The 57671-nt window shown below is 39.6% G+C and carries 53 protein-coding genes, 5 tRNA genes, 1 pseudogene and 1 riboswitch (2 of these 60 only partly in view); of the genes and pseudogenes, 44 read left to right on the top strand and 15 right to left on the bottom strand.

The window, feature by feature from the left end; all coding sequences use genetic code 11:
- Positions 1–551, bottom strand: partial view of a site-specific tyrosine recombinase XerD gene (xerD, locus tag NGC85_RS15560; protein WP_039909213.1) — the 5' portion only. 370 nt of this gene lie to the left of the window's left edge; 551 of the gene's 921 nt are visible here — the first part of the coding sequence; it begins with the start codon at positions 549–551; its stop codon lies beyond the left edge, outside the window.
- A 149-nt stretch (positions 552–700) separates the two neighbouring features.
- Here xerD and NGC85_RS15555 point away from each other — a divergent pair, with 149 nt between their 5' ends.
- The 6 genes from NGC85_RS15555 to ftsW all read left to right on the top strand — a co-directional run bounded on the left by NGC85_RS15555 (position 701) and on the right by ftsW (position 6163).
- Positions 701–961 (top strand): FeoA family protein, encoded by a 261-nt coding sequence (locus NGC85_RS15555; protein ID WP_005050848.1) that lies wholly within the window; start codon positions 701–703, stop codon positions 959–961.
- Positions 958–2811 carry a ferrous iron transporter B gene (locus tag NGC85_RS15550; protein ID WP_254732260.1) on the top strand — a complete coding sequence of 618 codons (1854 nt, stop codon included), beginning with the start codon at positions 958–960 and terminating at the stop codon, positions 2809–2811. Before NGC85_RS15555 ends, NGC85_RS15550 begins: the two co-directional genes overlap by 4 nt.
- A gap of 55 nt (positions 2812–2866) precedes the next feature.
- Positions 2867–3118, top strand: coding sequence for a DUF6587 family protein (locus tag NGC85_RS15545; protein WP_005060946.1), 252 nt, complete (start codon positions 2867–2869; stop codon positions 3116–3118).
- Positions 3119–3179: 61 nt separating this feature from the next.
- On the top strand, positions 3180–3470 hold the full coding sequence (locus NGC85_RS15540) for a hypothetical protein (RefSeq protein WP_005060948.1): 291 nt from the start codon (positions 3180–3182) through the stop codon (positions 3468–3470).
- A 130-nt stretch (positions 3471–3600) separates the two neighbouring features.
- Positions 3601–4959, top strand: a complete 1359-nt coding sequence (gene murD / locus NGC85_RS15535; protein ID WP_254732259.1) for a UDP-N-acetylmuramoyl-L-alanine--D-glutamate ligase — start codon at positions 3601–3603, stop codon at positions 4957–4959.
- Between the two features lie 10 nt (positions 4960–4969).
- Positions 4970–6163 (top strand): putative lipid II flippase FtsW, encoded by a 1194-nt coding sequence (ftsW, locus tag NGC85_RS15530; RefSeq protein ID WP_254732258.1) that lies wholly within the window; start codon positions 4970–4972, stop codon positions 6161–6163.
- A 48-nt stretch (positions 6164–6211) separates the two neighbouring features.
- Here ftsW and gluQRS read toward each other — a convergent pair whose 3' ends face one another.
- From gluQRS to NGC85_RS15500, 6 genes are all read right to left on the bottom strand, one after another.
- Positions 6212–7075, bottom strand: a complete 864-nt coding sequence (gene gluQRS, locus NGC85_RS15525) for a tRNA glutamyl-Q(34) synthetase GluQRS (RefSeq protein WP_254732257.1) — start codon at positions 7073–7075, stop codon at positions 6212–6214.
- A 129-nt stretch (positions 7076–7204) separates the two neighbouring features.
- Positions 7205–7738 carry an RNA polymerase-binding protein DksA gene (gene dksA / locus NGC85_RS15520; RefSeq protein WP_005050857.1) on the bottom strand — a complete coding sequence of 178 codons (534 nt, stop codon included), beginning with the start codon at positions 7736–7738 and terminating at the stop codon, positions 7205–7207.
- 189 nt (positions 7739–7927) lie between these two features.
- Complete coding sequence (gene cpdA / locus NGC85_RS15515; protein ID WP_254732256.1) at positions 7928–8743, bottom strand: 3',5'-cyclic-AMP phosphodiesterase; 816 nt, start codon at positions 8741–8743, stop codon at positions 7928–7930.
- A 25-nt stretch (positions 8744–8768) separates the two neighbouring features.
- Positions 8769–9377, bottom strand: coding sequence for an NUDIX domain-containing protein (locus tag NGC85_RS15510; RefSeq protein ID WP_005050859.1), 609 nt, complete (start codon positions 9375–9377; stop codon positions 8769–8771).
- Positions 9378–9452: 75 nt separating this feature from the next.
- Positions 9453–11348 (bottom strand): phosphomethylpyrimidine synthase ThiC, encoded by a 1896-nt coding sequence (thiC, locus tag NGC85_RS15505; RefSeq protein ID WP_254732255.1) that lies wholly within the window; start codon positions 11346–11348, stop codon positions 9453–9455.
- Between the two features lie 84 nt (positions 11349–11432).
- Positions 11433–11553, bottom strand: a riboswitch (TPP riboswitch).
- A 33-nt stretch (positions 11554–11586) separates the two neighbouring features.
- Positions 11587–12624, bottom strand: a complete 1038-nt coding sequence (locus tag NGC85_RS15500) for a hypothetical protein (RefSeq protein ID WP_254732254.1) — start codon at positions 12622–12624, stop codon at positions 11587–11589.
- Between the two features lie 150 nt (positions 12625–12774).
- Here NGC85_RS15500 and phoU point away from each other — a divergent pair, with 150 nt between their 5' ends.
- On the top strand, positions 12775–13497 hold the full coding sequence (gene phoU, locus NGC85_RS15495; protein ID WP_005050862.1) for a phosphate signaling complex protein PhoU: 723 nt from the start codon (positions 12775–12777) through the stop codon (positions 13495–13497).
- Between the two features lie 286 nt (positions 13498–13783).
- On the opposite strand, the gene NGC85_RS15490 is transcribed toward phoU, so the two are convergent.
- Positions 13784–14056: an oxidative damage protection protein gene (locus NGC85_RS15490; protein WP_254732253.1), complete on the bottom strand. Its 273-nt coding sequence runs from the start codon at positions 14054–14056 to the stop codon at positions 13784–13786.
- 9 nt (positions 14057–14065) lie between these two features.
- Entirely contained in the window at positions 14066–15499 is a 1434-nt protein-coding gene (gene argH, locus NGC85_RS15485) for an argininosuccinate lyase (protein WP_254732252.1), read from the bottom strand.
- Here argH and NGC85_RS15480 point away from each other — a divergent pair.
- The 30 genes from NGC85_RS15480 (at position 15490) to NGC85_RS15335 (ending at position 44816) form a co-directional block, all read left to right on the top strand.
- Entirely contained in the window at positions 15490–16632 is a 1143-nt protein-coding gene (locus NGC85_RS15480) for a sensor histidine kinase (protein ID WP_254732251.1), read from the top strand. The two genes, argH and NGC85_RS15480, sit on opposite strands and share 10 nt — an antisense overlap.
- Positions 16633–16689: 57 nt before the next feature.
- Complete coding sequence (locus NGC85_RS15475; protein ID WP_005050871.1) at positions 16690–17430, top strand: LytTR family DNA-binding domain-containing protein; 741 nt, start codon at positions 16690–16692, stop codon at positions 17428–17430.
- Positions 17431–17541: 111 nt separating this feature from the next.
- Positions 17542–18459, top strand: coding sequence for a hydroxymethylbilane synthase (gene hemC, locus NGC85_RS15470; RefSeq protein ID WP_005060970.1), 918 nt, complete (start codon positions 17542–17544; stop codon positions 18457–18459).
- Positions 18459–19235 (top strand): uroporphyrinogen-III synthase, encoded by a 777-nt coding sequence (locus NGC85_RS15465; protein WP_254732249.1) that lies wholly within the window; start codon positions 18459–18461, stop codon positions 19233–19235. Before hemC ends, NGC85_RS15465 begins: the two co-directional genes overlap by 1 nt.
- Positions 19232–20062, top strand: a complete 831-nt coding sequence (locus NGC85_RS15460) for a hypothetical protein (RefSeq protein WP_005050878.1) — start codon at positions 19232–19234, stop codon at positions 20060–20062. The genes NGC85_RS15465 and NGC85_RS15460 overlap by 4 nt, the downstream gene beginning before the upstream one ends.
- Positions 20063–20068: 6 nt before the next feature.
- Positions 20069–21262 carry a hypothetical protein gene (locus NGC85_RS15455; protein ID WP_034710976.1) on the top strand — a complete coding sequence of 398 codons (1194 nt, stop codon included), beginning with the start codon at positions 20069–20071 and terminating at the stop codon, positions 21260–21262.
- A 7-nt stretch (positions 21263–21269) separates the two neighbouring features.
- On the top strand, positions 21270–21704 hold the full coding sequence (locus tag NGC85_RS15450) for a thioesterase family protein (protein WP_005060977.1): 435 nt from the start codon (positions 21270–21272) through the stop codon (positions 21702–21704).
- Between the two features lie 372 nt (positions 21705–22076).
- Positions 22077–22403: an H-NS family nucleoid-associated regulatory protein gene (locus NGC85_RS15445; RefSeq protein WP_005050884.1), complete on the top strand. Its 327-nt coding sequence runs from the start codon at positions 22077–22079 to the stop codon at positions 22401–22403.
- A gap of 179 nt (positions 22404–22582) precedes the next feature.
- A complete protein-coding gene (gspN, locus tag NGC85_RS15440) occupies positions 22583–23326 on the top strand; it encodes a type II secretion system protein N (RefSeq protein WP_254805622.1) in 744 nt (247 codons plus the stop codon).
- Positions 23326–24168 (top strand): type II secretion system protein N, encoded by an 843-nt coding sequence (locus NGC85_RS15435; protein WP_254732247.1) that lies wholly within the window; start codon positions 23326–23328, stop codon positions 24166–24168. The genes gspN and NGC85_RS15435 overlap by 1 nt, the downstream gene beginning before the upstream one ends.
- 41 nt (positions 24169–24209) lie before the next feature.
- A complete protein-coding gene (gene gspD / locus NGC85_RS15430) occupies positions 24210–26474 on the top strand; it encodes a type II secretion system secretin GspD (protein ID WP_254732245.1) in 2265 nt (754 codons plus the stop codon).
- A 65-nt stretch (positions 26475–26539) separates the two neighbouring features.
- Positions 26540–27154 carry an FHA domain-containing protein gene (locus NGC85_RS15425; protein WP_254732243.1) on the top strand — a complete coding sequence of 205 codons (615 nt, stop codon included), beginning with the start codon at positions 26540–26542 and terminating at the stop codon, positions 27152–27154.
- Positions 27155–27252: 98 nt separating this feature from the next.
- The gene (locus tag NGC85_RS15420; protein WP_254732241.1) at positions 27253–27945 is read left to right on the top strand and encodes a phosphoglycolate phosphatase; all 693 of its coding nucleotides are present in this window, start codon (positions 27253–27255) and stop codon (positions 27943–27945) included.
- A gap of 85 nt (positions 27946–28030) precedes the next feature.
- Positions 28031–29524: an anthranilate synthase component I gene (trpE, locus tag NGC85_RS15415; RefSeq protein ID WP_254732239.1), complete on the top strand. Its 1494-nt coding sequence runs from the start codon at positions 28031–28033 to the stop codon at positions 29522–29524.
- A 98-nt stretch (positions 29525–29622) separates the two neighbouring features.
- A tRNA-Thr gene (locus NGC85_RS15410) sits at positions 29623–29698 on the top strand.
- 54 nt (positions 29699–29752) lie between these two features.
- Positions 29753–29836, top strand: a tRNA-Tyr gene (locus tag NGC85_RS15405).
- Between the two features lie 33 nt (positions 29837–29869).
- Positions 29870–29945: transfer RNA gene (locus NGC85_RS15400), tRNA-Gly, on the top strand.
- Positions 29946–29959: 14 nt separating this feature from the next.
- Positions 29960–30034, top strand: a tRNA-Thr gene (locus tag NGC85_RS15395).
- Positions 30035–30197: 163 nt separating this feature from the next.
- A complete protein-coding gene (gene tuf, locus NGC85_RS15390) occupies positions 30198–31388 on the top strand; it encodes an elongation factor Tu (RefSeq protein ID WP_005050895.1) in 1191 nt (396 codons plus the stop codon).
- A 54-nt stretch (positions 31389–31442) separates the two neighbouring features.
- Positions 31443–31518: transfer RNA gene (locus NGC85_RS15385), tRNA-Trp, on the top strand.
- Positions 31519–31594: 76 nt separating this feature from the next.
- Positions 31595–32035, top strand: a complete 441-nt coding sequence (gene secE / locus NGC85_RS15380) for a preprotein translocase subunit SecE (RefSeq protein ID WP_005060990.1) — start codon at positions 31595–31597, stop codon at positions 32033–32035.
- A 7-nt stretch (positions 32036–32042) separates the two neighbouring features.
- A complete protein-coding gene (nusG, locus tag NGC85_RS15375) occupies positions 32043–32576 on the top strand; it encodes a transcription termination/antitermination protein NusG (RefSeq protein ID WP_005050897.1) in 534 nt (177 codons plus the stop codon).
- A 111-nt stretch (positions 32577–32687) separates the two neighbouring features.
- Entirely contained in the window at positions 32688–33116 is a 429-nt protein-coding gene (gene rplK, locus NGC85_RS15370) for a 50S ribosomal protein L11 (RefSeq protein ID WP_004637639.1), read from the top strand.
- Positions 33117–33119: 3 nt separating this feature from the next.
- A complete protein-coding gene (gene rplA, locus NGC85_RS15365; RefSeq protein WP_005050898.1) occupies positions 33120–33815 on the top strand; it encodes a 50S ribosomal protein L1 in 696 nt (231 codons plus the stop codon).
- Between the two features lie 251 nt (positions 33816–34066).
- Entirely contained in the window at positions 34067–34573 is a 507-nt protein-coding gene (rplJ, locus tag NGC85_RS15360; protein WP_005050900.1) for a 50S ribosomal protein L10, read from the top strand.
- Positions 34574–34621: 48 nt separating this feature from the next.
- Positions 34622–34987 carry a 50S ribosomal protein L7/L12 gene (gene rplL, locus NGC85_RS15355; protein WP_005050901.1) on the top strand — a complete coding sequence of 122 codons (366 nt, stop codon included), beginning with the start codon at positions 34622–34624 and terminating at the stop codon, positions 34985–34987.
- A 308-nt stretch (positions 34988–35295) separates the two neighbouring features.
- Entirely contained in the window at positions 35296–39384 is a 4089-nt protein-coding gene (gene rpoB / locus NGC85_RS15350; protein WP_005050903.1) for a DNA-directed RNA polymerase subunit beta, read from the top strand.
- 142 nt (positions 39385–39526) lie between these two features.
- Complete coding sequence (gene rpoC, locus NGC85_RS15345; protein WP_005050905.1) at positions 39527–43720, top strand: DNA-directed RNA polymerase subunit beta'; 4194 nt, start codon at positions 39527–39529, stop codon at positions 43718–43720.
- A gap of 162 nt (positions 43721–43882) precedes the next feature.
- On the top strand, positions 43883–44248 hold the full coding sequence (locus NGC85_RS15340) for a hypothetical protein (RefSeq protein WP_005050907.1): 366 nt from the start codon (positions 43883–43885) through the stop codon (positions 44246–44248).
- A gap of 211 nt (positions 44249–44459) precedes the next feature.
- Positions 44460–44816 (top strand): YMGG-like glycine zipper-containing protein, encoded by a 357-nt coding sequence (locus tag NGC85_RS15335; RefSeq protein ID WP_254732237.1) that lies wholly within the window; start codon positions 44460–44462, stop codon positions 44814–44816.
- A gap of 65 nt (positions 44817–44881) precedes the next feature.
- On the opposite strand, the gene NGC85_RS15330 is transcribed toward NGC85_RS15335, so the two are convergent.
- Positions 44882–45391 (bottom strand): DUF4442 domain-containing protein, encoded by a 510-nt coding sequence (locus tag NGC85_RS15330; RefSeq protein WP_254732235.1) that lies wholly within the window; start codon positions 45389–45391, stop codon positions 44882–44884.
- Between the two features lie 92 nt (positions 45392–45483).
- On the opposite strand from NGC85_RS15330, the gene NGC85_RS15325 reads away from it, so the two are divergent.
- The 5 genes from NGC85_RS15325 to htpG all read left to right on the top strand — a co-directional run bounded on the left by NGC85_RS15325 (position 45484) and on the right by htpG (position 51352).
- Positions 45484–46356 carry an alpha/beta fold hydrolase gene (locus NGC85_RS15325; protein ID WP_254732233.1) on the top strand — a complete coding sequence of 291 codons (873 nt, stop codon included), beginning with the start codon at positions 45484–45486 and terminating at the stop codon, positions 46354–46356.
- Between the two features lie 76 nt (positions 46357–46432).
- Positions 46433–47797: a Na+/H+ antiporter family protein gene (locus NGC85_RS15320; protein ID WP_254732231.1), complete on the top strand. Its 1365-nt coding sequence runs from the start codon at positions 46433–46435 to the stop codon at positions 47795–47797.
- Positions 47798–48253: 456 nt separating this feature from the next.
- Positions 48254–48838, top strand: a complete 585-nt coding sequence (locus NGC85_RS15315; protein ID WP_005061002.1) for an OmpW family protein — start codon at positions 48254–48256, stop codon at positions 48836–48838.
- A gap of 138 nt (positions 48839–48976) precedes the next feature.
- Positions 48977–49327, top strand: coding sequence for a lysozyme inhibitor LprI family protein (locus NGC85_RS15310; protein ID WP_005061004.1), 351 nt, complete (start codon positions 48977–48979; stop codon positions 49325–49327).
- A 105-nt stretch (positions 49328–49432) separates the two neighbouring features.
- On the top strand, positions 49433–51352 hold the full coding sequence (gene htpG, locus NGC85_RS15305) for a molecular chaperone HtpG (RefSeq protein ID WP_254732230.1): 1920 nt from the start codon (positions 49433–49435) through the stop codon (positions 51350–51352).
- Positions 51353–51442: 90 nt separating this feature from the next.
- Here htpG and NGC85_RS15300 read toward each other — a convergent pair.
- The 5 genes and pseudogenes from NGC85_RS15300 to NGC85_RS15280 form a co-directional block, all read right to left on the bottom strand.
- Positions 51443–51574, bottom strand: a pseudogene (locus NGC85_RS15300) (selenocysteine synthase); the annotation flags it as partial.
- Positions 51575–51659: 85 nt separating this feature from the next.
- Entirely contained in the window at positions 51660–52769 is a 1110-nt protein-coding gene (locus tag NGC85_RS15295) for a hypothetical protein (protein WP_005061007.1), read from the bottom strand.
- A gap of 171 nt (positions 52770–52940) precedes the next feature.
- Positions 52941–54377: a hypothetical protein gene (locus tag NGC85_RS15290; protein ID WP_254732229.1), complete on the bottom strand. Its 1437-nt coding sequence runs from the start codon at positions 54375–54377 to the stop codon at positions 52941–52943.
- 11 nt (positions 54378–54388) lie between these two features.
- The gene (locus NGC85_RS15285) at positions 54389–54574 is read right to left on the bottom strand and encodes a hypothetical protein (RefSeq protein ID WP_254805621.1); all 186 of its coding nucleotides are present in this window, start codon (positions 54572–54574) and stop codon (positions 54389–54391) included.
- Positions 54575–54963: 389 nt separating this feature from the next.
- Positions 54964–55659, bottom strand: a complete 696-nt coding sequence (locus tag NGC85_RS15280; RefSeq protein WP_169110788.1) for a DsbA family oxidoreductase — start codon at positions 55657–55659, stop codon at positions 54964–54966.
- 176 nt (positions 55660–55835) lie between these two features.
- Here NGC85_RS15280 and NGC85_RS15275 point away from each other — a divergent pair, with 176 nt between their 5' ends.
- Positions 55836–56585: a hypothetical protein gene (locus NGC85_RS15275; RefSeq protein ID WP_254732228.1), complete on the top strand. Its 750-nt coding sequence runs from the start codon at positions 55836–55838 to the stop codon at positions 56583–56585.
- A 107-nt stretch (positions 56586–56692) separates the two neighbouring features.
- Positions 56693–57671 carry the 5' portion of an ABC transporter ATP-binding protein gene (locus tag NGC85_RS15270; protein WP_254805620.1) on the top strand. 827 nt of this gene lie beyond the right edge of the window, so only the first 979 of its 1806 coding nucleotides appear in the window; it begins with the start codon at positions 56693–56695; the stop codon falls past the right edge of the window.

Genomic DNA, 57671 nt, shown 5'->3' with positions numbered 1-57671 from the left:
TTGCCTTTGCCTGTGATACGTAAAAAACCCTGTTTTAAATTAATGAGCTCTAAACGCAAATTGAGTAATTCAGAAACACGCAGTCCACATGCATATAAAACTTCTAACATAGCACGATCTCGAAGACCTAAAACATGCGTGATGTCTGGTGCATGAATCAAAGCTTCTACATCTTGTTCCGATAAATCTTTGGGTAAGGCACGACCAATTTTAGGCGAATGATGCGTTGCTACAGGATTGTCATCTCTTAGTTTTTGTTCTCTTAAAAATTTAAAGAATTGTCGTAATGCTGATAGACATCTTGCAATTGAACGTGGGCTTTTCCCTGCTTTGGTCAGCGCAATGAGTACATCTGCGATATCGTCACTTGACCATTGTGGTAATAGTGAGGTGGTGTGTAATTCACTACATTGGATCAAATCAGACAAATAGGCATTGCGTGTGTGTGGGCTGACTGTTTGAGCCACTAAATAATCTCGAAAACCTTGTAAAAACCCCAAATGTTCAGGAATGGTGACGGCAGTAGGAATACGAGGTTTTTTATTCAATATCATCAGAAAATTCCTTTATTCAGTTGCACTGTAAAAGAAAAATGAATTGTTGTCGATCTGTGACAAAGCGAAATGGCATTGAGATTGTTTTTGGTAATTATTCTCATTTGCTTGTATACTAGCCACAAAAGCGTTAAGGGTTAGAAGCGGTGCGATTGTCAGCATTAAAAGTCAAGCAAACAGCGATGATTACGAAAGTAAATCGCTTAGTCGATGAGGCAGAACAGCCAGATTTAGTTGCCGTTCGTTTAGAAAGTTTGGGCTTTGTACCTGGTACTCAAGTGCAGGTGATCACTAAAGGTATTTTTGGTGGTGATCCGATTCTAATCCAAATTGGTTTTACTCGTTTTGCGTTACGTAAAACCGAAGCAGACAAAATTGAAATTCAGCTTGAAGGAGCACCTGCATGAGTGATGCGCTACGTGTTGCCCTTGTGGGAAATCCAAACTGCGGTAAAACATCTTTATTTAATCATTTAACAGGAACTCGCCAAAAAGTAGCGAACTATGCGGGGGTCACTGTTGAACGTAAAGTTGGACATTTTCAGCTTCCTTCAGGAAAAAATGTTCGTGTCTTGGATTTACCAGGAACGTATAGCTTAAAAGCGACCAGTCCTGATGAAGAAATCACTCGTGATGTTTGCCAAGGTAAGATTGCGGAAGAAGGGCAGCAAGATGCCTTTTTATGTGTGGTTGATGCAACTAATTTGAAGCTACATCTAGGTCTCGTTTTAGAAGTCATCGAGCTTGGTCGTCCGATTCTTGTTGTATTAAATATGATGGATGAAGCACGTCGTCGTGGCATTCAGATTAATACACAGAAGTTATCTGAACGCTTGGGTGTGCCAGTGGTAGAGACTGTTGCGGTACGTAATTCAGGGATCGAAAATTTACTGCACGCATTAGATCAAGGTAAATACACAGTTCCACAAACCGAACTGAGTGGTTTGACAGGCGAACATCATCAAAAAATTGAAGTGATTTTCAAAGATGTCGTTAACTTTATTGATCAAGAAGATAAGCGTACAGATTTTCTAGATAAGATCTTTTTACACCCTGTATTAGGACTACTCAGTCTAGCAGTGATGATGTTCATTGTATTCCAAGCGGTATTTGCTTGGGCTGCACCTTTTATGGATGGAATTGAAACATTCTTTGGGTGGCTGGGTGAAACCTTGGGTGAGCACATAAGCCAACCTTTACTTCAAAGTTTAGTTGTTGATGGAATCATTGCAGGTGCTGGCGGTGTTGTGGTGTTCTTGCCACAAATTTTGATTCTGTTTTTCTTTATCTTGGTTTTAGAAGAATCAGGCTATTTACCTCGCGCAGCGTTTTTGCTTGATAAGTTGATGTTTAAAGCGGGTTTGAGTGGACGTGCTTTTATCCCTTTACTCTCAAGTTTTGCATGTGCAATCCCCGGTATTATGGCAACACGTAGTATTAGTGATCACCGTGATCGTTTCACCACGATTATGGTTGCACCGCTGATGACATGTTCGGCACGTTTGCCTGTATATGCTTTGCTGATAGCCGCATTTATTCCGACTCAAACAGTGTGGGGTATTTTTAATTTGCAAGGTTTAGTTTTATTTGGATTATACATGGCGGGAATTGTTAGTGCGCTATGTGTGTCTATGGTGATGAAATTTCTGCAAAAAGATAAATCACAGCATGCGCTATTACTCGAGCTACCAAGTTACCGTATTCCAGATTTGAGAAGTGTTGGGATTGGCTTACTGGATCGCGCCAAAATATTCTTAAAGCGCGTGGGTGGTATCATTTTCGCACTTTCAATTTTACTTTGGTTCTTATGTACTTTTCCTCAAGCGCCAGATGGAGCAACTCAACCTGCAATTGATTACAGTTTCGCAGGTATGTTAGGCCATTTATTACAACCTATTTTTGCACCTGTTGGTTTTAACTGGCAGATCGTGGTTGCACTGATTCCTGCAATGGCGGCGCGTGAAGTGGTGGTTGCTGCATTGGGTACTGTATATGCATTATCTGGTGCAGATGATGATGCGGTCGCTCAAGGTTTATCACACTTAATTAGTGCGGATGGAACAGGCTGGTCGCTTGCAACTGGATTATCACTCTTGGTGTGGTTTATCTATGCGCCGCATTGTTTGGCAACATTGGCAACGGTTCGCCGTGAAACAGGCTCATGGAAACACGTCGCAGTCATGACAGCTTATTTGTTTGGCTTAGCTTATTTAATGTCTTTCTTTACCTATCAAATTGCATCACGCATTTGGGGGTAATGAAATCTCACTTATACCTTCCTTCAAGTAAGGAAGGTAATTATTGGAGAGGCTTATGTTTGAGTACTTAATTATTGCTGTATTGGTGCTATGGAGTGCTATTGTTGTTTTTAAAAAAGTATTTCCTAAAACTGCAAGTTCAGCATCTCTAGCGGTCTCGAATTTTTGTCAGCGTTTAGGTTGGCAACGTTTGGCAGTCTGGTCTAAACCTAAAATAATAGTCGGTTGTGGCGGGGGCTGTGGTTGTTCAACAGATGAAGCTGAAAGTAAAAAAGCAGAGTCTATACAAGCGGTTAAATGGCGTTAAAAAATAGCAATCGCCTATATTTATTAATGATATAGGCGATTGTTGAAAGAAAATGATAAAAATGAATCAAATTCAAAAGATTGAAGAAAAACCGTTAAGCCTTAAGCATAAAATCATTCTGATTGGGTTTATGATCTTGGTTACGATAATCTTTCTACTCGGATTGAAGGATGAACCAACACCTTATCGAGCTGGATTGAATTGGCTAGGTACAATTTTTTGTTTCATCTATTTATGGTTACGACCTGAAGCTATTGCGCTAAAGATAAAGGGAATCCAACCGAAGAAAATTGACCGATTGATGTATTTGGCATTAGCTTTGTGGGTGATTGCATTGTTTACTTCATTCTGATTCAGCTATTCGATTTAGCTTTTACGCACTGACACAAAAAAGCATGAATAAAACTAAAACTGAAAAAGCATTTAAAACAGTAAAGTGCTAACATTTTTGCCATTCTGTGAACTGGAAAAATGGGGCAAAAATGTTAATACAACGTGGTGGATTAAAAGTTGTGGCTGGCTTGGGTATTTCAGGTGTGTCCGCAGTCAATTTTCTATTTGAAAAAGGCTACCAAGTTGCTGTCACAGATTCTCGTGCGATCCCTCCTGGGCATGATCAAATTCCAACAGGTGTTCGAACCAGTTTTGGAAAATTAGATACTGAGCTCTTATTGCAAGCAGAAGAAATTATTCTTAGTCCCGGTTTGGCACCCCAACTTCCTGAAATTCAGCAAGCCATTGGAAAAGGTATTCCAGTTGTTGGTGATATACAAATTTTACGTCGTGCAACAGATGCACCGATTGTTGCCATCACAGGTTCTAATGCTAAAAGTACAGTGACCACTCTCATTGGGTTAATGGCTGCGGATGCAGGAAAGAAAGTTGCAGTTGGGGGTAATTTAGGTCGTCCTGCATTAGATTTATTAAAAGATGAGCCTGAACTCATTATATTGGAATTGTCTAGTTTTCAACTTGAGACAACATCACACTTAAATGCTGATGTTGCTGTTGTCTTGAACATGAGTGAAGATCATTTAGATCGTCATGGTGATATGTTTGGTTATCACAAAGCCAAGCATCGAATCTTTCAAGGGGTAAAAAAGGTTGTTTATAACCGTGATGATAATTTAAGTCGTCCGCTTGTCCCTGATGTCACTCCAATGCAAAGTTTTGGTCTAAATGCCCCAGATTTAAATCAATTTGGGGTACTTCGAGATGCCGATGGCACGATGTGGTTGGCACGTGGTCGTGAACGTTTGCTTAAAACTTCAGAGATGTATATTCAAGGTATGCATAACGTTGCCAATGCTCTAGCGTGTTTGGCATTGGGTGAAGCGATCGCTTTGCCAATATCTTCTATGCTTGAGACCTTAAAACACTTTAAAGGCTTAGAGCATCGCTGTGAATACGTTAAAACAGTCGATGATGTACGTTACTACAATGATTCAAAAGGAACAAATGTCGGTGCAACCCTTGCTGCTATTGATGGTTTAGGTGCCGCAATTGAGGTGAAACAAGGTAAATTAGCACTTATTTTAGGTGGGCAGGGGAAAGGGCAAGATTTCAAACCATTACGTGAAGCAATTCAAAAATATGTGAAGAGTGTAATTTTGATTGGTGAAGACGCAGCTGTGATTGAGCAAGCTATTCAAGGCAGTAGTATTATTCAACATGCCAGTAGCTTAAAAGAGGCAGTAGAATTAGCTCAAAAAGTAACGCAGGCTGAAGATGTGGTATTGCTATCGCCTGCATGTGCAAGTTTTGATATGTTTAAAAGCTATAATGACCGTGGGCATCAATTCGTGGCATGTGTAAATGCCTTGAATGAAAATAAAAACTAGGAATAGAATTATGGCTGATTTAGCCCAAAACATGACTCAAAAGATTTCGCAGATATTGAATCGTTTGCCGAAATTTCCTGCGGAATTGACAGCACGAAATATTCTTATTTTTTGTGTGATTTCTTTATTATGTTTCGGTTCAGTGATGGTTGCATCGGCCTCAATGCCTTACGCTGAATATATTCATGAAAATCCTTTTTATTTTGTGATTCGTCATGGGATTTCGATTGTTGTTGCAGCAGTGGTCGCTTTTTTAACCTATCGTATCTCTTTGAATCTTTGGTTTAAAAATGCATTTCCTTTGTGGCTTGTGACCATGGTGCTATTGCTCGCTGTTTTGGTGGTCGGTTCAGAAGTGAATGGTGCACATCGGTGGATTAAAGTCGGTGGTTTTACGTTACAGCCGACTGAGATTGCCAAAATCGTGATGGCAATTTTTACCGCAGATTATGTTGTACGTCGTGCAAAAGAAGTTAGAACGCATTGGAAAGGTTTGTTACGACTGAGTGGAGTTATGGCGCTCACTGTCGGTTTTATTGTGGCAGAGCCTGACTTAGGTGCAACAGTCGTTATTGTTTTGATGATGGTTGGAGTGTTCTTTTTGGCAGGCGCACCCGCAACTCAGTTCTTAATTATGTTAGGGGCAATTCTTGCAGGGATTACCGCACTGATTTTATTTGAGCCATTCCGTTTTCAACGTTTAATTTCATTTACCAATCCTTGGGCAGATCCATTAGGTGTCGGTTATCAATTATCGAATGCATTGATGGCATTTGGACGAGGAGAGTGGGTTGGAACAGGTTTGGGGCATAGTGTCCAAAAACTTTCTTATCTTCCAGAAGCACATACAGACTTTATGCTCGCCGTTCTTGGTGAAGAATTTGGTTTTGTTGGTGTGACGTTGGTCATGATTCTCTCATTCACGATGTTGGCTTGCTGTATTCGTATTGGGCATCGTGCTTTGCAGCATAATTATTTAAGAGCAGGGTACTTAGCTTACGGTATTAGTATTATCTTCTTGCTGCAAATCTTAGTAAATGCAGGGATGAATATGGGCTTACTACCAACTAAAGGTTTGACCTTACCATTTATTAGTTATGGCGGTTCATCGTTAATGATGTGTGCGGCAATGATTAGTTTAATTCTGAAAATTGATGCATCTACACAAGAGTTGAATCCTGTGAAAGAAGAGTCAAATTTCTAACGATTTTCTGATTGAAAAGCCCTGACGATGCTCAGGGCTTTTTTTTGCTTATAAATAAGTAGCTGTGAGATGAATCCCTTTTGGAATTAAGTCCACATTCCATTGCTGCACAGCGTGTTGTAGCATAACTCTAGGCTGATCAAGTTCGACGAATGGCTGCCCTAGCGCTAATACCGCTTGCTGTAGAAGTTCTGGAGCTCTGTGAATATCCAAGGCTTGTGCCAAATTCTGTTTCGATAGTTTTTGCCCTTGATCATTCATCGCAAGCGGTAAATGCATATAGTTTAAACGCGGATAATTCAGCAAGGAACCCAACCAAATTTGTCGCGCTGTATTATCCAATAAATCTGCGCCACGAACGACATGAGTGATGTTTTGTAGATAGTCATCTACTACAACAGCCAATTGATAACTAATGATCCCATCACGACGTTTGAGAACGAAATCGCCAAGATCATGCTTGAGGTTTGAGCATTGCTGACCCTGTAAGCGATCGTCAAAACAAATCAATTGATCGGCAACTTTTAAACGAATCGCTTGCTCAGCAAAATCAAGATTTAGATCACGACAAGTGCCTGTATAAATATGATTAGAGCCGAGTATTTTTCGAGTACATTGACATGCATAGATTGCGTTAGCATTTTTTAATTGTTCTAACACATGCTCATAAAGACCTAAACGATCTTTTTGGAAGAGAATTTCAGCATCGGGTTCAAATTGAAAGGCATCAATACAGCTAAGAATGTGATTTTCGCTATCAGGATAGATGCGGGGAATATCTGTATCTTCAATACGAACCAGCCATTTACCCCGATTGGCTTTGGCATCGCAATAACTAGCAACTGCGGTGAGCAGGGAGCCAAAATGCAATGGGCCTGTAGGAGAGGGAGCAAATCGTCCAATGTAAGACATAAAGATTTTATGCTTGTGTATTTAAATCCTCCCCTAACCCCTCCTTTATAAGGAGGGGAATACCCGAATATCGTAAGTCTTTAAATTCGTAGTACTCCTCCCTTTTCAAAGGGAGGTTGGGAGGGATTATTAACCGTTGTTTTGCTTTTCTTTGATTTCAGCCAAAGTTTTGCAATCAATACATTGAGTTGCTGTTGGACGAGCTTCTAAGCGACGTAAACCGATTTCAATACCGCAAGTTTCGCAGTAACCGTAATCTTCGCTTTGAATTGCTTCAAGAGATTGTTCGATTTTACGAATGAGTTTGCGTTCACGGTCACGCGTACGTAATTCAATCGCAAACTCTTCTTCTTGAGTTGCACGGTCATTGACATCAGGAAGCGCAGTTGATTCATCTTGCATTGTATTCAAGGTGCGATCAACTTCTGACATTAACTCGGCTTTCCATGCATTTAAGATTTGGCGGAAATGCTCAAGTTGCCCTTCAGACATATATTCTTCATTTTTTTTCGGCTGATATGGTGCAATCCCAAATAAGCTTGCAGTGGTGCCACCTTCTGAAGCTTTCGGTTTGGTTTTACGCACACGTTTTACAGGCGCTTTTTGGTCGTCAATCACTTCTGTATTTTCGTCCAAGACTTGATTTTGGTTGTCATTCGCCATATAGGGCATTCCTCATCTTACACGTACTATCTATACGCAAAAAATATGGTGATATGCAAGTGTTTTTATAGAAACCTAAGATGGTTTTTTCCATCAAGGGTCGCCATCATATAGAGTTTTTGGACAAGATGGTAGTCATTCCCGCCCAGATTTTGTGAGAAATCGTCAATGTAATTTGTAATCAAAAATTTAGTCATAACCTAGAACTTCAGAGCTACTCAATCTTTGCGAGCTAGAAAGCCGATAAACTTGTGTTTCTAACTCGCCATTGGCTTTAAGGCGAATATAGCGATAGCCTGGATGTTCTTCATCTAATGCGAATTTATCGCTTTTTGGCTTAAATTGAATACAGGTTGATGGTGTTGATAAAAACTCGACACCCTGCCAACTATGAATAGAGTCTTGATGTACATGACCGCATACAATAGCTTTGACATTATGAAATGATTGAATAGTCTCTAGTAAATCAGAGGAATTCTTTAATTTATGTTGATCAATCCACGCGGATTGCATTGCAAATGGATGATGATGGCAAGCAATGATGACATGCCGATCTGATAATCGAGTGAGTTGCTCGGTTAAATACTGCAACTGTGCCTCAGTAATTTTCCCATCAATCCGTTGTGGTTGGGCGCTATTTAATAAAATAATACACCAAGCACCTAACTCGACGACTGTAGGTTGAGTAGGATCGACTTCATGAAAAGGGAAATGAGTAACATCATCATGGTTCCCCGGAGTATGAAAAAAGGGAATACCTAGACTTTGCATATATTGTAGATAGCGTTGATACGTCACGGGTGTTGGATTTTGTGCCAAATCGCCTGTATGTACTATTAAGTCAACTTCAGGGTGCTGTTGGCGCATCAAGTCGATTACAGCATGAAAACTTTGCTCAGGTTGCATCCCGACAAATTCTAAATGCGGATACTCTAATAAATGTGTATCAGTAATCTGTATCATCACAAAATCTTTTTGTGATAATGATGAGACTTGGAACGTCACCTTCTTACCCCTTTTAGATTTATTATCATTGTTGTATATGTTGAGCTAACCACTGTAATGCCATAATTACAGGTGCATTGCTCAAACGTCCATTTTTTAAAAGTGTTGATAATTGGTCATAGTTGAATAAATGAAGTTGGATATTTTCCCCTTCATCAGGCATGCCAAAAATTCCACCTTCATTCGGTAAATTTACTTCTGCTGTATATAAATGAAAAAATTCTGAACATGCACCAGCTGAGGGGTAGAAGCTGAATAAATGTTCTAATTCAGTGATTTCACAACCAGATTCTTCTAAGCTTTCACGGCGGATACAGGTTTCAGGTGATTCGTTTCCATCCAGTACACCTGCAATCACTTCGAGCTGCCAAGCAGACTCTGCATCGTTAAGTGCGCCAATACGAAATTGTTCAATTAAAGCAAATTTTTGTTTTTGATCGTTATAAAGTAAAACACCAGCAGCTTCAGGGCGATGTATTAATTCACGATGAATCAGTGGCGAATAATCACTTCGATTGAATAATCGATGCTTAAGGCTCACTTTCTCAACTTGAATGAATCCTCGAAATAAAAACTCTCGAGATTCTATCGTAACGTCGGATGCTGAATAGCTGGCGTGGTCAAGAATAGTCATCTGCAATCAGGATGAGATTGTACATATCTCATCCTAACCGAGAATGATTCACGGGAAAATCTTTTTTTAGTCGATTTAAAGCTTGTGGTATAGTTTTTGACCATGTTCCTGATAAGCGGTTTTCATCGCACTGAGACCTGCTTCAACTTCTGTTTCAGCATCATTTGACTGATTGGCATTGCGTTGATTTTGCGCATAATCTCGCACATTTTGTGTGATTTTCATCGAGCAGAATTTTGGTCCACACATTGAGCAGAAATGAGCAGATTTATGCGCTTCTTTCGGAAGTGTTTCATCATGCATACTGCGTGCTGTGTCTGGGTCTAAGCTTAAATTAAACTGATCATCCCAACGGAATTCAAAGCGTGCTTTTGATAGCGCGTTATCACGAACTTGAGCACCTGGATGACCTTTGGCTAAGTCAGCTGCATGTGCTGCAATTTTGTAGGTGATGATGCCGTCTTTCACGTCTTTTTTGTTTGGTAAACCTAAGTGTTCTTTAGGTGTTACGTAGCATAGCATTGCGGTACCGTACCAGCCGATCATCGCAGCGCCTATTGCAGAGGTAATGTGGTCATAGCCCGGTGCGATATCAGTTGTCAGTGGACCAAGTGTATAGAAAGGTGCTTCTTTACAGACCTCAAGTTGTAGATCCATATTTTCTTTAATCATATGCATAGGCACATGACCTGGACCTTCAATCATCACCTGTACATCATGTTCCCAAGCGCGATGTGTGAGTTCACCTAATGTCTTAAGTTCACTGAATTGTGCTTCGTCATTGGCATCCTGCACACAGCCTGGACGTAGACCATCACCTAAACTGAACGACACATCATAGGCTTTCATGATTTCACAAATTTCATCGAAATGCGTATACAAGAAGTTTTCTTGATGATGAGCGAGACACCACTGCGCCATAATTGAACCGCCACGAGACACAATACCTGTGAGACGATTTGCTGTCATTGGAACATAACGCAGTAATACACCAGCATGAATGGTGAAGTAATCTACACCTTGTTCAGCTTGTTCAATCAAGGTGTCTTTAAAAATTTCCCAAGTGAGATCTTCGGCAACACCATCAACTTTTTCCAAAGCTTGGTAAATTGGAACAGTGCCGATTGGAACAGGGGAATTACGGATAATCCATTCACGTGTTTCATGAATATTCTTACCCGTCGATAAGTCCATGATAGTGTCGGCGCCCCAACGCGTTGCCCATGTCATTTTAGCAACTTCTTCATCAATCGATGAACCTAGAGCGGAGTTCCCAATATTGGCATTAATTTTTACTAAAAAGTTGCGACCAATGATCATTGGTTCAATTTCAGGATGGTTAATGTTGGCAGGAATAATCGCACGTCCCTCAGCAACTTCTTGACGTACAAATTCTGGAGTAATTTCTTTTAAATTCTGTGCGCCAAAGTTTTGTCCAGCATGTTGGCGCATATCTACGCCTTCACCTTGGCGTTGATTCTCACGAATCGCAATATATTCCATTTCAGGGGTAATAATGCCTTGCTTGGCATAGTGCATTTGGGTAACGTTTTTACCTGCTTTAGCTCGACGAGGATTTTGAATATGAGCAAAACGAATGTCAGCAGTACGAATATCTTTTAAGCGAGCTTGACCAAAATCAGAGCTTAAACTTGAGAGTATGTCGGTATCATCACGTTCTTCAATCCAAGATTGACGGACAGATGGTAAACCTTGATTTAAGTCAATTTGTACATTTGGATCGGTATAAACACCTGATGTGTCATAAACCATAACAGGTGGATTGTATTCACCACCTAAGCCTGTTGGCGTTTCAGTTAAACTAATTTCACGAAAAGGAACTTGGATATCTTGGCGAGAACCTTGTATATAAACTTTTTTTGATGCGGGTAAAATACGAGTTAAATCTTTAGCATCTTGCTCATGTTGAGCAGAAATATCAGCAGAGGGAAGATTCGTTAATTGGTTCATGGCATGATCCTTATGTATTACATTAACGAATCAAGCACGAGCAAAAACGATAGCGAATTTATCTCTTTGATAAATAAAGGCGAGGCTTTTGTTGGGCTTGATTCCTACGCAGGTGTTAACCTGATCAGGTTCAACGGTACTCATCTTTAAATCTTGCGATTAAGATAATCTCAGCAGTTTATTAACTGCGCTCCGTCAAGCTAGGCATTTAGACTAACAGATTTTTAGCTTAAATTCTTTAGTTGTACTCTACTTCAGTGCAAATAGCATCTCGATGACAGTCTTTTTTATTGTCTGTTGCCCAAATGTTTTTTAGACCTAAAAATTGTTGCAACAGTACATGCGGTGAGTCGTTAGTGCCCATCACTTGATTGTGTTCATCAGTAGAAAATTGAATAAAATTGAGAAATTTTTGGGCAGGGATCTGTAGAGTGGTATCTTGCTTTTTGGCTAACTTTTGAATTTCGATTAAAGCCTCCTTATCAATCCATTCATCTTTAAAAAAAAGATCAGAAACAGGTGTGTTATCAGAGCCAAAGAAAATTAAATAGCGGTATTCATTAAACAAATTCTGTGCATCTGCTTTAAATGTTGCATTGGAATATTGTTTTAAATATTTTTCCCAAAATAATGCTCTTTCGACCAATTCAGCCCATGATACAGCGAGAGCAGAGTCATTATAGAGTGGCTCTTGATTATCCTTTGCCATGCGGTGCATAAAAATCTGTTGATCTTTAGGTAAGGCTCGCGCAAATATATCTAAGATATATTGTGGTTGCCTACGATATTCAAATATACCTTCTCCGATATATTGAAATTCTATATAGGCTTGTCCTTGATGTTTCAATAAATACTGATCACGTTTACCTAGTTTTTTAAATAGTTCAGGATCACCTTGAAGAGCAGTTGATATGCTTTGATCGAGATTATTATCTTTATTTTCCAAAATGCTGTATGTGTAATCACCAAATGCGGTGGAACTGAGCTCATCTGTATCTGATTTAAGAAAACGGTGATACATTTTGGTCGAAGCATTTAACCACTTGAGTTGTTGAGGAGATTTGACCTTACTAACACACTGTTTGAGTTGTGCATTGATTTTGTCTAATGTCTCAATAGTGCTGTTCTCATTCATTTTTTGCATTGCTTGATCTAAGTTTTGACAACTATCTTGAGATACATTTTTTTGTTTAGCTTGTTCATTAATAGATTCTGTTGGTTTTTGGCAGCCTGATAATAAGATACTGCTTATGATACAAAGGGTAAAAATACGCATAATAAGTTCTTGGATATAAGTTGTTATCGCGGCATGATTATAGGAGTTGAAGTATAAAGATGAAATCAATAGATTAGCTGTCATAAAAGTTTCATCATTCTTATGTTTAAATCACCAATCATTTTTCCATGTGTCTAGTGGAGGCATACTGTGAGTCCAAGTAACCCTGTGTTAAGTCACCATATTTCTTCACAATTTAATGAAGACTTACAAGATGTACATACCAAATTTATGACCATGGGAGGATTGGTAGAGCAGCAGGTTGCCAATGCAATCCATGCTTTATTAGATACTGATGCAAATTTGGCCATTGATGTTCAGTTCAAAGATAACGTTGTCAATCAATATGAGCGAGATATAGATGAAGGTTTGACCTTGATTTTAGCTCGTCGTCACCCAGCGGCAATTGATCTACGTATGGTGATTGCGATGAGTAAAGCCAATACTGATCTTGAGCGTATTGGAGATGAAGCTGCAAAAATTGCTCGAATCGCGCAGAACTTGTGCGAAGAAGGCGAGTCACCTCGTGGTTACATGGAAACGCGTCATATTGGTAATCAGGTTCGTGTCATGATCCATGATGCTTTAGATGCGTTTGCGCGTTTAGATGTTGATCAGGCTTTAAAAGTTGTAATGGCAGACGTAGATATTGATCGTGAGTATCAATCAGCGACTCGTACCCTTATGACCTATATGATTGAAGATCCACGCCATATTGCTCGCGTGATCAACGTGATGTGGGTGCTTCGTTCATTAGAGCGTATTGGTGATCATGCGCGTAATATTTCTGAGCAAGTGATTTACATGGCAAAGGGTATGGATGTTCGACATACCAGTATTGAAGAGATTGAGCAAAAAGTGAATCAAAAATAAATTATTCAATTGATCTCAGTTTAAACCGCAAAATTATTTTGCGGTTTTTTGAATCCAAGAATAAAAAAATCCCAGACTTCGGGGGAAAAGTCTGGGAGAGAAATATCATGCATTGTTGAGATATCAAACTATCTCTTTGTCCTTCTGCTTTCTAATATATGAGTAATCGCCAGAGCTGTCATGTAGACAAGTGTGTATACTCTGTAATGCTTTATTACTTGTGTAAATATCACGTAAAAAAAGAGCTGAAAACAGCTCTTTTTTTTCAGGAATAGAGGAATATTTCTTATTTCTCTTCAGTCCAACCTTCAGCTTTTTCAACGCTTTCATCATTGTTAAAGAATTTCTCACGTTGTTCTTCAAGAAACTTCTTGGCATCAGGTTCAAATACATTTAAACGCTTTTCGTTAATCAGTGTCGTCTGATGTTTTAACCATTCTTGCCAAGCTTGTTTAGATACATTGTCAAAGAACTCTTGACCTTTTACACCTGGAAATGGTGCAAAGTCTAAACCCTCAAGTTCTTGTTTGTATTTACGGCAAAATACTTGTCTAGTCATGATTCATCCTTATGCGTATAGCTGTTCTAGGCGAGTATGGGCGCGAGCAATTGCAGCTTCTACCTGTTTTGGCGCTGTTCCACCAATATGATCACGTGCATTGACAGAAGCTTCAAGCGTGAGCGCTTTGTCAAATACATCAGCTTGAATCAAATCAGAGAACTGTTGTAATTGTTCAAGTGTTAATTCAGAAAGATCTTTGTCTTCAGCAACACCTAAAGCAACAGCTTTACCTACAATTTCATGGGCATCACGGAATGCGACACCATTTTTTACAAGATAATCAGCAAGGTCAGTTGCAGTAGAGAATCCACGTAATGCTGCCTCGCGCATAATTGCAATATTAGGAACTAATGCAGGGATCATGTCAGCAAATGCCATCAACGAGCCACGCACTGTATCAATGGCATCGAATAAAGGCTCTTTGTCTTCTTGGTTATCTTTGTTATAAGCCAATGGCTGACCTTTCATCAACGTCAGTAAACTGATCAAATCACCAAAAACGCGACCGGATTTACCACGAATGAGTTCTGGTACATCTGGATTTTTCTTTTGTGGCATGATTGAAGAGCCTGTGCAGAAGCGATCAGGAATATTCACAAACTTGAATTGAGCTGAAGTCCATAAAATGAGTTCTTCAGACATACGTGATAAGTGCATCATGATCAATGCGGCTGCTGCATTGAACTCAATAGCAAAGTCACGATCCGAAACAGCATCAAGTGAGTTTTCAGATACCGCTTCAAAACCTAAAAGTTCAGCAGTATAAGCGCGATCAATTGGATAGGTTGTCCCAGCCAATGCAGCTGAACCTAATGGCATACGATTTACACGCTTACGACAATCTTGCAAACGTTCTGTATCACGGACTAGCATTTCAAACCAAGCCAGTAAATGATGACCAAAAGTAACGGGTTGAGCCGTTTGTAAATGAGTGAAGCCTGGCATAATCGTGTTGGTATTCTTGCTTGCTAGTTGCAAAATACCTTGTTGTAGGCGCTGTAAAATTGTCAAAATGTCGTCAATTTCATCGCGTAAATATAAGCGAATATCCGTCGCAACTTGGTCATTACGGCTACGACCTGTATGTAGTTTTTTACCTGTGATACCAATACGTTGAGTCAAGCGAGACTCAATATTCATATGTACATCTTCTAAATCAATACGCCATTCAAAATTGCCCGCTTCAATTTCTGCTTGAATGGTCGTTAAACCTTGAATGATGTCATCACGTTCAGCTTCAGTCAGTACACCAACTTTAGCAAGCATGGTTGCATGAGCAATCGAGCCTGCAATATCTTGTTTATAAAAACGTTGGTCAAATTGCACAGATGCGGTAAATTCAGCAACAAATGCATCTGTTGCTTCTGAGAAGCGACCGCCCCACATTCCTGAGGTTTGATTAGGGCTTGCTGTAGAAGAGGATTGAGAAGATGTGGTCATGGCGGCTCAGCAAAATAAAAAAGAGTATAGCAAATCCAAACGCAGTTGCCGAAACTCGACGCAAGAAGTTATCGCAAACACGTCATATGAATGCGTCAGGCTCCTATTTTTTTACGAAAATCGGGCAATGGCAACACTTATTGGAATTAATTGTTGCGAGTAATGTTCTAGCAATGGTTCTCGCTTTGGCTGAAGCACAGTCATGGCAAGCCTTAGAAAGTATTCGTGTGTTGCAATATATGTTTTTTATTAACTGGGTTATTTTGTCCTTTTCAGCACTTGTTGACTATTTTCAAGAGTTTTTCGCCAAATTTAGCCAAAAACTGGCTTTGATTTTAGGTTTTATTTTACTTCAACTGATTGTTTTATTTACGACTTGTGCTGTAAATATAATACAATACTGGTCGTTGGATCGAGGGCAATTCTCAGACGCAATATTGTTCCATGGCACCAGTTTAAATTTAGGTTATGGAGTATTGCTGGGTGCGTTTTGTTTGCGTTATTTATATATGCGAGAAAGATGGCTCAATCAGCAATACAGTGAATTAAATGCGCGTATTCAAGCAATGCAGGCACGTATTCATCCGCATTTTCTATTTAATAGCTTAAATAGTGTGGTGAGTTTGATTGCGATTGATTCTGACAAAGCTGAAAATATGTTGATTAATTTATCTCGATTATTTCGAGCGAGTTTTCAAGAACTCAAGCTGGTGAGTTTGGCTGAAGAAATTGATCTCTGTCAGCAATATTTAAGTATTGAAAAGATGCGTTTGGGAGAGCGTTTGACCGTAGAGTGGAACATACAAGCTACGCCAATTGAATTAAAACGTGCCACGATTCCATTATTAACATTGCAACCTTTGCTAGAGAATAGTATTTTTCATGGTGTTGAAACGTTTTTGCGACCATCGACAATCACTGTATTGGTTGAAATATTGCAAAATCAGGTCAGTATAGTCATTACTAACCCATATTCTCACGATACAATAAAATCGAAAAAGGGAAATGGTATTGCAATAGAAAATGTGAAACAACGCTTGCAAGCCTATTATGGGCGAACAGTAAAGTTTCAGGTATACGGGGGACAGTCGTTCTATACCACAGTGGTGAATTACCATTATCGAGTAAAATAATAAACCCAGTTAACCATAAAAATTATGGATGAAGTTAACGGTGACAAGGAGGAGAGGATGAAAGTTCTGATTGCTGATGATGAACCTCTCGCAGTAGAGCGTTTATCACGTTTGGTGACCCAAATGGGGCACGAAGTGATAGCGACAGCGCATCATGGGCAAGATGTGTTAAATCATATTGAAAATGATTCACCTGATGTTGTGTTATTAGATATTCAGATGCCGGGAATGAATGGTTTGGAGTGTGCTGAACAGCTCCGTCATTTAAATCCAAGACCTGCTATTATTTTTTGTACAGCATATGATCAACATGCATTGGAAGCATTTAAATTTCAAGCACAAGGCTATTTGCTTAAACCTGTTGCACAACAAGACTTAGAACAGGTGTTTAACCATTTAACTCAATTAACCCAAGCACAAATGACTGGTTTAAAACAACAAGACGATATGTACGATACTAAAACTCAACGCCATCAAATTGCTGCGAAAACATATCGCGGAGTAGAACTGATTCCATTGGAAAATGTTTATTATTTTTTAGCGGATCAAAAATATGTCACTGTTCGTCATAAAAATGGCAGTGTTTTAATTGATGAGACTTTAAAAGACTTAGAGTTTGAGTTTTCTGACCGTTTTATTCGAATTCATCGTAATGCATTGGTTTCACTAGACTACTTAGAGGGTTTAGAGCTCATTGCTGCTGGTCAGTATCAAGTCAGATTGCGAGAGCTTGAAGAGCGACTGTCAGTCAGTCGCCGACATTTGCCGAGCTTAAGAGAGTGCATGCATCAATTGTAAATCTCTTCTTTTTAACTGAATGAATGAGCACTTTATGAATTTTTACTTGCAATTTTAGGGGATCAAGTTAAGTTTGGAGGAATTGTGTTGATCAATACTTAACTTAGATTTATGAAAACCCTAAAAATTGCGACTAGACAAAGTCCGCTTGCGCTTTGGCAAGCAGAACATATTCGTTTTCGTTTAAACGAACTTTATCCAGATTTAACGGTTGAATTAGTTAAGTTTGTCACTCAAGGCGATAAAATTCTAGATACACCTTTAGCTAAAATTGGTGGTAAAGGATTATTTGTTAAAGAACTAGAGGCTGCTCTTTTAGACGGACGTGCTGATTTGGCTGTTCATTCGATGAAAGACGTGCCGATGCACTTACCTGAAAATCTTAGCTTGGCTGTGATTTGTGAACGTGAAGATCCTTTGGATGCTTTCGTATCAAATCAATATTCAAATTTTGATGAATTGCCTTTAGGTGCCAAAGTTGGAACATCAAGTTTACGCCGTAAATGTCAAATCTTACAGCTACGACCTGATTTAGAGATTATTGACTTACGAGGCAATGTGGGTACTCGTTTGTCTAAACTTGATGATGGTTTGTATGATGCAATTATCTTGGCAAGTGCTGGTTTAAAGCGTTTAGGGTTGGCAGATCGAATTCGTCATAGCCTTGATCCTGTCGTTAGTTTGCCAGCAGTGGGTCAAGGTGCTTTAGGTCTTGAGTGCCGTGAAAACGATCATGAACTATTAGCCTTAATCCAGCCTTTGCAACACCAAGAAACCTCAATTTGTGTTCGTGCTGAACGTGCGTTCAATGCTTATTTGGAAGGCGGATGCCAAGTTCCAATTGCGGGTTATGCAACATTGGTCAATGCCCAGCTCAAAATAGAAGGGCGGGTTGGAAGTGTTGATGGTAAAACCTTACTGAAAGAAACGCTTGAAGGCTCAGCTGATGAAGCAGAGCAATTAGGTGAACAACTTGCACAACGGTTACTAGCGCAAGGCGCTGGTGAGTTGTTAAAAGCTTTGTATTAATGCTTTTTATAAATACTCGACCTGAAGACCGTGCAGTCAGTTTGACTCAGGCGCTCTCAAATGCGGGTTATGAAGTAGAAAATTTGCCCTTGCTTGAATTGGTTGATGAGCCGTGGAATGATGTTCTACAGCAACTTTATCAACAGCTTGAGCAAGTACAGGTGATCGTTGTGGTAAGTCCGACTGCTGTAGATGTGGGGATGCGCTATTTGCAGCGTGCAGGAATACACCTAGATCAATTAATTCATATTCAATGGATTGCAGTAGGGCAAACGACAGCACAAGCTTTGGCAAAGTTTCATATTCGTGCTGTTGTACCTGAAGTTGAAACTTCAGAAGGCATGCTTGAATTACCCATTCTCAAACAGCAAAAAAATGTGCAGAAAATTGCTTTTTGGCGTGGTTTGGGTGGACGGCAATTTATGATGCAACAACTACAACAGCAAGGTGTTGTCGTTTTGAATTTTGTACTTTATCGCCGTGAATGCCCTGTAGCAAGCCAAACTCAGTTTGTAAATATCTGTGCCAAAGCGAGTTCGGGTCAACAGATTGTGGTGCTTATCACGAGCGAAGCCAGTTGGAATAATTGGCAACAACTTTGCGAAAAAAAAATAATAGACGTTGAATGGATTTATCTCGTTTTGGGAGAGCGACTCCGTAAAATTGTAGAGCATACTCAATCTAAACTGAGTAAGACAGTTAACATTATTCAGCTTGAAAGTTTATCTGCTTTAGAGATTATTCAACGCATGAAAGATTGGCAGGGAAATGTATGAGAAAGATTGTTTATCTAATATTGCTACTCAGCTTATTATGGTTAGCTAAGCTCAGTTATGATGTTGCTCAATATTCTCAGATTGTTCCTCAAATACAACAACAACTTAGCCAAACCGAACAACGGTCTGCATTACTGAATGATCAATTGGTGGCGTTGCAGCGTCAAGGGCAAAATGCCGATTTGAATGTTGAGAATGCTAAGGATGTGAATACAACAATAAATCAAACCACATTATCACCTGTTCTTTTAGTGAAACAACAGCTTGAACTGGTTCAATTTGCATTAGATCAGCAGCAATTTTTGTATGCAATCGATCATTTAAATCAGGCACAACAGCAGGTTTTGAAGTATGCAGTTTCACCTGCACTGCAACAAAGTTTAATTAAAGCTTTAGAGCAAGATAAACAAGCCATTCAGCAATATGTATTGGCACAAACTCAGCAACAACAGCAGTTAGATAATATATTGCAGCAGTTAGACCAAAAGCTGGCGGATGAAATTCAAAATCCAACAATAAAAATTCAAAAGAATGAAAATAATGCATGGTGGCATTGGTTTAAACTGGAAAAGGTGCAACGTGATTCACCCGATTTGATTAATCGAGGTCTTGTGCTGAAAGAGGCTCAATTGCGTTTGCTGCTTGCATCTCAAGCTTTGCATGAAGGTCAAATGCTTGAATACAAGAAATCTGTTCAAGAGGTTTTACAACTACTTCAAGGTTTGCCAGATCGAAATACTCAACAGCTTAAATTGCGCCTAGAGAAGCTTTTAAATCTTCCATTACAGCCTGCTCCGAAACTTACAACTTTAAGTCTGTTGGGGTAGTTGATGATGAAAAAATTATTGCTGACCTATTTATTTTTTAGTCTTTTGCTTTTTGCATTATTTGCCGTTGCTAGTTATGGCTATGGTAGTGGATACGTTTATATCATTCTGCGCGATTGGCAGTTTCAAAGTAATGTCCTCGGATTACTGACATTATTTATTGTTATTAGTTTATTTGCGCAGTTGTTGTGGCATTTTGGTCGACGTTACTTTGCCAAGGTACAGCGCAAAAATGACACTGTTTTACAGTTTAAAAATCTGCACCCTTATGAGCAATTAGGTATTGTTTGGCTGTTAGATGCTGCAAAAGATCAACAAGTATTTATTGAGCGTGTTTTTACTCAGTCGGGTTTACTCAGCAATATTATTGAAGCGCAATTTGACTATAAAAATGGAGATTATGTAGCAGCACTCAATTGCTTAGATCAATCAGCACCTATGGCATTTGAGTTAGCAGAATTACAGCGAATCGATATTTTTCTTGAGCAGCAAGAAACTGAAAAAGCATTGACTCATTTGGAGTTCCTAGCACAGCATCAACTCTCGCCTTGGTTGTTAGAAATTGAAACAGCTTATCAACATCGAATTACGGCATTATGGGGGAAACTTGCTCTACAAAAGCCGTGGTTATTTTTGCAAACCATTCAATATGGGTTGTTGGATGCCGAACATCGTGACTTGTGGCTGCAACAGCTATTAATTCAATTTGACCAAGCTTCAGTTGATGATTTAAGTTCATTACAACAACGTTATTTAGCTTTGCAGAGTGAAATACAAAATCGCCCCTATAGCAGTAAAGTTTTATGGCTAAAGATATTGGCACGCATGCCAGAAATGAGCTTGCAACACGAAGACTTAGCCTTGCATTTACTACAAGAACAGTTTGATCCTGAAGTGTTCTATTTATGGTTTCAACAACAATTACTTAAACAAATTCCAGATTATGCTTATGTTGAACAGCGGATTATTCAGTTGGAACAACGTTATACAAGTGTTCCAATGCTTGCATTTGCAAAATGGCATATTTATATGGCAACACAGCGTGTAGATGCAGCTGAACAGTTATTAACTTTATATCCTGATAATATTTTAATGAGTTACCTAAGAATTAAATCAGTGCTTGGTGATAATATGGATTTAATCAAGCAGTTGAATTTAATCTTTGAAAATGATGTCAATTTTCTTAATTTTAAGATTTGAGTGAAATATGAAAGAACTGTCTGTCTTTCCTGTGGTACATGTTCAAAATGTAGCGTGGGGTGATATGGATGCATTTGGGCATGTCAATAATGTTCAGTATTATCGTTATGTTGAAAGTGCACGTATTACTTACCTAACAGCTTTAAAAATCTTTGATGAAGATATATTGACTGTGGTCTCTTCTAGTCAGTGTAAATATTTAAGTCCTGTTTTTTATCCTGATGTGCTGCATATTGGTGCGCGTATTGAGGAATTAAGAAATAGTGCATTTCGCATGAGTTATATTTTATGGAGCGAAGCACAAGATCAAATCGTAGCAACTGCAGAAGCCGTCATGGTTTGTGTAGATAAGCAAAACTCAAAAAAAATATTGATTCCTGACAATATTAGAGAACGGATTATTCAACTTGAGCAATCTGCTGAACATCATCTAAATGTATAATTATTATAAAGACTATTATGTCTATTTTTAAATTATAGCGTATGAGTTTTATAATGAGCTTTGTCTGAAATCAATTCAAATAAAGTTCATTGCTTAGGGTTGGGTGTTTAATATAATTATAGAATTAAGCTGGATTTAATATTTAGAGTATTTCAATAATATGCTTTTATAATTTGGAGATAAATAAAATATAAATACTCTGTGAGACATTTTTTTTGTTTTATTGTAAATATGATGATGTTTTGGCATTAATTGCGATTAAATCAGTTGGGTTAATATTGATTAATGAATGTTATATAAATAGTATAGGGGTGAATTTTGAATTCATTTTATTTTTGAGTGATATTTCCCCTTTGAGTTGGAGTGGTTCTGATGAAACCAGATATTAGTGATTTATCTGTAGAAGATCTAAAACGTTTACAGGTAGAAGCAGAAGCTTTAATTGCAAGCAAAAAAGACCAAGCAATTGAAGATGCATATAATCAAATTATTGCGATTGCTGAAGCTGTAGGTTTTAGTGTTGAAGAGCTTTTAGAGCTTGGTGAACAAAAACGCAAAAAAACAACGCGTAAAGCTGTAGAGCCGCGTTACCGCAATAAAAGTAATACAGAAGAGACTTGGACTGGTCGTGGTAAACAACCGCGCTGGTTAGTCGCTGAATTAGAAAAAGGTGCCAAACTTGAAGATTTCTTAATCTAAGCAAGTTTTAAAGTCATCGTTTTGTCACAAGATGATTTTATCCTTTAATAAAAGCCAAGCTTAAAAAGCTTGGTTTTTTTATATGAGAGAATTGGCGATGTCGAAAAAGTATGCATAATGTCATTCAGGGGGCGAGTGTCTCAAAAAAGGATGATAATTTGCATGTTGGTAAGGGTGGAATGAAAAAAAATACCAAGCAATGGAAGTGGTGGATTTTCGCCATTTTTGCATTTTTAATTTTTATTATTTTACAAATACCAGCAACATGGCTAATTGCGAAATTTTCAAAAAATAATCAAATATTACATAATGTCAGCGGAAATATTTGGCAGGGTCAAGCGGATTGGCAAAGTGGTCAGTTGCGTGGTTCCGTGCATTGGAAAACCCGCCCTCTTGATTTGTTTTTATTTCGGTTAGGTGCAAATCTTGATATTCATAGCGGTAATACGCAATTCAATGGTGTTTTTGCTTATGGTCTAGGTCAAAAAATCATGATCAAAGATTTGCAGGGTGAGATTTCACCTGAAACCTTAAAATTTTTTGCAAATTGGCAATGGCCTGAAAATGCCATCCAATTGAAGGATGTGCAATTTAACTATCAAAAAGAAAAAGGTTTTAGTGCATCCGAAGGTAAATTAAATTGGGGTGGTGGACCTCTGAGCTATACTTTTGGGCAACGCCAAGATCGTATGAATATGCCTTCACTGGCAGCTGAAATAAAAGATGAAAATGGTCAGTTGCAAATCGATGCGCGTGATCAGCGTAGCCAAAAAATGGCAAACCTTAGTTTAGATGCCAATCTCATGCTAGATGTACAGCTGACACAGAGAATGCTGTTAAATATTCCATCTTATCAAGGTAAAGCAGGGCTAGATACCTATGTCATTAGTTCACGCCAACCTTTGTTACAAGGTGGTTTCTAATGAAAGCGATCACGCAAAAAATGCAGCAATTTCGTTGGCAGAAAGTAGATAAGCTAAGTGCATTGGTACTTGCTTTATTGATTCTGTGGTTATGTTGGAAGTTGGCTTCTTTATTTTGGTGGGTGATTGCTCCGCCACAGCCGATGCAGTTCGAACGAGTTGAATTAGGTTCACAACAAGCTCAAGTACCGAATATCAGCTCATTTGCCTTATTTAATGAGCCTGCAATGGCATCAGCACAAGATAATGTCAATTTAGAATTACAAGGTGTGTTGATTGGCTATCCAAGCTATTTGTCTTCGGCTGTGATTAAGTTGGATGATAAAGCTGAACGTTACCGTGTTGGGGAAAATGTAGGCTCGACTTCATACCAACTTGCAGAAGTGTATTGGGACCATGTGGTATTAAAGCAAGGTAATGGTGCCACACGTGAAGTGAAATTTAAGGGCTTGGAAAATGGGTTGTATCAACCGATAACACCTATCTTAAATAATGAAAATAATGTGCCATCTCAGACACAGGCGCCAACGCCAGCTCAAAACTCTACTCAGTCTGCATTAGGGCAAGCGATTCAACAAATGCAGGACAATCGTGAGCAATATTTGAAGAATATGGGCGTAAGTGGTGGTTCGGAAGGTTACGAAATATCAGATCGAACACCCTCTGGTTTAAAAAATACTTTGGGTTTACGCTCGGGTGATCGTATTCTATCGATCAATGGTCAGACAATTGGACAAGGACTAAGCGAAGTACAATTATTAGAGCAAGTACGTCGTGAGGGACACGCCAAAATAGAAATAAAACGTGGTGATCAAGTGATGACCATACAACAGAGTTTTTAGTGATAACACGTCACCATAAAAGTTAGGAATAAGTGCAGGTTATGGCTTTATTAAATCATCAACGTCCACTTTGGGCATTACTTGCCGCAGCGCCTTTGGTTGCGACAATCAGTACCAATGTGCAAGCACAAACATGGAAGATTAATCTACGTGATGCCGATTTGACGGCATTCATTAATGAAGTTGCTGATATAACAGGTAAGAACTTTGCGGTTGATCCTCGTGTACGTGGAAATGTTACGGTTATCTCTAATAAGCCCCTAAATAAAGATGAGGTCTATGATCTCTTTTTAGGTGTTCTTAATGTGAATGGCGTTGTGGCATTACCCTCTGGAAATACAGTAAAACTTGTTCCAGATAGCAATGCGAAAAACTCAGGCATTCCCTATGATTCGCGAAGCCGAGCGGGTGGTGATCAGATCGTAACGCGTGTTATATGGCTACAAAACACGAATCCAAATGATTTAATTCCTGCATTACGTCCTTTAATGCCACAGTTTGCACATTTGGCTGCAGTGGCAGGAACCAATGCGCTGATTGTTTCTGATCGTGCAACCAACATTTATCAATTGGAAAATATCGTCCGTAACTTAGATGGTACTGGTCAAAATGATATTGAAGCTGTTAATTTACAGTCGAGTCAGGCTGAAGAAATTATTGGCTTACTTGAAACAATGAGTGCGACCGGTGCATCTAAAGACTTTATCGGTTCACGTGTTCGTATTATTGCGGATAATCGAACCAACCGTATTTTGATTAAAGGTGACCCAGATTCGCGTAAACGCTTACGTCAAATGATTGAGATGTTGGACGTGCCATCGGCTGATCGGTTGGGTGGTTTAAAAGTCTTTCGTTTGAAGTATGCGAGTGCAAAAAACTTAGCTGAGATTTTACAAGGCTTGGTAACAGGACAATCTGCTTCTTCATCTTCCTCATCTAATAACAATAGCGCTAATCGATCAAACTCGATCAATAATCTGACTTCCAATAATCAAAACTCAAGTTCATCAAGTAGTTCATCTGTTTCGACACCTTCAATAAATTTAAATAGTAATTCAAACAACGGTCAAAACTCGGCAATTACTAGCTTTAATAGTGCAGGTATTAGTATTATTGCTGACCCAACCCAAAATGCATTGGTGGTCAAAGCCGATCCGCAGTTGATGAGAGAAGTTGAAGCTGCCATTCAACAATTAGATATTCGTCGTCAACAAGTCTTGATTGAAGCGGCAATTATTGAAGTCTCAGGAGATGATGCTGATCAATTGGGGATTCAATGGGCATTAGGTGATTTAAGTAGTGGTGTAGGTCTTCTGAGCTTTAGTAATGTAGGTGCAAGTCTGGCATCTATTGCGGCAGGTTATGCTACGGGTGGCGCAAGTGGTGCAGCAGCAGCGATTGCTGGTGATGCCAATAAAGGCAATGGCGCGACGTTTGGAGTGGGGAACTTTGAAAACTCACGTAAAGCTTATGGCGCTCTGATACAAGCCTTGAAGACCAATACCAAATCAAACTTCTTGTCTACACCTTCGATTGTGACCATGGACAATGAAGAAGCTTATATCGTTGTTGGTCAAAATGTTCCTTTTGTGACAGGTTCAGTTGCGACCACAGGAAACAGTACAATAAATCCTTACACAACCGTTGAGCGTAAAGACGTGGGTGTTACCTTGAAAGTGATTCCGCATATTGGTGAGAATGGTACGGTTCGCCTTGAGGTTGAACAGGAGGTTTCGGATGTCCAGAATAATAAAGGTCAGGCAACAGATCTAGTCACCAATAAGCGTGCCATCAAAACGGCAGTGCTTGCTGAACATGGGCAAACTGTCGTATTGGGTGGTTTGATAGCGGACAATACTTCATTATCACGTCAAGGTGTTCCTGGGTTGAGCAGTATTCCATATCTTGGGCGTTTATTCCGTGCTGATGCGCGTAGTAATATCAAACGTAATCTGTTGGTGTTTATACATCCTACGATAGTCGGGGATGCGAATGATGTGCGTCGTCTTTCTCAGCAACGTTATAATCAGCTGTATAGTTTGCAGCTCTCTATGGATAAAAATGGTAATTTTGCAAAGTTGCCAGAAAATGTTGAAGATATTTATAGTCAGCAAGCAAAAACAGTGACTTCGCCGTACCAAAAAGTGCCAACAGCCGCGCAAAAAGAAACAGTGGTTGTAACAACGCCGGTGGTTGTTGTGGAGCCGCAAGTGCAAAAGAAAACGGTGCTATTGCCAGCGAAAGCAACTGAACGTAGCAAAAGCACGGTAACGACTACAACGATTCGTCCAGCCTCTTCACAGTAGATGAACAGAAGCGCATATGTCAAAATGTTATGATTGAAAGAAATTATGATAAGGATAGAGCATCTATGACTTGGAAATTACAAGCCATTACAGGTGAATTTACGGGGCAGGAAATTAACGTTGAAGGTGACATGCTGGTTGGGCGTCATCAAGATGCGGATGTTTTATTGCAATCAGCAGATATTTCTCGTCGTCATGCTGCATTGGTGCTAAAAGGTCAGCAACTTTGGGTGCAAGATCTAAACTCTTCAAATGGCACTTTTATTAATGATTTAAAAATTGAACAAGAAACTGAGCTACATGATGGCGATATTTTGCAATTCGCCAGTTTTATGTTCTCAGTATTGGCACCCGTTGAGATTGAAAAAGATTTGCCGCAGATAGAAATTGAGCCTGTTGCGGTAGCGGCACATGATCAAGGCATGCCGAGTCTTGCTGAGAGAGCGGCTGAACCTGTGAATCGTGATGGAATGCCACAACAAGTGAATATTCCAAAACCAGCTCCAATTCCAGAAGGTGTGAATGTTCAGGCTATTGCTGATCCACAGCCTGTCGCGGTTGAAGAGCCTGTGTCTAGAGTTGCAGAAGTACAAGAGCAGCAAAAAAATGCTTCAGTTGGTTTGATTTCAATTGTTGTGCTGATCATTCTGGCTGTAATTGCTTGGCTATTCTTTAAATAATTATATTAAACTTTTACAATTAAGCATGTTTTGAGCTGCATCCAAAGTTTTTTGGGTTTGTCTCTAACATGCTTTTTTTATTTTTGAGTAAACCTATTATGGCAGTTGCGCAGTTACAGCATCGTAGTCTTATTTTATTTGATCTTGATGGAACGCTAGTAGATTCAGCTGCTGATTTATATCGAGCAATGAATCTTAGTCTAGAAGAGCTTAACCTAGCACCAGTCACAGAGCAGCAAATTAGGGCTTGGGTAGGTAAAGGTGCTGCCAAACTTTGTGAGACTGTATTGGAATATTTGTTTGATGAGGTGGACCCGCATCAGCTAGCACAATTATTAACTACATTTGTAAAAGTGTATGCTCAAGAATTATGTGTAAATACAACGGTGTATTCGGGTGTTTTAGCGTTTTTAGAATATTGCCAAAATCAGCAGATCTCAATGGCATGCGTGACGAATAAACCTGAACGCTTAGCGAAAGGTATTCTAGATGTTTTGGCTTTAAGCCCTTATTTTGAAATGGTGATCGGTGGAGACAGTTTAGCTGAAAGAAAGCCCCATCCATTACCATTGTTGTATTGTATACAACAGCAAAATACCACTGCGTCAGAAACATTGATGATTGGTGACTCAAGTAATGATGTGGAAGCAGCAAGACGAGCAGGTATTGATTGTATTGTGGTCAGCTATGGCTATAATCATGGAGAGAACATCTATGACTGTCAACCGCAGCAAGTGGTCGATAGTTTAGCAGAGTTGATAGAAGAAGATTTAGTCAGGAGAAAGGCATGAGAGTAGTTATGGTTTTGCGATGGCGGGCTTGAGATAGCACTAAAGCAAAAATAGCATTGAAATTAAAAAACCATAGAGATGATTCATGACGACCTTAGCACAATTTGAGCAATTAAAATCAGCAGGCTATAACACCATTCCTGTATATCGTCAGCGTTTAGCTGATACCGAGACCCCGCTGTCAGTTTTTGCGCGTTTTAAAGAACAAAAACAAGCCTATTTATTTGAATCTGTTGAGGGTGGTGAAAACTGGGCGCGCTATTCAATGATTGGTTTGGGTGAATCTACCGTTTTTTCATGTAATGCTGGTGTTTTAACTATCCAACAAGCTGATGGCTCAGTTTTAGAGCAAAACTGTGCGGATCCTTTTCAGTATATTCGGGATTTTCAAAGTCAGTTTAAAGTGCCTACTCAACGTGATTTACCTGAACTACCGAGTTTTACGGGTGGTTTGGTTGGATACTTGGGTTATGACGCTGTGCGTTACATTGAGCCTAAACTCAAAAATGTTCCAACTGCTGACCCAGTAACATTGCCAGATTTATGGTTGATGCTCTCACAAACAGTGATTGTTTTTGATAACTTAAAAGATACGTTGTTTTTAATCCATCATGCTGATGTGAATCAAGACGATGCTTATACAAAAGCACAAGAAAAATTAGATCAACTTGAACAGTTGCTTGCAATTCCTGTGAGTTTGCATGCTAAGCCACACACAGCACCACATTTTGAATCGATTACGGGTAAAGAAAAGTTTCTTGAAACAGTTGAAAAAGTAAAAGAATACATTCGTGCTGGTGATGTGATGCAAGTTGTACCAGGTCAACGTATGGTATCTGACTTTGATGGTGAGGCATTACAGGTTTATCGTGCCTTACGTCACCTCAATCCATCTCCTTATTTATTCCTTGTACAAGGTCAAACGCTCACAGATCAAAAACCTTTTCATATTGTGGGTTCATCTCCAGAGATTTTATCTCGTCTGGAAAACGGTATTGCGACAGTGCGTCCTTTGGCGGGCACTCGACCACGCGGTAAAACCAAAGAAGAAGATCTAGCATTAGAGCAGGATTTATTGGCTGATGAAAAAGAAATTGCAGAACATTTAATGCTGATTGATCTTGGACGAAATGATGTTGGGCGTGTTTCAAAGATTGGTAAAGTACAAGTCACTGATCGTATGGTGATCGAGCGCTATTCACATGTCATGCATATTGTATCTAATGTGCAGGGTGAGGTTCGTGATGATGTGGATGCTTTAGATGTATTTAAAGCAACATTTCCAGCAGGGACACTTTCAGGCGCACCAAAAATTCGTGCCATGGAAATTATTGATGAAGTAGAACCAGTTAAGCGTGGTGTATTTGGTGGAGCTGTTGGATATTTAGGCTGGCATGGTGAAATGGATATGTCGATTGCGATTCGTACCTGTGTGATTCGTGATAAAAAGGTCTATGTGCAAGCTGGAGCGGGGTTGGTTGCGGACTCAAACCCTGAGTCAGAATGGAATGAAACCCAAATAAAAGCTCGCGCAGTGATCAAAGCGGTTGAATTATCATCAAACGGATTGATTTTATGAGTTTTTCGCAGTTTTTCTAAAAAAACTGCTTGCATCATGTGTGAGTTTTGCTAAACTGCACACCGTTCCGATACGAAACGTACGAAACACTAAGAAACGCCGGCATAGCTCAGTTGGTAGAGCAACTGACTTGTAATCAGTAGGTCCACAGTTCGAATCCGTGTGCCGGCACCATCTTAAAAGTGTGATAGTATGAGGTAAAAGAACAGCACTGTGTAAGTGTGATATGGTGAGATTCCCGAGCGGCCAAAGGGGGCAGACTGTAACTCTGCTACGAAAGTTTCGAAGGTTCGAATCCTTCTCTCACCACCATCTAACTTCGATTGAAGTGGTAAGTACCAACGCGCGGGAGTAACTCAGTTGGTAGAGTGGCAGCCTTCCAAGCTGCATGTCGCGAGTTCGATCCTCGTCTCCCGCTCCATCATCGAAGGTGTCGCTCTTATAGCTCAGTGGTAGAGCACTCCCTTGGTAAGGGAGAGGTCTCGAGTTCAAATCTCGATAAGAGCTCCAGATATACAGTTTAGTAGAATTTCTACAAAGTTTTAAAGAAGCAGGCTATTATAGTCTGCTTTTCAAGTATTGGGTGTCTAGTTTTTTAGGCTAATGTCGATAAAGAAAGTTTTTCAGGGTTGTTTTTCTCTAAACTAGTGTCGACGTAAACGAGGAAAATCAAATGGCTAAGGCTAAGTTTGAACGTAATAAACCACACGTAAACGTGGGTACAATTGGTCACGTTGACCATGGTAAAACAACTTTAACTGCTGCGATTGCAACTATTTGTGCAAAAACTTACGGCGGTGAAGCGAAAGATTACTCGCAAATCGACTCAGCTCCTGAAGAAAAAGCACGTGGTATTACAATTAATACTTCACACGTAGAATACGATTCTCCAATCCGTCACTACGCTCACGTAGACTGCCCGGGCCACGCCGATTATGTTAAAAACATGATTACTGGTGCTGCTCAGATGGATGGCGCGATCCTTGTATGTGCTGCGACTGATGGTCCAATGCCACAAACTCGTGAACACATCCTTCTTTCACGTCAGGTTGGTGTACCTTACATCATCGTATTCTTAAACAAGTGTGACCTTGTTGATGATGAAGAATTACTTGAATTAGTAGAAATGGAAGTTCGTGAACTTCTTTCTACTTATGACTTCCCAGGCGATGACACTCCAATCATCCGTGGTTCAGCGCTTCAAGCATTAAACGGTAACGATGGTCCTTATGGCGAACAAGCTGTAATCGACTTAGTTGCTGCACTTGATTCTTACATTCCAGAGCCAGAGCGTGCAATCGACAAAGCATTCTTAATGCCAATCGAAGACGTATTCTCTATTTCAGGCCGTGGTACAGTTGTAACTGGTCGTGTTGAATCTGGTATCGTTAAAGTTGGCGAATCAGTTGAAATCGTTGGTATTCGTGACACAGTAGTAACGACTGTAACTGGCGTAGAAATGTTCCGTAAACTTCTTGACGAAGGCCGTGCGGGCGAGAACTGTGGTGTTCTTCTTCGTGGTACTAAGCGTGAAGACGTACAACGTGGTCAAGTACTTGCTAAGCCAGGTACAATCAAGCCGCACACTAAATTCGATGCAGAAGTATACGTACTTTCTAAAGAAGAAGGTGGTCGTCATACTCCATTCCTTAACGGTTACCGTCCACAGTTCTACTTCCGTACAACTGACGTAACTGGCGCGATCAAATTGCAAGATGGTGTTGAAATGGTTATGCCTGGTGACAACGTAGAAATGTCAGTGGAATTAATTCACCCGATCGCAATGGACCCAGGTCTACGTTTTGCGATCCGTGAAGGTGGTCGTACTGTAGGTGCTGGTGTTGTTGCTAAAGTAACTGCATAAGCCCAACGTTGTGTTACACTCAAATCGAAAGCTTCGGCTTTCGATTTGCATAATAGGCTAGTAGTTCAATTGGTAGAGCGTCGGTCTCCAAAACCGAATGTTGGGGGTTCGAGTCCCTCCTGGCCTGCCACTTTTTTTAAATAAAAAAGCTTGATTCTGGCTAAGTTGTCATATAATAAGTCGCGAATTCTACGACGAGTAAAAAAATGTCGAATGATAAATCGCGTGACGCATTAAGCGACGCGCCAATCCCTCAAAGAAATAATGCTGTAGAAGTTGTTAGTTCAGGTTCTCCGTTGGACGCTGTCTTATGGTTAATTGCTATCGCTTTGTTTATCGGTTCAGCACTGGTAAATCAACATTTACCAGCCTATTGGGCACCTGCAAATGATATTTGGGTGCGCGTTGGGGTAATTTTGGCTTGTATCGTCGTTGCTTTAGGTTTATTATACGCCACCCATCAAGGCAAAGGCTTTGTGCGTTTATTGCAAGATGCGCGAATTGAACTGCGTCGAGTGACTTGGCCGACAAAACAAGAGACGATCACGACTTCGTGGCAAGTTCTTTTGGTTGTGGTTGTTGCATCATTGGTTTTATGGTGTTTCGATTACGGGTTAGGTTGGTTTATTAAGTTAATTATTGGGTAAGAGCGCGATGAAACGTTGGTATATTATTCATGCCTATTCAGGCTTTGAAAAACAAGTGATGCGTTCGCTTAATGATCGAATTCAACGCAGTACTGTTGTTGATAGCTTTGGTGAAGTCCTCGTTCCTACTGAAGAAGTAGTTGAAATGAAGGATGGTAAAAAGCGTAAATCTGAGCGTAAGTTCTTTCCTGGCTATGTATTGGTCGAAATGGAAATGAATGATGATACTTGGCATATCGTAAAAGAATGTCCAAAAGTTCTTGGTTTTATTGGCGGTACGCCAGAAAAACCAGCGCCAATTTCACAACGTGAAGCTGATGCGATCCTTGCTCGTGTGCGTAATACTGGTGAAGCGCCTCGTCCTAAGACGATGTTTGAACCAGGTGAAGAATTACTCGTTGTTGATGGTCCGTTCACAGACTTTAAAGGGGTTGTGGAGGAAGTTCAATACGAAAAGTCACGTTTAACGTTGACGATTAATGTATTTAATCGACCAACTCAAGTTGAATTGGAATTTCGACAAGTCGAAAAAACAGTTTAATTTCAGTTGTTTGAAAAGCGCCCGATTTGATCGGGCATTGTTGTTGTAATACTTCGGTGTTACTTATTTTTTTGGGGAGCCTAACGGCGTCTGTACCCAGAGGTAATTTCAATGGCTAAGAAGATTGACGGCTATATCAAGCTGCAAGTTCCAGCTGGTAAAGCGAATCCATCTCCACCAATTGGTCCTGCTTTAGGTCAACGTGGTGTAAACATCATGGCATTCTGTAAAGAATTCAATGCTGCTACACAAAAACTTGAAGTTGGTTTACCAATTCCTGTCGTGATCACTGTGTACAACGATAAGTCGTTCACTTTCATCATGAAAACTCCACCTGCATCTATTCTTCTTAAGAAAGCTGCTGGTATTCAAAAGGGTTCTTCTGTACCAAACAAAACTAAAGTTGGTAAGTTGACTCGTGCTCAATTAGAAGAAATCGCGACTACTAAAGAACCAGACTTAACTGGTGCTGATTTAGACGCTCGTGTGCGTACCATTGCTGGTTCTGCACGTTCTATGGGCTTGGAAGTGGAGCTATAAGACATGGCAAAGTTAACTAAACGTCAAAAAGCCATTGCTGCTGCTGTGGAAGCAAACAAAGTTTATACTTTGGAAGAAGCAGTACAAGTTCTTAACAGCCTTCCAGCTGCGAAGTTCAAAGAATCTTTAGATATCTCGGTAAACCTTGGTGTTGACCCGCGTAAATCTGACCAAGTTGTTCGTGGCGCGACTACACTTCCTGCAGGTACTGGTAAAACTGTACGTGTTGCTGTGTTTGCTCAAGGCGCTGCTGCTGAAGCTGCTAAAGCTGAAGGCGCAGACATTGTTGGTTTCGAAGATCTTGCTGAAAGTATTCAAGCTGGTAACTTAGATTTCGACGTGGTTATTGCAGCTCCTGATGCAATGCGCGTTGTTGGTAAGTTGGGTACAATTCTTGGTCCACGTGGCTTAATGCCAAACCCTAAAGTGGGTACAGTGACTCCAGATGTTGCTAACGCAGTTAAAAATGCTAAATCTGGTCAAGCACGTTACCGTGTAGACAAAGCGGGTATTATCCACGCTGCTATCGGTCAACTTGGCTTTAGCGAAGAAGCTGTTCGTCAAAACGTTGAAACTTTAATTGCAGATTTGAAAAAATTGAAGCCTGCAACTTCTAAAGGTGTATACGTTAAAAAGATTACTTTGAGCTCGACTATGGGCCCTGGTTTAATCGTTGACGTAAGCAACGTTTCTAAGTAATTAGAAAGAATTTTGAAGCCTTAGACTTTTTCTTTGAAAAAGTTTAAGCAAACTTTGAATTGATAAATGAATGTTTATCAGCGTCAAAGACCTCAGACGAAGTGATGTCTTTATTGATGATCTTCTTAATTTTCCAGTCTGAGTAGACGCGGTGGTGTGATTTGTTGCTCCTCCGCGTGTAAGTCTGAAAAGACTTGCGAATTGGGAGTGCACTCATATGAGTGCATAGATCACCGTTAGGAGGTTTTACAATGGCTCTTCTTATCGAAGGCAAAAAACAGATTGTTGCAGAAGTAAGTGAAATTGCTTCTACAGCTTTCGCTGCCGTTGTTGCTGACTATCAAGGTTTAACCGTTGAGCAATTAACAGCTCTTCGTGTTGAAGCTCGTAAACTAGGTGTTGCTACACGTGTTGTGCGTAATACTTTAGCTAAACGTGCTCTTCAAGATACGCCATTCGCTATCTTGAATGATGACCTTGTTGGTCCAACAATCTTAGCATTCTCAACTTCTGAAGACGATATGGGTGCAGCTGCACGCTTGTTCGAAGAGTTCGCTAAAACTAACAAAGCATTTGAATTAAAGGCTGCTGCATTTGAAGGCAAACTTTATCAAGGTGCTGATGTTAGCGTAATCGCGAATCTTCCGAACCAAGAAAAAGCGCTTACTATGCTCGCATCTGTTCTTCAAGCTCCTATTTCGAAATTGGGTCGCTTACTTACAGCGCTTCAAGAGAAAAACGAGTCAGAAGCTGCTTAAGCTTAAATCTACTTTCACACCATTCAATATCCATTTGGAGTTACTCTCATGGCTTTAACAAACGAAGAAATCTTAAATGCAGTTGCTGAAAAAACTGTTCTTGAACTTGTTGAATTAATTTCTGCTTTTGAAGAAAAATTCAATGTATCAGCTGCAGCTGTTGCTGTTGCTGCTGGTCCAGCTGCTGCTGTTGCTGAAGAACAATCAGAATTCAACGTTGAGTTGACTTCTTTCGGTGCTAACAAAGTTGCTGTAATTAAAGCAGTTCGTGAAGCTACTGGCCTTGGTCTTAAAGAAGCTAAAGATCTTGTAGAAGGCGCTCCAGCCGTTCTTAAAGAAGCTGTTTCTAAAGAAGAAGGCGAAGAACTTAAGAAGAAGCTTGAAGAAGCTGGTGCTACAGTTACACTTAAGTAATGCTGTAGGGAGTCGATTTTTTGATAATCGGCTCCAAAAAATGGCTGATGGCTCTTGGGTCATCAGCCTTTTTGCGTTACAATAATCGGCTCGTTTTTTGTTAGTTTTGCATTTTTCAATGTGATTTTTATAACAAACGAATAAATATCAAACGCTTACCAATATTTTTTTGCTTATAAAAATATTGTTAAGCGTTTTAATACCACTAAAAATTGCAGCATTTGTAAACAGTGGTGGCCATATCGGCTTGCGTAATTCCTTCTAAGTACGTTCTGCAGGCGACTTAGTTTACTTTCCGAGGACTCCAGATGGCATACTCATATACCGAAAAGAAACGGATTCGTAAGAATTTTGGTAAATTGCCCCACGTAATGGAAGCACCGTACTTACTTTCGATTCAAGTCGATTCGTACCGTACTTTCTTACAAGGTGGCAAAACTCCAAAAAATCGCGAAGATATCGGTCTTCAAGCCGCATTTCGTTCAGTTTTTCCTATTGAAAGTTATTCTGGCAATGCTGCTTTAGAATTTGTTGAGTATAGCCTTGGTAAACCAGAGTTTGACGTGCGCGAGTGTATTTTGCGTGGTTCAACTTATGCGGCACCAATGCGCGTAAAAATTCGTTTGATCATTAAAGATCGCGAAACAAAATCAATTAAAGATGTGCGCGAACAAGAAGTATACATGGGTGAAATGCCACTCATGACCGATAACGGTACCTTTGTTATTAACGGTACTGAGCGTGTAATTGTATCGCAGTTACATCGCTCTCCAGGCGTATTCTTTGATCATGATAAGGGTAAAACCCATTCAAGCGGTAAAGTGTTGTATTCAGCACGTATCATTCCTTATCGTGGTTCATGGTTAGATTTTGAGTTTGATGCTAAAGACCTTGTTTATGTACGTATTGACCGTCGTCGTAAGTTGTTAGCGACCGTTATTTTGCGTGCTTTAGGTTATGCAAATGCGCAGATCTTGAATTTATTCTATGAAAAAGTACCTGTATATCTTGATATGGGTAGTTATCAAATTGACTTAGTACCAGATCGCTTACGTGGTGAGATGGCGCAGTTTGATATCTTGGATAACGATGGCAAAGCAATCGTAGAACAAGGCAAGCGTATTAATGCACGTCATGTACGTCAAATGGAAGCTGCAAACTTAGCTAAGCTTTCTGTGCCTGATGAATATTTGTATGAGCGTATTACAGCTGAAGACATCACTTTGAAAGATGGTGATGTAATTCCTGCAAATACATTGCTTAGCCATGAAGTGATGGTAAAAATCGCTGAAGGTGGTGTTAAGCAGTTCAATATTCTATTTACAAATGATATTGATCGTGGTTCGTTCATTGCAGACAGTTTACGTGCCGATACAACATCGGGTCGTGAAGAAGCATTAGTAGAAATCTACAAAGTAATGCGTCCAGGTGAGCCACCAACAAAAGAAGCAGCTGAAAACTTATTTAATAACTTATTCTTCTCTTCTGAGCGTTATGACCTTTCTCCAGTAGGTCGTATGAAGTTTAACCGTCGTTTGGGTCGTCCTTACGAAGTGGGAACTGATCAAAAGTCACGTGAAGTTGAAGGTGTGTTATCACATGACGATATCATCGATGTATTACGTACATTGGTTGAGATTCGTAATGGTAAGGGTGAAGTGGATGATATCGATCATTTAGGTAACCGTCGTGTACGTTCTGTTGGTGAAATGACAGAAAACCAATTCCGTGTTGGTTTAGTTCGTGTTGAACGTGCTGTTAAAGAGCGTTTAAGCCAAGCTGAAACAGATAACTTGTCTCCACAAGATTTGATCAACGCAAAACCTGTTGCTGCTGCAATCAAAGAATTCTTTGGTTCAAGCCAGTTATCTCAGTTCATGGACCAAAACAACCCATTGTCTGAGATTACACACAAACGTCGTGTATCTGCGCTTGGTCCCGGTGGTTTAACACGTGAACGTGCAGGCTTTGAAGTACGTGACGTACATCAAACTCACTATGGTCGTGTATGTCCAATTGAAACGCCTGAAGGTCCAAACATTGGTTTGATCAACTCGCTTTCAGTTTACGCAAAAGCGAACGACTTTGGTTTCTTGGAAACACCATACCGTAAAGTCGTTGATGGTCGTGTAACTGACGACGTTGAATACTTATCTGCAATTGAAGAAGTGGGTACTGTTATTGCACAGGCCGATTCTGCGGTTGATAAAGATGGTACTTTAACTGAAGAGATGGTTTCTGTACGTCATCAAGGTGACTTCGTTCGTATGTCGCCTGAGCGTGTAACTCATATGGACGTTTCTGCGCAACAGGTTGTATCTGTAGCAGCGTCATTGATTCCATTCCTTGAACACGATGATGCGAACCGTGCATTGATGGGTTCGAACATGCAACGTCAGGCTGTTCCGACGTTACGTGCTGACAAGCCGCTTGTTGGTACAGGTATGGAAGCAAACGTAGCACGCGACTCTGGTGTGTGTGTGATTGCAGATCGTGGTGGTGCGATTGAATATGTAGATGCATCTCGTATCGTGATTCGTGTAAACGAAGATGAAATGATCGCGGGTGAAGCAGGTGTAGATATCTACAACCTGATTAAATATACACGTTCAAACCAAAATACATGTATCAACCAAAATGTCATCGTGAACTTGGGCGACAAAGTTGCTCGTGGTGATATCTTGGCTGACGGTCCATCGACTGACATGGGCGAACTTGCACTTGGTCAAAACATGCGTGTCGCGTTCATGACATGGAACGGTTATAACTACGAAGACTCGATCTTGCTTTCTGAGCGTGTACTTCAAGAAGACCGTTTAACGTCGATTCACATTCAAGAATTGTCATGTGTAGCACGTGATACGAAGTTAGGTGCAGAAGAAATTACTGCTGATATTCCTAACGTCGGTGAAGCTGCACTGTCTAAGTTGGATGAGTCTGGTATTGTTTATATCGGTGCTGAAGTGACTGCGGGTGATATCCTTGTTGGTAAGGTAACGCCTAAAGGTGAAACTCAGTTAACACCAGAAGAAAAACTACTTCGCGCAATCTTTGGTGAAAAAGCGGCTGACGTAAAAGATTCATCTTTACGTGTTCCGTCTGGCACTAAAGGTACCGTGATTGACGTTCAAGTCTTCACACGTGATGGTCTTGAAAAAGACGAACGTGCTCAAGCTATTGAGAAAGCTCAGCTTGATGCATACCGTAAAGATTTGAAAGAAGAATACAAAATCTTCGAAGAAGCAGCACGTGAACGTATTGTTCGTTTGTTGACTGGTCAAGAGTCTAACGGTGGTGGTACTACTAAGCGTGGCGATAAGCTTTCTGTAGATGTATTGTCTGGCTTAGAGTTGGTTGATTTACTTGAAATCCAACCGAATGATGAAGCTATTGCAGAGCGTTTAACTCAAATTCAAGTGTTCTTGAAAGAGAAGAGCTATGAAATTGATGAGAAATTTGCAGAGAAGAAACGCAAACTTTCTACAGGTGATGAATTAACAACAGGTGTTCTGAAAGTTGTTAAGGTTTACTTGGCAGTTAAACGTCGTATCCAGCCTGGTGATAAAATGGCAGGTCGTCACGGTAACAAAGGTGTTGTATCAAACATCTTGCCTGTAGAAGACATGCCACATGATATTCATGGTGTGCCAGTTGATATCGTATTAAACCCATTGGGTGTACCATCTCGTATGAATGTGGGTCAGATTCTTGAAACTCACTTGGGTATGGCAGCTAAGGGTCTTGGCGATAAAATTGAAAAAATGTTGAAAGAACAACGTACAGTGATCGAACTGCGTTCATTCTTAGACAAGATTTATAACAAGGTTGGTGGTGAGCAAGAAGAGCTTGATAGCTTAACTGATGCTGAGATCTTAGCGCTTTCAGGCAACTTGCGTGCTGGTGTTCCATTAGCAACGCCTGTATTTGATGGTGCTGAAGAAAGCCAAATCAAAGATTTACTTGAACTTGCAGACATTTCACGTACTGGTCAAACAGTATTGTTTGATGGTCGTACAGGTGAACAGTTTGACCGTCCTGTAACTGTAGGTTACATGTACATGCTCAAATTGAACCACTTGGTTGATGACAAGATGCATGCGCGTTCAACAGGTTCTTACTCACTTGTGACTCAACAGCCGCTTGGTGGTAAAGCACAATTCGGTGGTCAGCGTTTCGGTGAGATGGAAGTATGGGCACTTGAAGCATACGGTGCAGCATATACGCTCCAAGAAATGCTTACTGTGAAGTCGGATGACGTCGAAGGTCGTACCCGTATCTATAAGAATATTGTAGATGGAAACCATTATATGGATCCAGGTATGCCTGAATCGTTCAACGTATTGACCAAAGAGATCCGTTCTTTAGGTATCAACATTGAACTGAAAAATGGTGACTAAATCCCCCTCGGTCCCCCTTTAAAAAAAGGGGGAAGTTCCCCTCTTTGAAAAGAGGGGCTAGGGGAGATTCCAGAATTTCAGTAAAAACAATATTTGTGACCCAGTTGGGTGAGCGTAGCTCCTCAACACACGGAGAAAAAAATTGAAAGACTTGCTCGATATCATGCGTAAGAAAACGGATTCAGAAGGTCATGCACCCGTTGAATTTGACCGTATCCGTATTGGTCTTGCGTCACCAGAGATGATTAAGTCATGGTCTCACGGTGAAGTTAAAAAGCCTGAAACCATTAACTATCGTACGTTTAAACCTGAACGTGACGGTTTGTTCTGTGCCAAAATCTTTGGTCCAGTAAAAGATTACGAATGCTTGTGTGGTAAATACAAGCGTATGAAATACAAAGGCGTCATTTGCGAAAAATGTGGCGTTGAAGTAACAACTGCAAAAGTTCGTCGTGAGCGTATGGGTCATATTGACCTTGCATCACCAGTTGCACATATTTGGTTCTTAAAATCATTACCGAGCCGTATTGGTTTACTACTTGATATGACATTACGTGATATCGAGCGCGTATTGTATTTCGAATCTTATGTTGTTACTGATCCTGGTATGACTCCGTTTGAAAAGTATCAACTTTTAACAGACGAAGAATACTACAATGCACTTGAAGAACACGGTGATGAATTCACTGCGAAAATGGGTGCAGAAGCGATTCAAGATTTATTGAAAGATATCGATCTTGAAGCTGAAATTGCGCGTTTACGTGAAGAAATTCCACAAACAACCTCTGAGACGAAACTTAAAAAAGCGTCTAAGCGTTTGAAATTGATGGAAGCATTCAAAGATTCGAATAACAAGCCTGAATGGATGGTGATGAATGTACTTCCAGTACTTCCACCAGACTTACGTCCGCTTGTACCACTTGAAGGTGGTCGTTTCGCGACTTCAGACTTAAACGATTTATATCGTCGCGTGATCAACCGTAACAACCGTTTGAAACGCCTTCTTGATCTTGCTGCACCAGACATTATCGTACGTAACGAAAAACGTATGTTACAAGAGTCTGTTGATGCATTGCTTGATAACGGTCGTCGTGGTCGTGCGATTACAGGTTCGAATAAACGTCCATTGAAATCTTTGGCAGACATGATCAAAGGTAAACAAGGTCGTTTCCGTCAAAACTTACTTGGTAAGCGTGTTGACTATTCTGGTCGTTCGGTAATTACCGTAGGTCCTACTTTACGTCTGCATCAATGTGGTCTTCCGAAGAAGATGGCACTTGAATTATTCAAGCCATTTATTTTCGCAAAATTACAAGCTTCAGGTCAGGCAACAACCATTAAAGCTGCGAAGAAAATGGTTGAGCGCGAGACGCCGGAAGTTTGGGACGTTCTAGCTTCTGTAATTCGTCAACATCCAGTCATGTTGAACCGTGCGCCAACGCTTCACCGTTTAGGTCTTCAAGCATTTGAACCTATTCTGATCGAAGGTAAGGCAATCCGTCTTCACCCGCTCGTATGTGCTGCGTTTAACGCCGACTTCGATGGTGACCAAATGGCGGTACACGTTCCATTGACATTGGAAGCACAGTTAGAAGCACGTGCGTTGATGATGTCAACCAACAACATCTTGTCACCTGCAAATGGTGAGCCGATCATCGTTCCTTCTCAGGACGTTGTCTTGGGTCTTTACTACATCACACGTGATGCGGTAAATGCCAAAGGTGAAGGCATGGTGTTTGCTGATACGCATGAAGTTAACCGTGCATTAGCAACGGGTAAAGTTGCGATTCATGCTCGTGTTAAAGTGCGTGTACATCAAACAGTGATTGATGAAAATGGTCATCGTGAACAACAAACGATTATTGTTGATACGACACCGGGTCGTTGCTTGTTGTGGGAAGTTGTTCCACAAGGTTTAAGCTTTGACATGATTAACCTTGAGATGACTAAGAAAAACATCTCTAAGTTAATCAACTCTTGCTATCGTAAACTTGGTTTGAAAGATACTGTTATCTTCGCTGACCAATTGATGTATTTGGGCTTCCGTCAAGCGACGCGTTCAGGTGTATCTGTTGGTATGGAAGATATGTTGATTCCACCGAACAAGTACACAATTATTGATAAAGCTGAAACAGAAGTTCGTGAAATTGAACAACAGTTCGAACAAGGTTTCGTAACTGCTGGTGAGCGCTATAACAAAGTGGTCGATATTTGGGCGCGTACCAATGACCAAGTAGCGAAAGCGATGATGGATAACTTGTCATTCACAACTGTTAAAAACAAACAGGGTGAAGACGAGAAACAGAAGTCATTCAACTCAATTTATATGATGTCTGACTCGGGTGCCCGTGGTAGTGCGGCGCAGATTCGTCAGCTTGCTGGTATGCGTGGTTTGATGGCTAAACCAGATGGCTCGATCATTGAAACGCCAATTAAAGCAAACTTCCGTGAAGGTTTGACAGTACTTCAGTACTTCATCTCAACACATGGTGCACGTAAAGGTTTGGCCGATACTGCATTGAAGACAGCGAACTCAGGTTACTTGACACGTCGTCTAGTAGACGTAGCACAAGATTTAGTTATTACTGAATCCGACTGTGGTACAGCTGGTGGCTTAGTGATGACTCCATTCATTCAAGGCGGTGACGTTATTGAACCATTACGCGATCGCGTATTGGGTCGTGTTACTGCTGAAGATGTACGTCGTGCATCTGATGATGAAGTTGTGCTTCCACGTGGTACATTGATTGACGAGAAAATTGCTGCTCAGCTTGAAGAAGCGGGTGTCGATGAAGTTAAAGTACGTTCAGTGATCGCATGTGAATCTACATTCGGTGTGTGTGCACGTTGTTATGGTCGTGACCTTGCACGTGGTCACTTGGTGAACCCAGGTGAATCTGTCGGTGTAATGGCTGCACAATCAATTGGTGAGCCTGGTACACAGTTAACAATGCGTACCTTCCACGTGGGTGGTGCGGCAAGCCGAACTTCTGCTGCAAATAGTGTTCAAGTACGAAACAAAGGTACTGTACGTTTCCACAACGTGAAAACGGTACAACATGCCAAAGGTCACTTGGTATCAGTTTCACGTTCAGGTGAAATCGGTATTGCGGATGACTTAGGTCGTGAGCGCGAGCGTTATAAACTTCCTTACGGTGCAAGCATCTTGTTAAAAGATGGTGAAGCTGTAGAAGCTGGCGGTATCGTAGCGACTTGGGATCCACATACACATCCACTTGTTACAGAAGTTGCGGGTAAAGCACGTTTCAGCCAAATCGCTGATGGTGTAACTGCAACCTCTAAAACAGATGATGCTACAGGTATGACCACTGTTGAAATCTTACCAGTAACAGCACGTCCTGCTTCTGGTAAAGATTTACGTCCTGCGATTGTGTTGGATACAACAGATGGCGGCGAACAATTCTACTTCTTACCACAAAACACGATTGTAACCGTTCGCGATGGCGCAACGATTGGTGTGGGTGATGTACTTGGTCGTGTACCACAAGAAACTTCACGTACCCGTGATATTACCGGTGGTCTTCCACGCGTAGCTGACTTGTTTGAAGCGCGTAAACCGAAAGAACATGCGATTCTTGCAGAAGTATCGGGTGTTGTAAGCTTCGGTAAAGAGACTAAAGGTAAGAACCGTTTAGTGATTACACCAGATGATGGTTCTGAGATCTACGAAGAATTGATTCCAAAATGGCGTACAATCAATGTGTTCGAAGGCGAGCATGTGAACCGTGGTGAAACCATTTCTGATGGTCCACAAAACCCACATGATATCTTGCGTTTGAAAGGTGAAGTTGCATTAACCAACTACATCGTGAATGAAGTTCAAGACGTTTACCGCCTCCAAGGTGTAAAAATCAACGATAAGCACATTGAAGTTGTTGTACGTCAAATGTTGCGTAAAGTTGATATTACTGATGGCGGTGATACAAGCTTCATCAAAGGCGAGCAAGTGGATTACATCCGTGTTGTTGGTGAAAACCAAGCTGTCTTGGCTCAGAACAAGTTCCCTGCGAAGTTTGAACGTCAATTGATGGGTATCACGAAAGCATCGCTTTCTACAGACTCGTTCATCTCTGCTGCATCGTTCCAGGAAACCACACGTGTGTTAACTGAAGCGGCTGTAACAGGTAAAGAAGATGATTTACGTGGTTTGAAAGAGAACGTTGTTGTGGGTCGTTTGATCCCAGCGGGTACAGGTCTTGCTTATCACCTAGAGCGTCGTCGTCAGGAATCTGAAGCGGCAGAAATTGAACTACATAACGATTTCAGTGATGTTGACCAAGCATTTAGTCAAGCATTGAACTCAGATCAGTTCTAAGTTTTAATGAATAAAAAAGGCACCTTAGGGTGCCTTTTTTGTGGAAATAAGAAGCAAATGTTACAAAAACGCATTATAGCATTAGTATTTGATTACTGAATCAAAGTAAACAGTTCATGAAAGCAGTCTATGCTACCCACATCTGAGAGAGGAGTAATTCCAATGAAAAAAATGATGATGATTGCTGGTGTAGGTTTGATGTCCACCACCTTATTTGTGGGTTGCCAACATGCGAGTCCAGAAAGTAAACGTATCGGTTCTGCTGCGATTGGTGGTGGTGCGGGTGGTGCTGTCGGTAAAAGTGTCGGTGGTAATCTAGGTGCTGGCTTAGGTGCAGCACTTGGAGCAGGTGTTGCTGCTAATGCGAAAGGTGCAAATAGCAAAAACACGCGTAATAGTGCGATCGGAGCAGGTGTTGGAGCTTGGCTTGGTGGTGCTGTACTCGGTGGTGAAGCAGGTGCTGCAACAGGTGGAGCACTGGGTGGTAGTGCAGGTGCTGCATATGGCGAGAAAAAAGGTAAATACTAAAAAATAAGCTGAGCCTTATTTAAAAATCAAAAAGAAGCTCTCATCTAAATGAGAGCTTCTTTTTTCATTTTGATGATTTAATTTGATGATGATAAAAATGTGAAGCCTTTACAAAATATCAAACGATTAGGACATTGCGATAACACAATATGATCAAAATACTCATCAAAGAAGATTATGCTTTAATTAGAAAAACAGGAGTGAGATGATTATGAAAAATACAATAGGTATAGTTTCTACTTTAGTGCTATCGGCGGTTATGTTCACTGGTTGCCAAAATATGAGTGCATCTGACCAACGAATTGGTGCAGCAGCGCTTGGTGGTGCTGTCGGTGGTGGTATAGGCAATCATGTCGGTGGTGGTCTTGGTGCTGGTGTCGGTGCAGCGGCAGGTGCTGGTGTCGGTGCAAATGCCAAAGGTGGTAGTAGCAGTTCTACAACAAGTAGTGCGATTGGTGCAGGTATTGGTTCTGTGATCGGTAAATCAATTTTTGGTGGTAATTCTGGCGCAGCAATTGGTGGTGCAATCGGTGGTGGCGCTGGTGCTGCGATTCAAGAAAAGAAATAGTAAGTCTTGAAATTTTAATCAATAAGCCTGCATTTTTGCGGGCTTATGTTTTTTTAATTACACCATCAAGAAACAGTGGCTTTGGGTTTTTTTCGACGGATATATAATACTTTTTCAACTTCCGCGATACGTGTGCCCGTATCATCCACAATATTGAGCGTGTAATGGCGAAAAACAGGCTCATGATTCTCAGCCAATTTTTTAATTTCCATTATTTCACTGGCACTGAGTTGGATGTCTGCATAGACGGTATTACGACCAGGGGAGAGGAAGTTAATAGACGCACTTTTATCCCAAATAATATATTTATGACCTAAGTGGTGCATTAAAAGAAGCATATAAAAGGGATCAACCATTGAATATAAACTGCCACCAAAATGGGTGCCGACGATATTTCTATTTTTTCTTGTAAGCGGCATTTTGATTCGAATATGGTAGTTGTCTAAATCAAATGTCTCAATCGAAATACCTGCTCCACGGTATGGAGAGTAGTGATTGATCATAAATTTAGATATCGCTGGAATGGTTCGAATTTTTTTGAAAAAGTCTTTCATGGTCAATTTTTTTTCTTGCAACTCTATTCATACTCCATAAGTATCATTTTTAGTGCACCGCTGGCAATGGTTGATTTATAACCTCATCGCTTAAAACAAAATGGGAAAGAATTATGCAAGCACAAGTAAAAACAGTTACGACTTCTGACCAACAAACTCTATGTGTAAAAACATGGGGAGATGAAAAGAAAACGCCTTTGGTCTTAGTGCATGGCTATCCTGATAATCAGGAAGTATGGGAACCCATCATTGAACGATTAGTCGATGACTATTATGTTGTGACTTATGATGTACGTGGTGCAGGTCTATCATCGATTCCAAAACGTATTAAAGATTATCGTTTGCCACGTTTATCGTTAGATTTACAGGAAGTTGTTGATCAAGTACTACCGAATCGTAATTTTCATATGGCAGCACATGATTGGGGATCATTACAGTCATGGGAATCAGTGACCGAGCCAAAACTTAAAGGTCGCTTATTATCTTATACGACCATTTCAGGTCCTTGCTTAGATCATGCTTCATTATATTTACGCGAAAAATTTAAAGCAGCACCAAGTAATGTCCTAAAGATGTTGACTAAATCTTGGTACATCGGTGCGTTCCATTTACCTTTGATCGCACCAACGGTGTGGACGTTTTTTAGCCCAGAAAAATGGGGTAAAATTTTAAATGGCTTAGAGAAAAAGAAAGATTTACCTCTAAATGCCAATATTGTAGCGGATGGTAAGTATGGTATTAACTTATATCGCGCGAACTTTATTCCATCTCTTACCCAACCACGTCAACGTTATGCACAATGCCCTGTTCAAGCAATTGTGTTAAAAAGAGATGCGTTTGTAAGCCCAGAATATATCACTGAATCAATGCCAAAATGGGTTGAAAAATTTGAATATACTGAGCTTGATGCGAATCATTGGGCGGTACTGAGCCAGCCAGAAAAAATTGCTGATTATATTCGCCAATTTATCGTGAAAAATGCATAAATAAAAATCAACTGACAGCAATCGTAGAATTTAAACTCTGTTAGAATGGCGCCCTCGTTTCATTTAGTTCAAAGTTATGTTCGCGATTCTTGCAGCGGTTGCTGTCATGTTCGGCCTTTCCTTGGGGCGAGTTCCAGTTGTTTTTGCACTTGTAATTGGAGCTTTAACGGGAGGTTTGTTGGCTGGCCTAGGGGTACAAGGTACTTTAGATGCATTTAATAATGGTCTAGGAGGCGGTGCTCAAATTGCACTTGCTTATGGGGTACTCGGTGCTTTTGCTTTGGCGCTTGCTCGTTCTGGCTTACCTGATTTACTCGCTTATAAATTAGTTAAAAGTCTAAAAAATGATGCAGATGTTTGTGCTCAGAAAAAGGTGAAATTTCTCATTTTTCTCACCGTTGGTGCGGCTGCAGTGGCATCACAAAATGTCATTCCAGTGCACATTGCATTCATTCCAGTTTTAATCCCACCGTTATTAACTGTTTTTAACCATCTGCGCTTAGACCGTAGAGCGATTGCATGTGTGCTGACTTTCGGCTTAGTTGCAACGTATATGTTCCTGCCAATGGGGTTTGGTGCTATCTTCTTGAATGATATTTTGGCGCACAATATTAATCATTTTGGTCAAAGCTATGGCTTCCATATCAGCAATGACCAAATTCCGTGTGCAATGTTGATTCCTGTATCAGGGATGTTCTTGGGGATGTTAACAGCGGTTTTTATCAGTTATCGTAAACCTAGAGATTACCAAGACAAAGCATTACATAATGTAACTCGTAGTATTGTGGGTGAAATGACCCAAGAACAACAAGCACCACAGATTGCAAAGTTCACATTATTCATGGCCGCATTTGCGATTCTTGCAACGATTGTCGTGCAACTCTATTCAGATTCAATGATTGTCGCTGGCTTAGTCGGTGTAGCAATCCTCAGTTGTGCTGGAATCTTCAAGTGGAAAGAAGCCGATGATGTGATTGTGACAGGTATGCGTATGATGGCACTGGTAGGTTTTACCATGATTGCTGCACAAGGTTTTGCTGCGGTCATTGAAGCAACCAATCAAGTTCCTGAGCTTGTCAAAGCAACAGCAGGTTGGATTGGGGATAGTAAAGCCTTAGCGGCATTTGTCATGCTTTTGGTCGGTCTGTTGATCACGCTTGGTATCGGTTCTTCATTTTCTACTGTACCCATCTTAGCCATTATGTATGTGCCATTATGTTTACAGTTTGGTTTTAGTCCAATGGCAACGATTGCAATCATTGGTACTGCTGCTGCATTAGGTGATGCAGGCTCTCCAGCTTCAGATTCAACACTTGGACCAACATCGGGTTTGAATATGGATGGTCAACATGATCATATGAGAGATAGTGTTGTACCGACCTTTTTGCATTTCAATATACCTTTGATCATTTTTGGCTGGATTGCTGCGATGATTTTATAAAAAATTAAAACTCTATTTAGGCTCTATTTATAGAGCCTTTTTATTGTTTGAGAAATACATCACAGAAAAATTTTTTTTAATAATACAGATATCAAAATAATAATATGTGTTATGACATTTTTTGTCTCTTTATTGATCTATTTGTATAATGCTGTCATTTTATTATTTTCAGATTATTTATATTTTTAAGTTATTTTAAAGTGTATTATTTAAAATAACTTTACTATTTTGATTGGATATTTAAAGTATACAAAAAAGCTAGGTTTTATAGTGACTTAAATTGACTAAATTTGTCGGAATTATAATTTTTTACATATTTTTACAAATATAATTTTATATTATTCAGTGTTTTATAAATATAAATAAAATAGTCGGATTTAATCTGTATTGCATAATGTAAAAAATAATGTCTATTATTATGTACAAGATAGATAATTTGTTAAAGAGGTTGTTTGAATGTTAAAAAAAATATTAGTTGTTGCATTATTGGGGTTATCTTCAACGGCTTTTGCAGGCGGATTTCAAGTCAAGGTCGGTGCGAGCTTAATTGATCCAACGGCAGATACAACTCTAAAAGCAGATGCGGTAGTTAAAGGTGATTATGAATTTGCATTTACACCTTCGGTTGAATATTTCTTTGGAGATACTCCATTTTCAGCTGAAATTTTACTAGCAAATCCAATTAATCATGATGTGTTATTGAATGGTGAAAAAGTGGCGAGTGTTCGCCAGTTGCCACCAACCATTACAGCAAAATATAACTTTAAAAACGCAAGTCGTTTTACACCATATATTGGCGTTGGTGGTACAGCTTTTATTGCATGGCACGAAAAGGGCGTTGCTGATGACGTAAAAAATGCCTATGGATTTGCAGGCCAATTGGGTTTTAACTTCCAACCAGCAGATGCGAAAAACTGGGGTGTATACATGGACGTCCGTTATGCAGACATCAGCCCTGAAGTGAAGTTAATTGATGGGACTAAATTTGATTTAGATCTTAACCCAGTAGTTTATACCTTGGGTTATAGCTATAAGTTCTAAATTATATCCTAGTAAAAACCTCACTTAATGTGAGGTTTTTTTATTTCTCAGATTTTCAATTTCAATATAAAAAGCTACAAGTTGTAAGCATCGGATTTTGTATTCTCAAAATAAGGTCATTGTTTTAGGAAGCAAAAAGTGAAAATTGTTATAGCACCAATATTATTGCTTATGTCTTTATTGATGTTTTCTCAAACGCACGCTGCTAGTTTTTCCTGTAAAGCCGTTAAATTAAAAACAGAGCAACAGATTTGTAATACTCGTGAACTTAATGATGCTGATGTCAAGCTTGCAACAACATACCAAATTATTTTACATGCTTTACCAATGGGCGGCCGAGATGCGGAGAAAGATCGACAGTTTGCATGGTTAAAACAGCGTAATAGCTGTGGAGCAAAGAACAGTTGTATTAAAACCGCGTATCTACAGCGCCAACAGCAGCTTGATCAACTATTACAAGAGCGTGTTTTAAGCAATGGACCATTCTAATTTGATTTTTAATTGAAATAATCGTTTTTTAGGATTGAAAAATCCAAGATATGCACCATTCATAAATCATTCCAAAGATTAAGCCTCACAGATAAGGAGTGATTTATGAGTGAACAAGTTGCACAAAATTATAGTTTCCAAGCTGAAGTTGCTCAGTTATTGCATTTGGTAACGCATTCTCTTTATTCCAACCCAGAAATTTTCCTGCGTGAGTTGGTTTCTAATGCATCTGATGCGTGTGATAAATTGCGTTTCGAAGGGATTAATCATCCTGATTATTATGAAAATGATCCCAATTTACGTGTGCGTGTCAGTTTAGATAAAGACAATAAAACACTCACGATTTCGGACAATGGTATTGGTTTAAGCCAGCAAGAGGCGATTGAAAATCTAGGTACGATTGCAAAATCAGGTACCAAAGATTTTATGTCAAAATTAAGCGGTGATCAGAAAGCTGATGCGCAATTGATTGGTCAGTTTGGTGTTGGTTTTTATTCAGGCTTCATTGTTGCTGATAAAATTACTGTTGAATCACGCCGTGCAGGTTTAGATCACGCGGAAGGTGTGCGCTGGATTAGTGGCGGCACGGGTGAGTTTGAAGTCCAAACAATTGAGAAAGAAAGTCGTGGTACGGATATCATTTTGCATTTACGTGATGATGCACTCGAATATTTAGAGTCTTGGAAAGTTAAGCAGATCATTAATAAGTATTCAGATCACATCAGTTTGCCAATTGAAATGCAAAAAGAAGTATGGCAGGAGGAAGAGGTCGCTGAGGGTGAAGAGCCTAAAGGCGGTCAAATGGTCAAGACGGATGAATGGGAAGCGATTAACTCTGCAAGTGCATTATGGACACGCAGTAAAAATGAAATTACTGATGAGCAATATATTGAGTTCTACAAAAACTTAAGTCACGATTTTGCAGAACCTTTGGCATGGGCGCATAACCGTGTAGAAGGCAGTACTGAATATACCCAATTATTGTATATTCCGAGCCAAGCCAAACAGGATCTTTTCACTCGCGAAGCGAAAGCTGGCATCAAGTTGTATGTAAAACGTGTATTTATCTTAGATGAAGCGGATAATTTAATTCCAAATTATTTACGCTTTGTACAAGGTGTCGTTGATAGTGCTGATTTGCCACTGAACGTCAGCCGTGAATTATTGCAAGAAAGCCGTGATGTAAAAACCATTCGTGAAGGTAATGCACGTCGCGTGTTGACATTGATTGATGGTTTAGCGAAATCGGAAGATGAAAAAGACCAAGAGAAATTCAAGAATTTCTATACCGAGTTTGGCTCAGTGTTGAAAGAAGGTCTAGGTGAAGACACGGGTAATCGTGAGCGTATCCTCAAATTATTGCGTTATGCGACTTCAACTAGCGATGAAATCAATACTTCTTTTGCAGACTATAAAGCACGCATGAAAGAAGGGCAGAAAGCGATTTATTACGTAACTGCGGATAGCTTAACTGCTGCAAAAAATTCACCACAGCTAGAACTGTTTAAGAAAAAGGGCATTGAAGTTTTACTCATGGCAGATCGTGTCGATGAGTGGGCAATGAACTTTGTATTTGAGTTTGATGGCACACCATTACAAAATGTCTCAAAAGGTGCGGTTGATCTAGGCGACTTACAGGATGCTGAAGAGAAAAAAGCTTTAGAGCAAGCAGCAGAACAATTTAAGCCCGTTGTTGATCGTTTAAGTAGTTCATTAAAAGATAAAACTAAAGAAGTACGTGTGACTACACGTTTGGTTGATTCACCAGCATGTTTAGTGACCAGTGAAGGTGAGCTTTCTCCGCAACTCATTCGTATGTTGAAACAAGCAGGACAAGCAGTTCCTGAGATTAAACCAACTTTAGAAATTAATCCTGAACATCCATTGGTGAAAAAATTAGAGAACTCAGCTCAGTTCGATGATTTGGCCAATGTGATTTTTGATCAGGCGGTGATTGCTGAAGGTGGATTACCAGAAGATCCTGCGGCCTATGTGAAACGTATCAATAGCTTATTATTGAAATAAGTGCTTTGATAAAAAACCTCTGTTTCGGCGGAGGTTTTTTTATGCGTATGGATAAGTTTCAACTTATCCACAGTTGTGCTGCTATTTTCATCAGAAGTGCGCTTCAAAGCTCATCTGATAGCTGAAATGATTGTCTTGTTTATCCGCAGGAATATTTAAATAATTTAGATCATTTTGCATATACAGTGAGTTACGCAAAATTGATCATTTCCAAGAGACATAAGATTCTGATTAATTTAATCCTAAGTCACTTTTTTTAAATGCCCAACTGAGTACTCAATAGGGCATGTATTGTAATCATCTATAATTAGAATAAGGTTTCAAGTCGAACGAAGGTACTCACAAAGTGATTACGATCAGCGCGGTGGTCGTTGAGATAACTCACATCACCTTGTACATAGAACCATTCACGCCAAAGTGGTTGACGCCATGATACAAATGGACCCCAGCTATTTAAGCGTAAATCATTGTTGTTATAATAACCGCCTGTGTAAATCCCATAATTAAAGTTGTTATGTGCAAAGAATTGATGCTGACGGAATATTCGATTATCCCACCATAGATCATCATCTTGCTTATCTGCATAAGTTAAAGTGAATTGATTTGATAAAAAAGGTTGATTTGGTCGAGCATGAATCAACTCTAATTTCGTGCGGAGATAATTTTCACTTTTACTGCCATAACGATAGATTTGTTCAGCGTTAAAATGAAAATCGTTATCTAATTCCCAGTGCTTTTCACCTTTTAAACGAAGATAAACATCATCTCCTGAACGTAGACCTATATCTGCATCTGTTTCAAAGGGAATTTTTTTAGAAAAATTTGACCAACGTAGCGCGATCGAACCATTACTGTCACGTGTTTGTTTAGAATCAAATCGTTTATCAGGATCTTGATTCGGTTGGTTATTGGTATTAGTAATATTGTTATCAAACTCATCATCCAAAGAGTCATCACCAAACACCACACTTAGTTTTTTTTCTAATGTTGGAAGTTTAATTTTACCGCGAATACGAGGTTTAACTTCGTACTGATCATATTCATTCCAATAGTTATCCAGCATAAAGCGAATCGTAGCATTTGCAGGTTTTTCAGGATCAACATCACCAAACCAATCATCAATTTTGACAGAAGTTTTGTCAGCCCAATTGCGAATATCACGTTGTTTGCGATCAAGCCAAGTTTTGTCTTCAGTTTCAGATGTCGGTGGAACAATCGGGTAGTTAGCCTGTTCAGGGAGTATTGTTGGCGTTGCATCCACCAACTTTGGAACATAGTCTAAAAAATCCTCGCTATTTTTGCTATTAGGCTCATGCGTTTGCTGCTCAGTAGCATGTGTCAGTGTCGCCGTACCTAAAGAAAGTGCAATTAAGCTATAAAATATACGAATTGATACCGTTGGTTGCAAAATATTCATGATTCAAACTTTTATGTTGTTCTTCGTTTAACTTTTGATTATTTCATTAATAAAATCAATAGATAGACACAAAAAGCTGCAAAACAGAATGATATTGTTGTTCTGAAATTAAATAAACCATCAACTACTCATCAAGTAGTGATGACTTATGGTATTCGTAGATTTAATTATTTATGTAACGTCAGCGGCTTCTAATGCTTGATATAAGTCGTGTACTGAAATGGGTTGTGGTAGACGACTAATCACTTGGCGAATCAGTTGCCATGTATAACCATCCGCACGATCAAGTAATAAATAAGGATAAGCTTGATCCTCATTTGAAAGTTTAATACGTTCAGCCCCATGTATCACACGAATTTTCTGATGCTCTTTCAATAAAATGACTGGGGTCAAAAAAGTTGCAGTGGTTTCATCAAAAGGAATAAATTTTTTGGTGTTAATGAAAGACACGGGAATATAAGGATATGCTCGTTCATCACGCTGCCAAACTAGATTACCGTTCATGATGCATTCATTAAATAGTAGCTCATGTTGATGGTAATGTTGTTTGAATGTGACCCAATCAGTTTGATGAATTGAACTGGTTTTAGTATGTCTTTGATCGGTGTACGTTTGGAAAACAGTAGTCGCATATTCAATACTATGAGTACCAATCAAGACGACATAATGAGAAAATTGCCCTTGGGCATAGAGCTGTTCCGCCACAAAAATTTGTGCTTTTGACCAAACTGGTTGTACATCATTTTCAGCTTTTAAATAGAGCCAATCAATTTTGATATTTTGATCAATTTCGTCATGTAAATCTACACGATACAACGATGGAAAGGTTTTTGGATCGATGCGTTCCAACCGACAAACTAAGCCATCTAAATTAAAATCTTTCAGTGCAACAGGCTTGGCTTTATTATTTAAATTTGCAATAGACTGATTTTGTCTAAAACTTGATTTTGCACGTAAATTGGTTTGTGATTCCAGTGGTTTTGCAGTTGTCACGGGTTGAATTTTTTCTTCGATGATGGCCTGAAGCTGCGATTCAAAATGGATACTTTGTTCTCTGATAATCGATATTGTATCTTTTGCTGGTGTTTGATTGGAATTCACAGCTGCATCAGCGGTTGGTGTTTGAATAGGTTCAAGTACAGGAATAAGACTTTTCAGCTCTTCATCCGTTTTGACATAACTTTGACCAGTATTTTTTAACCAATCTAATGCTTGCTCAGTTGAAGTAAACCAAGGGCTTTTCAGAAAAGATAATGATGGACGAATAACCCATATCTGCCAATGTTGAGCTTGACGTAATGCTGCCCAACCCATTTCACCAGAAGCAAATAACGTATTTTCAACACGCCCCATAAAATTAAATGTGCCGCGATAGGTCATACTAAAACCAAATTTCTCTAATTCTTCCGCAGAAAACTCTTCTTGTTGAATAAATTTTTTGAAAGGCGTGAGTTGATCTTGAAAAGTAGGATCATCACAAGATGCACAAATATCCTTAATTCGCTGTTTCGATTTTGCGATTTCAAACAGTGATGTTTTATCATTATTAAGCCCAACAACGAGATGCTTGAGCTCATCAACCAATAATGCTTTCTCTAATACGTCCATTGATAGTTTCCTTAGAGATAGGCTTGAGCCTGTTTTAAATAATGAATGAGTACAATATTCACAGCATCTTCTATCAGTTTGTATTCAGTCTTGCTTACTAAAGTATGCTGTTTTGCCAATGCTACAAGCTGTTGTATGCATATTTGTTCTGGTTGAATCTGACCATTTATTAAGGCTTGTAACTCTTGCATTTTAATAACAAAAGAATGTCACTTTATGACGATTATAGAAGAAAACCATGCAAAATCTATAGGGTGTAAGTTAGTAGAAAATCTCATTTAAATAGTCTAAATAGAGATTTTGATCATGTTTTAGCTTTGAAATATAAACATTTTAAAAAATTGAATCGGATAAATAGATGGTTTTATGAATAAGTATCTATAAATTTATGTGTGGGTTGTGATTGTCTTCACATAATCATGACTCAAAAGTTGAGCAATAAATTACTTCACTTTGTTACAGAAATTTTATCAAAGGATAAATGGTGCTGATTTAAGGATAATTGGTTGAATTAGCATCATAAATATAGAGGGGTTAGAAAATTTGAATCTCAAATGATCATTTGAGATTCATCTCTTAGAAAAAATTAATGCTTAATTTCACACTGTTCATCATTACATTGAGCTGCATCGGTTTGCTCAATTTGTTCAGTTGATGCAGATTGAGCTTGTTGTAATGCTTGTAAAAAAACTTCTCGTGGTTGGGCACCCGACAATGCAAGCTTTTGATCAAATACAAAGAAGGGAACACCCGTGACTTTGAGTTGTTCGTGCGCAATTTTTTCATCATGACGAACAAAATCAGCGAGTTCATCTGTATCCAATACATATTCCACTTCTGCATTATCTAAACCGATACGAGAGGCGATTTCCTCTACAACTTCACGTTCACCAATCGCAAGACCTTCAGTCATGTATGCATGAAAAAAGGCTTCTTTCGCTTCATTGCCTAAGCCCTTACTTTGTGCAAGGTGAATGATGCGATGTGCATTAAAACTATTGCCTGAATTGGCTTTTTGCCACTGGAAATCGATGCCTTCCGATGCCGCCATAGCTGCAACATTACGTTCCATTTCTTCCATTTCTGCAAAGCTACGACCGTATTTCTTAGCTAAACGTTCAGTGTTCGATGTGTCATGCTTTGCAGGGGCATTTTGATCAAGTTCATAACTATGCCAATGAATTTCAAGTTCGATACCAGCTTCTGCTGCCACATGTTCAAGACGTTTTTTGCCAATATAACAAAAAGGGCAGACCACATCTGACCAGATATCTACGCGCATAGTAAATCTCTACAATTATCAATAACAGAGATAATAAGGGCGAACCTGCTGAATTTAAAGCGAGTAAAATGTAATGCTCCGTTACGAGAAATGAAATAAAAAATACTTCAGTCGAATAGATTATTGATTAGAATCAAATCAAGGACATAAAAAATATAATTAAATTTGGAGGCAGCATGCGCCGTTTTATCATATTGATAACTGTAATCGTGGTATGTATCGGTTCTTTTTTTCTATACCAGCAGATTAAAAAAAGCAATGCAGTGAATAATCAGCATATGTTTGAAGTGGTTATGGCTGAGAAAATGAAAATGCTCTATGGTCAAGCTCAAGATTGGACCACACCTGTCACATTGGACATACAGGATGATCGCTTATCTGGTGATTATAAATTAATGTCAGAGTTTCTACTGACTTATTGGATGCAAAATATCGAAGCCAGAAATGAGTATCTCAGAGCGTTAAAAGCTGCACATTGGGATACTTTTTTAGATGTTGGGCGTTTGGATCAAGATCGTAAACAAAACTATCAAGAAACTGAAAAAATGTTTGTAGATGTGCGTCGTATTTCCTCTGAATATGAAAAACGCCGTCAAAAAATACATGCTGATGCGATTGATCAAGCCCAAAAAATTGCAATCGAGAAGGAAATGAGAGCATCTTTACAAACGAAATTGGCAAATAATTTAAAATCCGACAAAGCGCATGACATTTTCCCGATTGAGCAACAAATTATTGAAAAAGCTCAAGCGATGTTTGACATGCTTAAAAAGTATCAATGGCAGGCGAAAGATAAAACCATCTTATTTCATGAGTCAGCACAAGTGAAAAAATTCAATTCGCTTTATCAAGATGTACTTAAATTGAATGCCAAGATGGAGAGAATTAAGAAAAACAATGTTGAGGTTTTGGAAGATGAATTATAGCGTTATCTGAATGGGTACTTGGGAAAATGAAGCCTAGCAACAAGTAATCGGTATAGCTAAGTGATAATTCTATTTGAATCAAACAATGGAGAATGAACGTCAAAACCATGAATTTATGGCAGCTTTTTAATAAAGTTCGACCTTTCGTTGCACCTTATAAATTACTGGTCATCGTTACCCTGATTCTTACGCTGATTGGCGCATTAACTGCTCAAGTAAACGCACTCACGCTGCAATATGCTGTTGATCAGATTAACCACCTAGTTGAAGCAGGACAAGGGCTGAACGAAGGCTGGCATATTTTGGTGACGATCAGTGTGATTCTACTTTCCAAGGAAATCATAAGCACTCTGATCCAATTTGGACAAAAGTTGTTTGGTGAACGTTTAAGAATCATGGTATCGCAAGATGTTGCGCAATCGATTATTGAAAAATTTCTAAGTTATCGACTTTCATTTTTTACTCAAGATGATAATCAAGCTGGCAAATTACAAACGCGTATTGATCGCGGGATAGGTTCGATTACACGTCTAATTCAAATCTTTTTTATTGATATTCTTCCTCTTTTTAGCAGTGCTATTTTGGCATTGGGATTGATGTTCTACGCTAACTTTTGGATTGGATTAGTCGCATTATCGATTGTTCCTATTTATTTTTGGCTGACGTTCAAACAAGCACAAAAATTAGGGGGCGTAAGAAGAAGTTTACGCGATGGACGAGAGCGTAAAAGTCAGGGAATTTTGAGTATTATCAATTCAATTACGGTGATTAAATCTTTTAACCGTGAAAAAGTAGAGGCTGAGAAGCAGCTCATTTTACAAAAACAACTGACTGATAATCAGATGCACATCCGTCAAATTAGCTTTATTTTTGATGGAGTAAAGACTTTTACCGAACAAATTGGCATTGTATTTATCATTATCCTTACCGCTTATTTTGTCCTAGTGGGTGACATGAGTATTGGTATGATCATGTTTCATATTTTATTATTCAATAATGTTTCTGCTCCAATTCGTTCATTGCATCGTATTTATGATGAAGTCAATGATGCCATGATATATGCAGAAAGTTTCTTTCAGATTCTTG

Source organism: Acinetobacter sp. Z1 (genome assembly GCF_024296945.1).
GTDB classification, from domain to species: Bacteria; Pseudomonadota; Gammaproteobacteria; order Pseudomonadales; family Moraxellaceae; genus Acinetobacter; species Acinetobacter beijerinckii.
The sequence above is the reverse complement of the archived record's forward strand: the minus strand, read 5'-3'. Positions and strand labels throughout refer to the sequence as shown.

Excerpts from the sequence above, each read along its gene's own strand:
- NGC85_RS15550 (WP_254732260.1), top strand. The coding sequence starts at position 958 with ATGAGTGATGCGCTACGTGTTGCCCTTGTGGGAAATCCAAACTGCGGT.
- NGC85_RS15545 (WP_005060946.1), top strand. The coding sequence starts at position 2,867 with ATGTTTGAGTACTTAATTATTGCTGTATTGGTGCTATGGAGTGCTATT.
- NGC85_RS15540 (WP_005060948.1), top strand. The coding sequence starts at position 3,180 with ATGAATCAAATTCAAAAGATTGAAGAAAAACCGTTAAGCCTTAAGCAT.
- murD (WP_254732259.1), top strand. The coding sequence starts at position 3,601 with ATGTTAATACAACGTGGTGGATTAAAAGTTGTGGCTGGCTTGGGTATT.
- ftsW (WP_254732258.1), top strand. The coding sequence starts at position 4,970 with ATGGCTGATTTAGCCCAAAACATGACTCAAAAGATTTCGCAGATATTG.
- gluQRS (WP_254732257.1), bottom strand. The coding sequence starts at position 7,075 with ATGTCTTACATTGGACGATTTGCTCCCTCTCCTACAGGCCCATTGCAT.
- dksA (WP_005050857.1), bottom strand. The coding sequence starts at position 7,738 with ATGGCGAATGACAACCAAAATCAAGTCTTGGACGAAAATACAGAAGTG.
- NGC85_RS15510 (WP_005050859.1), bottom strand. The coding sequence starts at position 9,377 with ATGACTATTCTTGACCACGCCAGCTATTCAGCATCCGACGTTACGATA.
- thiC (WP_254732255.1), bottom strand. The coding sequence starts at position 11,348 with ATGAACCAATTAACGAATCTTCCCTCTGCTGATATTTCTGCTCAACAT.
- NGC85_RS15500 (WP_254732254.1), bottom strand. The coding sequence starts at position 12,624 with ATGCGTATTTTTACCCTTTGTATCATAAGCAGTATCTTATTATCAGGC.
- NGC85_RS15490 (WP_254732253.1), bottom strand. The coding sequence starts at position 14,056 with ATGACTAGACAAGTATTTTGCCGTAAATACAAACAAGAACTTGAGGGT.
- NGC85_RS15480 (WP_254732251.1), top strand. The coding sequence starts at position 15,490 with ATGTGGTCATGGCGGCTCAGCAAAATAAAAAAGAGTATAGCAAATCCA.
- argH (WP_254732252.1), bottom strand. The coding sequence starts at position 15,499 with ATGACCACATCTTCTCAATCCTCTTCTACAGCAAGCCCTAATCAAACC.
- NGC85_RS15475 (WP_005050871.1), top strand. The coding sequence starts at position 16,690 with ATGAAAGTTCTGATTGCTGATGATGAACCTCTCGCAGTAGAGCGTTTA.
- hemC (WP_005060970.1), top strand. The coding sequence starts at position 17,542 with ATGAAAACCCTAAAAATTGCGACTAGACAAAGTCCGCTTGCGCTTTGG.
- NGC85_RS15465 (WP_254732249.1), top strand. The coding sequence starts at position 18,459 with ATGCTTTTTATAAATACTCGACCTGAAGACCGTGCAGTCAGTTTGACT.
- NGC85_RS15460 (WP_005050878.1), top strand. The coding sequence starts at position 19,232 with ATGAGAAAGATTGTTTATCTAATATTGCTACTCAGCTTATTATGGTTA.
- NGC85_RS15455 (WP_034710976.1), top strand. The coding sequence starts at position 20,069 with ATGAAAAAATTATTGCTGACCTATTTATTTTTTAGTCTTTTGCTTTTT.
- NGC85_RS15450 (WP_005060977.1), top strand. The coding sequence starts at position 21,270 with ATGAAAGAACTGTCTGTCTTTCCTGTGGTACATGTTCAAAATGTAGCG.
- NGC85_RS15445 (WP_005050884.1), top strand. The coding sequence starts at position 22,077 with ATGAAACCAGATATTAGTGATTTATCTGTAGAAGATCTAAAACGTTTA.
- gspN (WP_254805622.1), top strand. The coding sequence starts at position 22,583 with ATGAAAAAAAATACCAAGCAATGGAAGTGGTGGATTTTCGCCATTTTT.
- NGC85_RS15435 (WP_254732247.1), top strand. The coding sequence starts at position 23,326 with ATGAAAGCGATCACGCAAAAAATGCAGCAATTTCGTTGGCAGAAAGTA.
- gspD (WP_254732245.1), top strand. The coding sequence starts at position 24,210 with ATGGCTTTATTAAATCATCAACGTCCACTTTGGGCATTACTTGCCGCA.
- NGC85_RS15425 (WP_254732243.1), top strand. The coding sequence starts at position 26,540 with ATGACTTGGAAATTACAAGCCATTACAGGTGAATTTACGGGGCAGGAA.
- NGC85_RS15420 (WP_254732241.1), top strand. The coding sequence starts at position 27,253 with ATGGCAGTTGCGCAGTTACAGCATCGTAGTCTTATTTTATTTGATCTT.
- trpE (WP_254732239.1), top strand. The coding sequence starts at position 28,031 with ATGACGACCTTAGCACAATTTGAGCAATTAAAATCAGCAGGCTATAAC.
- tuf (WP_005050895.1), top strand. The coding sequence starts at position 30,198 with ATGGCTAAGGCTAAGTTTGAACGTAATAAACCACACGTAAACGTGGGT.
- secE (WP_005060990.1), top strand. The coding sequence starts at position 31,595 with ATGTCGAATGATAAATCGCGTGACGCATTAAGCGACGCGCCAATCCCT.
- nusG (WP_005050897.1), top strand. The coding sequence starts at position 32,043 with ATGAAACGTTGGTATATTATTCATGCCTATTCAGGCTTTGAAAAACAA.
- rplK (WP_004637639.1), top strand. The coding sequence starts at position 32,688 with ATGGCTAAGAAGATTGACGGCTATATCAAGCTGCAAGTTCCAGCTGGT.
- rplA (WP_005050898.1), top strand. The coding sequence starts at position 33,120 with ATGGCAAAGTTAACTAAACGTCAAAAAGCCATTGCTGCTGCTGTGGAA.
- rplJ (WP_005050900.1), top strand. The coding sequence starts at position 34,067 with ATGGCTCTTCTTATCGAAGGCAAAAAACAGATTGTTGCAGAAGTAAGT.
- rplL (WP_005050901.1), top strand. The coding sequence starts at position 34,622 with ATGGCTTTAACAAACGAAGAAATCTTAAATGCAGTTGCTGAAAAAACT.
- rpoB (WP_005050903.1), top strand. The coding sequence starts at position 35,296 with ATGGCATACTCATATACCGAAAAGAAACGGATTCGTAAGAATTTTGGT.
- NGC85_RS15340 (WP_005050907.1), top strand. The coding sequence starts at position 43,883 with ATGAAAAAAATGATGATGATTGCTGGTGTAGGTTTGATGTCCACCACC.
- NGC85_RS15335 (WP_254732237.1), top strand. The coding sequence starts at position 44,460 with ATGAAAAATACAATAGGTATAGTTTCTACTTTAGTGCTATCGGCGGTT.
- NGC85_RS15325 (WP_254732233.1), top strand. The coding sequence starts at position 45,484 with ATGCAAGCACAAGTAAAAACAGTTACGACTTCTGACCAACAAACTCTA.
- NGC85_RS15320 (WP_254732231.1), top strand. The coding sequence starts at position 46,433 with ATGTTCGCGATTCTTGCAGCGGTTGCTGTCATGTTCGGCCTTTCCTTG.
- NGC85_RS15315 (WP_005061002.1), top strand. The coding sequence starts at position 48,254 with ATGTTAAAAAAAATATTAGTTGTTGCATTATTGGGGTTATCTTCAACG.
- htpG (WP_254732230.1), top strand. The coding sequence starts at position 49,433 with ATGAGTGAACAAGTTGCACAAAATTATAGTTTCCAAGCTGAAGTTGCT.
- NGC85_RS15295 (WP_005061007.1), bottom strand. The coding sequence starts at position 52,769 with ATGAATATTTTGCAACCAACGGTATCAATTCGTATATTTTATAGCTTA.
- NGC85_RS15290 (WP_254732229.1), bottom strand. The coding sequence starts at position 54,377 with ATGGACGTATTAGAGAAAGCATTATTGGTTGATGAGCTCAAGCATCTC.
- NGC85_RS15280 (WP_169110788.1), bottom strand. The coding sequence starts at position 55,659 with ATGCGCGTAGATATCTGGTCAGATGTGGTCTGCCCTTTTTGTTATATT.
- NGC85_RS15275 (WP_254732228.1), top strand. The coding sequence starts at position 55,836 with ATGCGCCGTTTTATCATATTGATAACTGTAATCGTGGTATGTATCGGT.